The sequence below is a fragment of the Streptomyces sp. NTD107 genome (genome assembly GCF_059510435.1).
Map to the genome: position 1 here is coordinate 1 of NZ_JCAJZV010000015.1, position 57,274 is coordinate 57,274.

Annotated in this window: 48 protein-coding genes and 1 pseudogene (1 of these 49 cut by a window edge); 17 read left to right on the plus strand and 32 right to left on the minus strand. The window is 71.7% G+C overall.

The features are described 5' to 3' along the window. The 5 genes and pseudogenes from AC5WRL_RS23975 to AC5WRL_RS23995 form a co-directional block, all read right to left on the minus strand. Positions 1-239 (minus strand): annotated as a pseudogene (locus AC5WRL_RS23975) (hypothetical protein); the annotation flags it as partial. Between the two features lie 12 nt (positions 240-251). Next, complete coding sequence (locus AC5WRL_RS23980) at positions 252-689, minus strand: hypothetical protein (RefSeq protein ID WP_496090728.1); 438 nt, start codon at positions 687-689, stop codon at positions 252-254. A gap of 81 nt (positions 690-770) precedes the next feature. Then, positions 771-1,064 carry a WXG100 family type VII secretion target gene (locus AC5WRL_RS23985; protein WP_496090729.1) on the minus strand — a complete coding sequence of 98 codons (294 nt, stop codon included), beginning with the start codon at positions 1,062-1,064 and terminating at the stop codon, positions 771-773. A gap of 29 nt (positions 1,065-1,093) precedes the next feature. Further along, positions 1,094-1,450, minus strand: coding sequence for a WXG100 family type VII secretion target (locus tag AC5WRL_RS23990; protein ID WP_496090730.1), 357 nt, complete (start codon positions 1,448-1,450; stop codon positions 1,094-1,096). A gap of 43 nt (positions 1,451-1,493) precedes the next feature. Beyond that, positions 1,494-1,919 (minus strand): hypothetical protein, encoded by a 426-nt coding sequence (locus tag AC5WRL_RS23995; RefSeq protein ID WP_496090731.1) that lies wholly within the window; start codon positions 1,917-1,919, stop codon positions 1,494-1,496. A 197-nt stretch (positions 1,920-2,116) separates the two neighbouring features. On the opposite strand from AC5WRL_RS23995, the gene AC5WRL_RS24000 reads away from it, so the two are divergent. After that, positions 2,117-2,392, plus strand: a complete 276-nt coding sequence (locus AC5WRL_RS24000; RefSeq protein ID WP_496090732.1) for a hypothetical protein — start codon at positions 2,117-2,119, stop codon at positions 2,390-2,392. A gap of 75 nt (positions 2,393-2,467) precedes the next feature. After that, positions 2,468-2,731: a DUF397 domain-containing protein gene (locus AC5WRL_RS24005; RefSeq protein WP_030738130.1), complete on the plus strand. Its 264-nt coding sequence runs from the start codon at positions 2,468-2,470 to the stop codon at positions 2,729-2,731. Positions 2,732-2,749: 18 nt separating this feature from the next. Here AC5WRL_RS24005 and AC5WRL_RS24010 read toward each other — a convergent pair whose 3' ends face one another. From AC5WRL_RS24010 to eccB, 3 genes are read right to left on the minus strand one after another with little or no spacing between them, the layout of a single operon-like run. After that, positions 2,750-4,177, minus strand: a complete 1,428-nt coding sequence (locus AC5WRL_RS24010) for an outer membrane protein assembly factor BamB family protein (RefSeq protein ID WP_496090733.1) — start codon at positions 4,175-4,177, stop codon at positions 2,750-2,752. Between the two features lie 27 nt (positions 4,178-4,204). Continuing rightward, positions 4,205-5,431 carry a type VII secretion-associated serine protease mycosin gene (gene mycP / locus AC5WRL_RS24015; RefSeq protein WP_496090734.1) on the minus strand — a complete coding sequence of 409 codons (1,227 nt, stop codon included), beginning with the start codon at positions 5,429-5,431 and terminating at the stop codon, positions 4,205-4,207. Positions 5,432-5,445: 14 nt separating this feature from the next. Beyond that, positions 5,446-6,954 carry a type VII secretion protein EccB gene (gene eccB, locus AC5WRL_RS24020; RefSeq protein WP_496090735.1) on the minus strand — a complete coding sequence of 503 codons (1,509 nt, stop codon included), beginning with the start codon at positions 6,952-6,954 and terminating at the stop codon, positions 5,446-5,448. A gap of 133 nt (positions 6,955-7,087) precedes the next feature. On the opposite strand from eccB, the gene eccE reads away from it, so the two are divergent. The 4 genes from eccE (at position 7,088) to AC5WRL_RS24040 (ending at position 13,059) form a co-directional block, all read left to right on the plus strand. Then, a complete protein-coding gene (gene eccE, locus AC5WRL_RS24025) occupies positions 7,088-8,431 on the plus strand; it encodes a type VII secretion protein EccE (protein WP_496090736.1) in 1,344 nt (447 codons plus the stop codon). Continuing rightward, the gene (locus tag AC5WRL_RS24030; RefSeq protein WP_496090737.1) at positions 8,431-9,114 is read left to right on the plus strand and encodes a hypothetical protein; all 684 of its coding nucleotides are present in this window, start codon (positions 8,431-8,433) and stop codon (positions 9,112-9,114) included. Before eccE ends, AC5WRL_RS24030 begins: the two co-directional genes overlap by 1 nt. A gap of 41 nt (positions 9,115-9,155) precedes the next feature. Further along, positions 9,156-10,103 (plus strand): DUF8017 domain-containing protein, encoded by a 948-nt coding sequence (locus AC5WRL_RS24035; RefSeq protein ID WP_496090738.1) that lies wholly within the window; start codon positions 9,156-9,158, stop codon positions 10,101-10,103. Positions 10,104-10,362: 259 nt separating this feature from the next. After that, the gene (locus AC5WRL_RS24040; protein WP_496090739.1) at positions 10,363-13,059 is read left to right on the plus strand and encodes an SCO5717 family growth-regulating ATPase; all 2,697 of its coding nucleotides are present in this window, start codon (positions 10,363-10,365) and stop codon (positions 13,057-13,059) included. Between the two features lie 70 nt (positions 13,060-13,129). On the opposite strand, the gene AC5WRL_RS24045 is transcribed toward AC5WRL_RS24040, so the two are convergent. From AC5WRL_RS24045 to rimP, 8 genes are all read right to left on the minus strand, one after another. Next, a complete protein-coding gene (locus AC5WRL_RS24045) occupies positions 13,130-14,068 on the minus strand; it encodes a bifunctional riboflavin kinase/FAD synthetase (protein ID WP_496090740.1) in 939 nt (312 codons plus the stop codon). Positions 14,069-14,161: 93 nt separating this feature from the next. Then, on the minus strand, positions 14,162-15,097 hold the full coding sequence (gene truB / locus AC5WRL_RS24050; RefSeq protein ID WP_496090741.1) for a tRNA pseudouridine(55) synthase TruB: 936 nt from the start codon (positions 15,095-15,097) through the stop codon (positions 14,162-14,164). Next, a complete protein-coding gene (gene rbfA, locus AC5WRL_RS24055) occupies positions 15,094-15,606 on the minus strand; it encodes a 30S ribosome-binding factor RbfA (protein ID WP_496090742.1) in 513 nt (170 codons plus the stop codon). The genes truB and rbfA overlap by 4 nt, the downstream gene beginning before the upstream one ends. Before the next feature lie 24 nt (positions 15,607-15,630). Beyond that, positions 15,631-15,927, minus strand: coding sequence for a DUF503 domain-containing protein (locus AC5WRL_RS24060; protein ID WP_496090743.1), 297 nt, complete (start codon positions 15,925-15,927; stop codon positions 15,631-15,633). Positions 15,928-16,005: 78 nt separating this feature from the next. After that, positions 16,006-19,089, minus strand: coding sequence for a translation initiation factor IF-2 (gene infB, locus AC5WRL_RS24065; RefSeq protein WP_496090744.1), 3,084 nt, complete (start codon positions 19,087-19,089; stop codon positions 16,006-16,008). Positions 19,090-19,242: 153 nt separating this feature from the next. Beyond that, complete coding sequence (locus AC5WRL_RS24070; RefSeq protein ID WP_496090745.1) at positions 19,243-19,539, minus strand: YlxR family protein; 297 nt, start codon at positions 19,537-19,539, stop codon at positions 19,243-19,245. 106 nt (positions 19,540-19,645) lie between these two features. Next, entirely contained in the window at positions 19,646-20,689 is a 1,044-nt protein-coding gene (nusA, locus tag AC5WRL_RS24075; protein ID WP_496090746.1) for a transcription termination factor NusA, read from the minus strand. 2 nt (positions 20,690-20,691) lie between these two features. Continuing rightward, the gene (rimP, locus tag AC5WRL_RS24080) at positions 20,692-21,234 is read right to left on the minus strand and encodes a ribosome maturation factor RimP (RefSeq protein WP_496090747.1); all 543 of its coding nucleotides are present in this window, start codon (positions 21,232-21,234) and stop codon (positions 20,692-20,694) included. A gap of 243 nt (positions 21,235-21,477) precedes the next feature. Between rimP and AC5WRL_RS24085 the strand changes: the two genes are divergently transcribed. The 4 genes from AC5WRL_RS24085 to AC5WRL_RS24100 all read left to right on the plus strand — a co-directional run bounded on the left by AC5WRL_RS24085 (position 21,478) and on the right by AC5WRL_RS24100 (position 24,215). Further along, positions 21,478-21,978: a hypothetical protein gene (locus AC5WRL_RS24085; RefSeq protein WP_496090748.1), complete on the plus strand. Its 501-nt coding sequence runs from the start codon at positions 21,478-21,480 to the stop codon at positions 21,976-21,978. Further along, positions 21,975-22,481, plus strand: coding sequence for a ferritin-like domain-containing protein (locus tag AC5WRL_RS24090; protein ID WP_496090749.1), 507 nt, complete (start codon positions 21,975-21,977; stop codon positions 22,479-22,481). The genes AC5WRL_RS24085 and AC5WRL_RS24090 overlap by 4 nt, the downstream gene beginning before the upstream one ends. Further along, complete coding sequence (locus AC5WRL_RS24095; protein WP_496090750.1) at positions 22,478-23,374, plus strand: aminoglycoside phosphotransferase family protein; 897 nt, start codon at positions 22,478-22,480, stop codon at positions 23,372-23,374. Before AC5WRL_RS24090 ends, AC5WRL_RS24095 begins: the two co-directional genes overlap by 4 nt. A gap of 256 nt (positions 23,375-23,630) precedes the next feature. Further along, positions 23,631-24,215 (plus strand): alpha/beta hydrolase, encoded by a 585-nt coding sequence (locus tag AC5WRL_RS24100; protein ID WP_496090751.1) that lies wholly within the window; start codon positions 23,631-23,633, stop codon positions 24,213-24,215. A gap of 121 nt (positions 24,216-24,336) precedes the next feature. Here AC5WRL_RS24100 and AC5WRL_RS24105 read toward each other — a convergent pair whose 3' ends face one another. The 6 genes from AC5WRL_RS24105 to dxr form a co-directional block, all read right to left on the minus strand. After that, complete coding sequence (locus tag AC5WRL_RS24105) at positions 24,337-26,049, minus strand: proline--tRNA ligase (RefSeq protein WP_496090752.1); 1,713 nt, start codon at positions 26,047-26,049, stop codon at positions 24,337-24,339. A gap of 83 nt (positions 26,050-26,132) precedes the next feature. Beyond that, positions 26,133-26,714, minus strand: a complete 582-nt coding sequence (locus tag AC5WRL_RS24110) for a GNAT family N-acetyltransferase (RefSeq protein WP_496090753.1) — start codon at positions 26,712-26,714, stop codon at positions 26,133-26,135. A gap of 24 nt (positions 26,715-26,738) precedes the next feature. Next, positions 26,739-27,599 (minus strand): GNAT family N-acetyltransferase, encoded by an 861-nt coding sequence (locus AC5WRL_RS24115; RefSeq protein ID WP_496090754.1) that lies wholly within the window; start codon positions 27,597-27,599, stop codon positions 26,739-26,741. Positions 27,600-27,792: 193 nt separating this feature from the next. After that, positions 27,793-28,950, minus strand: a complete 1,158-nt coding sequence (gene ispG, locus AC5WRL_RS24120) for a flavodoxin-dependent (E)-4-hydroxy-3-methylbut-2-enyl-diphosphate synthase (protein ID WP_496090755.1) — start codon at positions 28,948-28,950, stop codon at positions 27,793-27,795. An 86-nt stretch (positions 28,951-29,036) separates the two neighbouring features. Then, positions 29,037-30,341 carry a M50 family metallopeptidase gene (locus AC5WRL_RS24125; RefSeq protein WP_496090756.1) on the minus strand — a complete coding sequence of 435 codons (1,305 nt, stop codon included), beginning with the start codon at positions 30,339-30,341 and terminating at the stop codon, positions 29,037-29,039. Further along, positions 30,338-31,615: a 1-deoxy-D-xylulose-5-phosphate reductoisomerase gene (gene dxr, locus AC5WRL_RS24130; protein ID WP_496090757.1), complete on the minus strand. Its 1,278-nt coding sequence runs from the start codon at positions 31,613-31,615 to the stop codon at positions 30,338-30,340. Before dxr ends, AC5WRL_RS24125 begins: the two co-directional genes overlap by 4 nt. A gap of 560 nt (positions 31,616-32,175) precedes the next feature. On the opposite strand from dxr, the gene AC5WRL_RS24135 reads away from it, so the two are divergent. Both AC5WRL_RS24135 and AC5WRL_RS24140 read left to right on the plus strand, forming a co-directional pair. Beyond that, positions 32,176-32,607 (plus strand): HIT family protein, encoded by a 432-nt coding sequence (locus AC5WRL_RS24135; RefSeq protein ID WP_496090758.1) that lies wholly within the window; start codon positions 32,176-32,178, stop codon positions 32,605-32,607. A 293-nt stretch (positions 32,608-32,900) separates the two neighbouring features. After that, positions 32,901-33,107, plus strand: coding sequence for an NUDIX hydrolase (locus tag AC5WRL_RS24140; RefSeq protein WP_496090845.1), 207 nt, complete (start codon positions 32,901-32,903; stop codon positions 33,105-33,107). A 133-nt stretch (positions 33,108-33,240) separates the two neighbouring features. On the opposite strand, the gene AC5WRL_RS24145 is transcribed toward AC5WRL_RS24140, so the two are convergent. Beyond that, entirely contained in the window at positions 33,241-35,181 is a 1,941-nt protein-coding gene (locus AC5WRL_RS24145) for an acyl-CoA dehydrogenase family protein (protein ID WP_496090759.1), read from the minus strand. A 245-nt stretch (positions 35,182-35,426) separates the two neighbouring features. Between AC5WRL_RS24145 and AC5WRL_RS24150 the strand changes: the two genes are divergently transcribed. Further along, entirely contained in the window at positions 35,427-36,536 is a 1,110-nt protein-coding gene (locus tag AC5WRL_RS24150; RefSeq protein ID WP_496090760.1) for a LacI family DNA-binding transcriptional regulator, read from the plus strand. 212 nt (positions 36,537-36,748) lie between these two features. Here the strand turns inward: AC5WRL_RS24150 and AC5WRL_RS24155 are convergent, their stop codons facing one another. The 5 genes from AC5WRL_RS24155 to AC5WRL_RS24175 form a co-directional block, all read right to left on the minus strand. Continuing rightward, entirely contained in the window at positions 36,749-37,462 is a 714-nt protein-coding gene (locus AC5WRL_RS24155) for a GH12 family glycosyl hydrolase domain-containing protein (RefSeq protein ID WP_496090761.1), read from the minus strand. Next, positions 37,432-39,474 (minus strand): beta-galactosidase, encoded by a 2,043-nt coding sequence (locus tag AC5WRL_RS24160; RefSeq protein WP_496090762.1) that lies wholly within the window; start codon positions 39,472-39,474, stop codon positions 37,432-37,434. The genes AC5WRL_RS24155 and AC5WRL_RS24160 overlap by 31 nt, the downstream gene beginning before the upstream one ends. Before the next feature lie 56 nt (positions 39,475-39,530). Then, positions 39,531-40,469 carry a carbohydrate ABC transporter permease gene (locus tag AC5WRL_RS24165; protein ID WP_496090763.1) on the minus strand — a complete coding sequence of 313 codons (939 nt, stop codon included), beginning with the start codon at positions 40,467-40,469 and terminating at the stop codon, positions 39,531-39,533. Further along, positions 40,466-41,539: an ABC transporter permease gene (locus AC5WRL_RS24170; protein ID WP_496090764.1), complete on the minus strand. Its 1,074-nt coding sequence runs from the start codon at positions 41,537-41,539 to the stop codon at positions 40,466-40,468. Before AC5WRL_RS24170 ends, AC5WRL_RS24165 begins: the two co-directional genes overlap by 4 nt. Before the next feature lie 146 nt (positions 41,540-41,685). Beyond that, a complete protein-coding gene (locus AC5WRL_RS24175) occupies positions 41,686-43,356 on the minus strand; it encodes an extracellular solute-binding protein (protein WP_496090765.1) in 1,671 nt (556 codons plus the stop codon). Between the two features lie 318 nt (positions 43,357-43,674). Between AC5WRL_RS24175 and AC5WRL_RS24180 the strand changes: the two genes are divergently transcribed. Together AC5WRL_RS24180 and AC5WRL_RS24185 are read left to right on the plus strand one after the other, a co-directional pair. After that, on the plus strand, positions 43,675-46,566 hold the full coding sequence (locus AC5WRL_RS24180) for a glycoside hydrolase family 3 C-terminal domain-containing protein (RefSeq protein WP_496090766.1): 2,892 nt from the start codon (positions 43,675-43,677) through the stop codon (positions 46,564-46,566). A 26-nt stretch (positions 46,567-46,592) separates the two neighbouring features. Then, positions 46,593-47,648 carry a TRM11 family SAM-dependent methyltransferase gene (locus AC5WRL_RS24185; protein ID WP_496090767.1) on the plus strand — a complete coding sequence of 352 codons (1,056 nt, stop codon included), beginning with the start codon at positions 46,593-46,595 and terminating at the stop codon, positions 47,646-47,648. 18 nt (positions 47,649-47,666) lie between these two features. Here the strand turns inward: AC5WRL_RS24185 and AC5WRL_RS24190 are convergent, their stop codons facing one another. Continuing rightward, positions 47,667-49,121: an aldehyde dehydrogenase family protein gene (locus AC5WRL_RS24190; protein ID WP_496090768.1), complete on the minus strand. Its 1,455-nt coding sequence runs from the start codon at positions 49,119-49,121 to the stop codon at positions 47,667-47,669. A 218-nt stretch (positions 49,122-49,339) separates the two neighbouring features. Between AC5WRL_RS24190 and AC5WRL_RS24195 the strand changes: the two genes are divergently transcribed. After that, positions 49,340-50,701, plus strand: a complete 1,362-nt coding sequence (locus AC5WRL_RS24195) for a M14 family metallopeptidase (protein ID WP_496090769.1) — start codon at positions 49,340-49,342, stop codon at positions 50,699-50,701. Between the two features lie 140 nt (positions 50,702-50,841). Here AC5WRL_RS24195 and AC5WRL_RS24200 read toward each other — a convergent pair whose 3' ends face one another. After that, the gene (locus tag AC5WRL_RS24200) at positions 50,842-52,461 is read right to left on the minus strand and encodes a PucR family transcriptional regulator (protein WP_496090770.1); all 1,620 of its coding nucleotides are present in this window, start codon (positions 52,459-52,461) and stop codon (positions 50,842-50,844) included. Positions 52,462-52,810: 349 nt separating this feature from the next. After that, positions 52,811-55,186: a type IV secretory system conjugative DNA transfer family protein gene (locus AC5WRL_RS24205; protein ID WP_496090771.1), complete on the minus strand. Its 2,376-nt coding sequence runs from the start codon at positions 55,184-55,186 to the stop codon at positions 52,811-52,813. Between the two features lie 251 nt (positions 55,187-55,437). Between AC5WRL_RS24205 and gabT the strand changes: the two genes are divergently transcribed. Further along, the gene (gene gabT / locus AC5WRL_RS24210; RefSeq protein ID WP_496090772.1) at positions 55,438-56,796 is read left to right on the plus strand and encodes a 4-aminobutyrate--2-oxoglutarate transaminase; all 1,359 of its coding nucleotides are present in this window, start codon (positions 55,438-55,440) and stop codon (positions 56,794-56,796) included. 234 nt (positions 56,797-57,030) lie between these two features. On the opposite strand, the gene AC5WRL_RS24215 is transcribed toward gabT, so the two are convergent. Next, positions 57,031-57,274 carry the 3' portion of a hypothetical protein gene (locus tag AC5WRL_RS24215; RefSeq protein WP_496090846.1) on the minus strand. Its footprint extends 194 nt past the window's final position, so the window shows 244 of its 438 coding nt (coding positions 195-438); its start codon lies off the right edge, out of view; its stop codon occupies positions 57,031-57,033.

Consider the following 57,274-nt stretch of genomic DNA (forward strand, 5'->3'; position numbering starts at 1 on the left):
GTGGCTTGCTGCAACGCCGCCTCGAACTGTCCGGCCTGGGCGAATACGTGCGGCACGGTCACCGCCGCGTTCTCGCCCTCCCAGCTTGCCGATCGCGCCCGGTCGGCCATGCTTTCCGCTGGCTCCTGCATCTCAGCAAGGCGCTGAACCTGTTCCTCCCAGCTTTGTCTCGCCTGGTGCAGCTTGTCCAGCGACGCGTTGAAAAGGTCTTCGAATCCCAGGCGATCCCCACCGGCCATGCTGGCTTCTCCTCAGGCCAAGCTGCTGATGTAGCGAGCGGTATCGGATGTCTGAGTTCTGACCATCTCAGCCTGAATCTCCAGTTCGCCGCCCGCGTGTGACACCACGGTGTACTGGAGATGCTGTGAGATCCCAAGGCAGGCCTCCCGCAACGTCTCCACCTGGGACTGCCACGCCTCTGCCACATCCATCAAGGCTGGGCCGGTATCAAATCCGGGTGTCCGCAGGAGAATTCCCGCCACTCGCGTTGGGTTGTCAGCCACCAGTCCATGTTCCTGAAGTGCGGTGGCCAGCTCATCGGCCTGCTCTCCTATGGGACCGATGTCCTCACCATGGACAACGAGTTGCCCTGCCCCGCCAGAGGATACCGGGCTGCCATTGAGCTGAGTACGAGCAATCTCCTCTCGCGCGTCCGTCTGGGCCTGAGCCCACTCCTCGTCGAATCCCATTGCTGCGGACCCTCCCCTGGTTGAAAGCAGTCTTCGGGGCACCGGTCACTCCCGGTGCCCCGAAGATCTGAGTTCTGATGTTCAGGCCGGGTAGTGCAGGTTGTTGGCAGCCCGCTGATCCATCCGCTGATAGGCCGGACCAGTGTTCCCAAGCGCCACCGAGGTCGCCGAGGACACGCCCTTCAGGTTGGCCACTTCCTCACTCAGAATCGCCATGTGCTGGTCAAGGGCGTCCTTGGAGACACCGGTCCATCCCGCAGAAACGGCGCGCATCGAGGACTGGATGTCCTCAAGCAGCCGCTCCAGCCGTCCGGTAACTCCCCTGAAGTTCTCAGAGCCTTCTGTCAGAGAACTGTAGTTCGCTGTCAATCGCATGTTGCGCTCTCCTCGTCGCTCGATTTCGTTCAGAGACTCATGATGTTGGCATTGCCTTGGACCTGCGTGGCCGTGACCGCCTTGAACTGGGCGATAAGCTCCTCTTCCTCGGCGCTGAAGCCGTCCTTGCTCATCCTGACGAGGTCAGCCAGCTTCTCCAAGGAGGTGGAGAGTCTGCCGAAGTCAACGTTCACCTCGGTCTGCCCTCGGTTGAACTGGTTGGCGCTCTCGCCGGACCATCCCGCCATCACGGCATCCTGCGCTCCGCCGGAGCTGTTCTTCTGCTGGTCGACGATCCCGCGAGCCTCTTCGAGCGCCGACAACAGTCCTTCGATCAGGGCGCTGTCAACGACAAGATGGTTTCCGCTGGCGTTGGCATCAGCCATAACGTCTCCTCCTTCTGTCCGTCAATCTTCTGTGCAGGTTCCCCTACGACAGGGGCGTGATTCCCGGTGGGCCGTACAGGTCCACGTCAGTGACCGGCGGTGGTGGTGTGTAGTCCTCCGCCAGATGGGCCATGATCTGCTGGAGACGTTCCAAGTTCTCCGCCTCGACGTTCTCGTAGCCCTGTTGCGAGATCAGCGTCGCAATGGCCAGGGCTTCGATCAGGTCCTGCTGGATCCGTACGAATGCTTCCAGCCGGCCCACCGCGTGGCCGAACTCGTGGGAGATCTGTGTCATCCCGGGAATGAGCCCGCCGTAGTTGGACTGATCCATCCGCAGGGCGGCCATCAGTGAAGGCGTCAGGCCCGCCGTCTGCGTGGTGGTCAGCAAATCGTCCAGTCGGCCGCGGAACTGGCCCAGAGCCTCCGTGGATACGACCAGGTCCGCTGACGGGCCGGTTTCGTCAGGCATACCCCACCCCCATCGTTCTCTACCCCCCGTGCCCCCTCGATCGCCGTTCGTAGCTCATCTTATGCGGTGGCTACATCGGGCAGACATGTGGGTAACCACGCGAGTGAGGCTAGTGACGGTTCCCGCACCGGACATCCGTACAGATACTCATCCATGGTGCTGAGTACCGAGGCACACCGAACGTCTATGCTCTTGACGTGACTTCGACACCACAGGGGCTGACCCCACGGCAGGCCAGACGGCTGCGCATGGGCATCGCCGCGGCGGCGATGGCCGCGATGGCGGTGGTGCTCGTCATCCAGCTCGGTGACGGCTCCTCCTTGGTGTCGCTCGGTCTGTACGGCGCCGCCTTCGTACTGTCGGGCGCCGTCATCGAGATGAGCCGCCGCGGGCGGACCCGGCTGGGGATGGCGGTGCTGGTGGCCGGCTTCGTCCTCGTGCTGGCCGCCGAGTGGCTGTTGCGCAGCCGATAGTCCACGCGCCGGTGCGCTGCGTTACGATCGCTCGCAGACCGCAGCGTTGAGGGATGCAGAAGGGAGCCTCCGCCGATGTCCGGGACGGAGACCGAGGCCGAGATCGCCGCTCGCAAGGAGCGGGAGAAGAACGAGCTGTACGCGCTGGACATCTCCGGGGTGGAGTGGCTCAGCGCCCCCGGCAGCCCCGAGGAGGAGCGCGTCGAGATCGCGTATCTCCCGGGCGGTGGCGTGGGCATGCGCAACTCCAGTGACCCGGACACCGTGCTGCGGTACACCGCTGCGGAGTGGGAGGCATTCGTCCTCGGTGCGCGGGACGGCGAGTTCGACATCGAGTAGAACTCGACAGTCCCAAGGTCACCGGTAGGCCAGCAGGGCCGTCTCCGGTTGGCGGGCGTCCGTATAGAAGTCGGTGGCGGCCATGACCAGGGTCTCGGTATTCGGGTCCCACACCACTCGCACGCCGAGGCCCAGGAACCCCCACATGCCGCTCTCCGGGGCGGCATCCGGATCCAGGGTCATGATAGTGCGCTCCGCCAGCGTTTCGGGGTCGATCGCCAGCAACGTTCCCGGGCTTTCGTCGAACTCCGGCCGGTAGACAAGGAACTCCCCCTCCACCATGGCGATCGGCCGCATCGGCCTTCTGTTGGAGGGGATGTCGCCCACCAGCTCGCCCGTCCTCAGGTCGAAAATGGACATCCCGATCGTGTCCAGCCCCTTGATGGCGAGATAGTCCCCGCCGACGACGGCCTCCCCGCACGACCAACGGGACAGCACACTGCATGGATACGTTTGCCGGCCCTTCAGGTACTCCACCTCCCTGAGCTCGGAGTTCCTGGTGTCCTCCACCACGAATACCCGATCGACACCGCCGAACATCCCGTCCAGACGGGCGTGGATGACCAGCGGTTCGACGGAGATCACGCCCACGATCTCCAGTTCCGATCCTTCTACCTCATAATCGAATTCCCATCGCCACAGCTCCTGCCCGTCCTCCGTTGTCGCGCGCAACCCGGTGCCGTCGTAGCCGTAGCCACAACCGCCGAGACCATTGCATCCGGTCCCGCAGTTCAGCTGGGAAATGAAGGCGTCATCCAGCGTCGTGAAACCCGTCTCGGCACAACGTTGCTGCGGCTCGGTCCACCAAAGCTGCTCGCCATCACTGATCCGGAATCCGGCGCCCCCACTGGGAGAACCCACCGCGACGGTGTCGCCCAGGATCGTCGGTTCCCGGTATGGCGAGTTCAGCCGCGCGGGGGTCAACGGGATGGTGATCTGCTCCTCGCCAGTTGTGAGATCGACCACGATCAGATATTCACAGCCCATTCCCGCGAGGACAGCGATCCGGCCCGCATTGATCTGAGGGGAGGCCGTGCAGCTGTCCCGTCCTGCCGCCAGAGGCATGCTCCACCGTTCACCGCCATCGGACAATGCGTAGGACACCAGGGCCTCGGGCATGACCCGCACCACCGTATCCCCGTACAACCAGACTCCGCCTTCGCGCACCATTTCGTTGAAGGAACTCAAGTCAGGTGCGGGTGTCTCCCAGGCCATTGTCGCCTCGATCAGCTCCGTCGGCAGAGGGACGAGGGGAGGTGGTTCCGCCGGGACGGTCGCCGTCTGTTCCGGGCCGCGCCGCTGTTCGAGCGCCCACACCAGGCCGCCTGCTGATGCCAGCACTGCCAGGGACAGGGCGATCAGCAGGGCGGCAGCCCAGCGGGGGTGGCCGGTGGGGGCGGGTCGTGGCGGGATGGGTGGGCCGAAGGTGCCGTGGGGGTGGGGCATGTGCGGTGTTTCTCCCGGGCGGAGCGGTCAGGGCTTCGGGGTGTGGTGACGGCGGCGGCGGTCGCGGAGGATCAGGGCCGTGCCGGCCACCGAGGCGGTCACCACGGTGCCGGTGAGCAGGACGTACGTGCCCAGGCGTTCGGCACGCGCGGCGTAGGACTCGCCCAGTTGGAGTTCCGGTATGTCGGGGGCCGGGGCGGGCGGGGCCGGCTCGTCCGGGACCGGGATGTCGCCGGGGGCGGTGGGGTCCGTCAGGGCGCGGACCGGGTCCACCACGCCCCAGCCGACGTACGGATCGGGCCCGGGGATCCCGCGCTCCGCCGTCTGCTGGAGGTGGGCGACGATCTGCGCCGCGCTCCAGTCCGGGTGTTTGGCGCGCAGCAGCGCGGCGACGCCCGCGACGTACGGGGCGGCGAAGCTGGTGCCGTTGTCCACGCACTGGCCGCCGCCCGGGACGGTGGAGACCATGTCCACGCCGGGGGCGGCTATCCCGACGAAGTCGCCGGCCTGGGAGAAGAAGGCCCGCTCGTTGTTGCGGTCCGAGGCCGCCACCGCCAGGACGCCCTCGTACGCCGCCGGGAAGGTCTCCCTCAGCTCGCCGTCCGCGCCGTCGTTGCCCACCGACGCGATGACCACGATCTCTCGCGCCAGGGCCCCGTCTATCGCCTGCTTCAGGGCGGAGTCGTCGGGCAGTTGCTCCTCGCTGTCCTGCGAGATGTTGATGATCTGCGCGCCCTGCGCGACCGCGTGGTCGATCGACCAGGCCAGGGATTCGACGGTGCCGTTGCCGTACTCGTCGTTCTGCCGCACCGGAATGATGACGGCGCCCGGGGCCAGCCCCACGAAGCCGCTGGCGTCGTCGGGCCGGGCCGCGATGATGCCGGCGACCTTGGTGCCGTGGCCCACGGTGTCCGTGGTGCCGTCCCCGTGGCTCTCCCGGGTGGGTTTGTCGTCCTCGCGCGGGTCGGGTGGGGTGAAGTCCGCGCCCGCCGCCCGGTCGACGGCCTGCGCGAGCTGCGGGTTGGCCACGTCCACGCCGCTGTCGATCACGGCCACCCGTACGCCCTCGCCCCGGGTGTCCTGCCACAGCCGGTCGAGCAGCACCCGCTGCAACGACCAGGGCTGTTCCCCGATCGGGTCGGACGGGAAGGTGCAGCGCCGGTCGTCGGCCCGGGCCGTACCCGCCGGGCCGTACGGTACGTACAGGACGCCGGCCGCCAGCGTGACGGCTGCCAGTGCGTTCAGTGGTCTCATCCGCGCTCCCCCGCTCATGAGCCCTGCGGCTGCTGCGCGCTGTCGCGGGCCAGTCGCGGACCGACGGGCAGCAACTGCGACCAGTGGGCCGGTACCGGCACCGGGGTGACGTCCCGGTAGCCCAGCCGGATCTGCGCGTCGTCGGCGCTCTGCTCGGCGGTGGCGCCGGCCGCCACCGCGTACCGCAGCCCGGTGTCGGTGACCAGGAACAGCCCGCCGGCCTCGGCCTGTTCGCCCTGCACCTGGCGGTAGAGCAACCCGGAGCCGGGGGTGACGTACGCGCTGCTCGCCTCGTTCACGATGGTGGCCGGGTAGCCGGTGCCGGCCCAGGTGCTGAGTTCGGTGCTGCCGTCGTCCTCGTCCACCGCGCGCAGTACGGAGCAGACGGTCTCGCGCGGATTGTCGTCCTCCGCGAGGGCGTTGACCTGCTCGGCGGCGTGGGCCGGCCAGTGGTGGTCGCGGTCGATGCTGTCGGCCGCCGGGGCCGGCGTGAAGGTCTGCGCGCCGACCTCCATCGCGCCGCTCACCTGGTCCAGTGTGCGGGCGTCCGGGCTGTACAGCAGCAGCCGGGCGGTGAACTCCGAGATCGGCACCACCTTCCCCGGCAGCACCACATAGTGCTGCGGCCCGGCGCCCGTCGGGGCCAGCAGCACCATCCCCACCCGGTCCGCCGAGGCGACCAGGCCCGGGACGCCCGCCGGTTCGCCGATGACACCGTCCAGTTGCGGAAAGACGATGGGGCTGCCGTCGTTCAAGGTGGCCAGCCAGTCCTCGGTGACGGGCTGCGGATCGTGCTCGCTCCCGACGAGTGAACGGTGCAGCAGTTCCGTCTCGTCCGCGGCCATCCCGGCCCAGTCGGGGCCGCCGATGAGGTACTTGGTGCCCGTTCCGTCCACCAGGTAGCGGGCCTCGTCGCGGGTGGAGGTGACGTACAGCACCTGCCCGTCACGCAGCCGCTGCCGTCCCTCGACCCGGTCGGCGTCGCGTTCGGCAAGGACGAACACCGCCTGCTGCACGCTGCCGCCCTCGCCGCTGGGCCGCTGGCACACCGCCCACCGCTTGGCGGTCCCGGCGTCGGCGGCGGACGGCAGCCGGTCCGGGGCGTACGGGATGCCGAGCGTGGCGCCGTGCGGGATGCGGCCGTTGTCCAGCTCGCGTTCGTCCACGCTGACGATGTCGAAGGAGTCGGGGTCCAGCAGCAGCCGCGCGGAGGAGAGGTTGAGGACCGGGTGCAGTTGGTCACGTCCGTCGGTGGTCAGCACCACATACCGGGTGGTGGATTCGCTGCCGATGATGACGTTCTTGTTGGGTTTGTCCCACTGTGCGGGGACGGCCGGCTTGAACATCCCCCAGGCGCCGAAGCCCGCCAGCACCAGCGCGCCGACCACCATGCCGGGCACGACGGCGCGCAGCGGGCGCGGGGCGCCCTCGTCGCTGCCGCTGGGAGAAGGCTGCACAAAGGCGGCGACCCTCCGTTTCTTGGCGTAGGTGTACGCGTTCAGCTCGTCCTTGCGCGAGGCCATGGCCGGGCGCTCCTCCCCCATGCGGCACTGGTTCAGCTGCGTCAACTGTCCGGGTCGGCTGTGCCGACTGCCGGAGTGGACATCTACTATGCCGGGTGACGGTCTGATCACCGGGAGGAGGGGGGCGTTGACGATGACGAGCACGGTGACGGCGGCGACGCCGGAGCGGGATCGGCCCGTGGTGCCCAGGAGTACGCGGGCGCCCTCGGGCAGTGGTGCGGGGGCGGCGGCGGCCGGTGCGGGGTTCGCGGTGTGGCCGCTGATCTGTGTACAGGCGGCAGTGGCGCTGCTGTTGGGCGGCTGGGCGGCGGACAGCTGGGCACTGCTGGCGGCGTCGGTGCTGCCGGCCGGGGTGCTGGTGCTGATCGCGGTGGCCAGGCGGCGCGGGCAGCCGCTGCCGGTGTGGGCGGGCGCGGCGTGGGCGCTGCGCCGCCGCCGGCGGCAGGCCATGGGCCCGCTGCCCCCCGGGGTCGATCCGCTGCTGTCGCTGGCCGCCGAGTGCGAGCCCGGTCTGCGCAGTTACGCGGTGCAGCGGTCACGCCAGGGCGGCGCGGCCGGAAGTGCCGCCTCGGGCTGGGCCGGTGATGTGGGCATGGCCGGTGACGGCAGTCGGCTGACGGCCGTCCTGCGGGTGGAGGCGCCGCGTTCCCCGCTGCAACCCGGGCGGGAGGGCAGCCCGTTGCCGCTGACGCTGCTGGCGGACGCGCTGGAGACGGACGGCATACTCCTGGATTCGGTGCAGTGCGTGCAGCACACCCAGCCGGCGCCGGCGCCGCAGTTGCCCGAGCAGGCGATCGCCGGGCGGAACTACGCCCAGTTGCTGGATGCCGGAGCGCAGGGCGGCCACGCGATGGCGCCGGGGCTGCGGCTCACCTGGGTGGCACTGCGGCTGGATCCGGAGCGCTGCCAGGAGGCGGTGGCCGAGCGCGGTGGCGGGTTGAAGGGCGCGCAGCGCGCGCTGACCCGGGCCGCCGATCAGCTGGCGAGCCGGCTGACCGGAGCGGGGTTCCGTGCCACGGTGCTGTCGGAGGCGGAGTTGCTGTCGGCGGTGGCCGCCTGCACCAGTTCCAACCCGGCGACCACCACGCTGATCGGGCAGGGGGACGGCCCCAGGCCGCGTCGTACGGCGGAGAGTTCGCGGGTGTGGCGGTGCGACGACCGCTGGCACTCGACGTTCGAGGTGACCCGCTGGCCGGCGCTGGGCGCCACGGCGGCCCCACTGTCGGGCCTGGTGGCGCTGCTGACCTCCGGGCCGGCCTTCGCCACCACCTTCGCGCTGACGCTGCGCCGGCACGCCCCGGACTCGGTGTCGGTAGCCGGGCACATACGGGTCACCGGGCGCGGCGAGGAGCATCTGCGGGCAGCCGGCGCCGCGTTGCAGCATGCGGCGCGGGGGGTACGGGTCGGGCTGACCCGGATGGATCACGAGCAGCTGCGCGGGGTGCGGGCCACCCTGCCGCTGGGAGGTGGGCACTGATGGGCCGGGGCGGCGGGCATGTGCTGGCGGCGGACGAACTGGCCGGGCTGGCGCTGCCGGTCGGGGACGACGGCGTGGTGATCGGCGTCGACGTCCGGGGGCGGCCGGCGGTGCTCGGGATACATCACCCGGTGCCGTACGAGATCGTGCTGATCGGCGGCGTGTGGACGGCGCAGGTGCTGGCGCTGCGCGCGGTGGGCACCGGGACCCGGGTGGCGGTGGAGACCGGGCGGCCGTGGCTGTGGACCCGGCTGGCGCAGGCGGCCGACGGCGGCATGGACTTGATGACGCTGCACGAGGTGGGCAAGGTGCCGCCGCTGGGCGCGACGCTGGGGAGCCCGGTGCTGGTGGTCCGCGACTGCGGTGTCCGTCCGCCGCGCGGGCGGGTGGTGTCGGCCCCGTGGCAGCCGGTGCTGACGCTGCTGCCCTATCTGAGCCCGGTCGCGCCCCGGCTGGCCGAGCACGCCGCTCTGGTGGGGGTGCAGCGGGTGTCGCCGGAGGAGGCCGGGCGCATCGGCCCGCTGATGGGGTTGCCGGCGCAGCAGACGGAGGCGCTGTCGACGCTGGCGGAGGACGCCACGGTCTGGTGCACGCGGCGGGCCCGGCAGTTGGTGCGGCTGGTGCCCACCGACGGGGAGGCCGGGCTGCTCGGGCATGCCAGCCGACTGGATCCCAGCAGCTGACCGTTGGCGGTGTCACCAGTACGGATACAGGGGTTGAACAGATGACGTCCGGTGGACAGCCGCCTTGGCAAAACCCTTACCAGGACCCGGCCTATCTGCGGTCGGTCCCGGTGAAGGAGGAGGGCAGCAGGCGCGATCCGAAGAGCGGGGTACGGGCTCTGGCGCTTGGTCTGGGCGCAACCGCACTGACCTTCACCACAATCACCGCCGTGCTGCTGCTGACCGATCCGGGCCGCACGGCGCGTGGGGCGGACGAGCCGGTGGCCGGGGATACGGAGAGCCCCGGCGGTGGGGACGGTTCCCGTCCCCGTCATCCCGACGACCCGCGCGCACCAATGGCGGAGCAGGCCGACCCGGTGGTCGCCGACGACTGGCTGTTGGTGACCAGTGCCATGTGGTATACGGCCTTCGACGTCCCGCCCGACTGGGGGGTGGCGCCGGAGGGGAGCGTGATCTGGTGGAACGACACAACGGAGGACGACCAGGAAGCCATCACGATCTCTCTCTCCAATCCAGCGGTGCTCTGGGAGGATTCCTGCGACGACTGGAGCGATGAGGCACAGGCCGAAGCGGAAGCTGATGGCGCCGAGGCTCTGCTGGACACACGGGCTGCCGCCGGAACCACGAATGTCCAGGGGGCGACCGGCACCGAGGAAGCGAGCCGACTCCTCGCGGTCGATCTCCTGCGGGCGAACTTTGATCAGAAGGGGGAGGGCGACATCCAGGTGACCGAGGCGGAACCGTTCTTCAACGAGCACGGCATCACCGGTCACATCACGACCGCGACGGTGACGGGGCTGCCGGAGAAGGTCGACTCAAGGTGTCCGGGGCCCGTACGGGACGGTCTGGTGATCGGGATCTCCTATCTCAGCCCCGACAACGACCTTGTGGGGTGGGGGCTGATGGCCGACACCGGGTATGAGGACGAGCTTTCCGATGAGACCATTGAGCAGATCGTGGGCAGTGTCCGGTACTACAACGCTGGTTGATCACGAGGCCGGCGGGCCGGCTTCCTCCGCTGTCCGCCTCGCACCGGTTTCCGCTGTGATGCGCGTCGCGCGGTCGTGGGGAGCGGTACGAGGCCCCTGGCTGTGATGATTAGGCTGAGAGTGGTCGCGGCGACCCAGCGCCGCCGGGACATTCACCCCGGTCCATGCCGAGGGAACCGCACGGGGGCTCAGGTCCGTCATCCGCGTAACGGTCCCATGATGCCCGGGCCAGAAAGCAATATCAGCAGCGGGAGGCGTCGTGAACACCGATCGGGACAAGGTTCGCACCGGGGAGGAGATCTCCGCCCCTGACGAACGGCCCGATGATGAGCTCCTCGACGAGGGGCCGGAGAACACCGGGCAGTTCACCATCGACTACACCCCACCCGCCTGGTATTCGGGCGGCGTGACGGGGAGCGAAGCGGCGGCCGTGCCGCCGCCGGTGAGCGCTTCCCCGCCGGCTGCCGTACCGCCGCCCGCTCCGACGCCCGCACCCGCGCCGGCCCCCGTTGACCGGGGGCCGGTCCCGGAGCTGCATCCGCAGGATGTGTCGGTGCCCGCACCCGCGCCGGAACCACCTGCTCCGCACGGCGAGGGTGAGCAGCAGAACAACACGACGCTCCAGTTCTCCGCCGCCGCTGTGCGCAAGGCCATCGGGGAGCAGCGCCCGCCGCAGCATCCCGCACCGGCCGCCGGGCCGGGCCCCGTACCGCCGGTGCCGCCGGCCGTGCCGCCCGGCGGACTGCCGCCGCTGCCGCCGGACTTCCAGATCAAGCCCCCGGTCCCGGCCGAGGCACCGCCGGCCGTGCCGGCGGTGCCCGAGGCAGCCACCGCCGGGGCGCCGGCGGAGTCCGCCGACGCCGCGCCGGAGATGATGGGCGCCGCCGGGGCGCCGCCGGACGCCACGTTTGTCTTCACCCCGAAGAGTGCGCCGGACGCCGCGCAGGATCAGCCGCCCGTACGGGTCGAGTTCGCCCGCGCGGAGCCGGAAACGCCGATCCCCGTGGAGGAGGAGCCGGAACCGGCCGCGGGGATCGCGGAGCAGGAAGAGCCGCAGGACGCCATTCCCCCGGCCTTCCTCCAGCAGGCGGCGGCCGAGGCCGCGGAGCAGAAGGCCCAGCCCCCCGCCCCGCAGCCCGGGCCGATCAGCCCGCTCACCCCGTACACCCCGCCGGAGCAGGGCGCGGCCCCCGCGCCCACCACGCCGCCGCTGCCTCAGCCGCCGCATCAGGGTGGTACGCCGCCCATTCCGCAGCCCGGAGCGGACGGCGCCCTCGCGCCGTACCCGCAGCCGGGGCAGCAGCCCGGCGCGCCGTTCGCCCAGCCGGGTCAGCCCGGTCCCGGTGCGGCGGTGGCTCCGTACCCGGGCGTCCCGGGGCCCGTTCAGCCCGACCCCGCTCACGCGCCGCACCAGCAGCCCGCTGCCGGCGGGGGCCTCGCCCCGTACCCGCAGCCCGTGCCCCAGCCCCCGGGCGGCATCGCGCCGTATCAGCAGCCCGGTCAGCCCGGCGGCTACCCCCAGCCGCCGCAGCAACAGCAGCACCAGCCCGGCGCCCCCTATCCGCACCCGCAGCAGCAGCCGGCTCAGCCGGGCCAGGACGATCAGAGTGACCGTCCCGGGCTGCTCCCGTACGGCCGGCCCGCCGGGCCGCAGTTCGCCCAGGCCCAGGCCCAGCCCGGAGCCCCCGCCCCGCCCGCCCCCGCGCAGCCCGCACCGGACCCCCGGGCCACCGGCGGCTGGCCCGGCACGCAGCCGTACGAGGGCGCCCAGCCCGGCGCGCTCGGCTACACCGCCTCCGTGGAGCTGTCCTCGGACCGGCTGCTCCAGGACAAACGCCGCAACAAGCAGCGTTCCCAGCCGGCCTCCAAGGCGGGCTCGCGGTTCCGGCTCGGTGGCAAGGCGGCGGAGGCGGAGCGGCAGCGCAAGCTGGACGTGATCCGTACCCCCGTGCTGTCCTGCTACCGGATCGCCGTCATCAGTCTCAAGGGCGGCGTCGGCAAGACCACCACGACGACCGCGCTGGGCGCCACGCTCGCCAGTGAGCGGCAGGACAAGGTGATCGCGATCGATGCCAACCCGGACGCCGGCACCCTCGGCCGCCGGGTGCGCCGCGAGACGGGTGCCACCATCCGCGATCTGGTCGGCGCGATCCCGTATCTCAACAGCTACATGGACATCCGCCGGTTCACCTCGCAGGCGCCCTCGGGTCTGGAGATCCTCGCCAATGACGTGGATCCGGCGATCTCGACGACCTTCAACGACGAGGACTACCGGCGCGTCATCGACGTGCTCGGCAAGCAGTACCCGATCATCCTCACCGACTCGGGCACCGGCCTGCTCTACAGCGCGATGCGCGGCGTCCTGGACCTCGCCGATCAGCTGATCATCGTCTCCACGCCCTCGGTGGACGGTGCCAGTAGCGCCAGCACCACCCTCGACTGGCTGTCCGCGCACGGCTACGGCGAGCTGGTGCAGCGCAGCGTCACCGTGATCTCCGGGGTGCGGGAGACCGGCCGGCTGGTGAAGGTCGAGGACATCGTGGCGCACTTCCAGACCCGTTGCCGCGGCGTGATCGTCGCCCCGTTCGACGAGCATCTGGCGGCCGGCGCCGAGCTGGATCTGGATCTGATCCGGCCCAAGACCCGGCAGGCGTACTTCGATCTCGCCGCGCTGATCGCCGAGGACTTCGCCCGCGCCCAGCAGCAGCAGGGGCTGTGGACCCAGGACGGCGGGCTGCCGCCGCACATGGCGCCGCCGCTGCCCGGCCAGGGACACCCGCAGGGCCAGGTGCCCGGCCAGCCGCCGCAGGGGTACGGTTACCCGCCGCCGCACCAGCAGCCGCCGCCGGGATACGGATACCCCCACCAGCAGCCTCCGCAGCAACCGCAGCACCCCGGGTACGGCTTCCCGCAGCAGCCGGGCGGCTGGGGAGCGCCCCCGCCGCCCCAGCGCTGACCGCAGCTCACGCACGACGGCCGCCGCCGACCTCCCCGAGGTCGGCGGCGGCCGTCATCGTGTCGGCCCGTCAGTCCCGCAGCTCACGCACCCGCTGCTTGTCCTCCTCCAGCCGGGCCATGAAGTCGTCCAGGCTGGCGAAGGTCTCCTGCCCGCGCACATAGGAGTGGAAGTCCACGGCCACCCACCGCCCGTACAGCTCCAGATCGGTGCGGTCCACCGCGTGCGCCTCCACCGAGCGCACGGTGCCGTCGAACTGCGGGTTGGTCCCGATCGAGATCGCCGCCGGCCAGCGCTCCTGCCCCGCCGTCAGCCATCCCGCGTACACCCCGTCCGCCGGGATCGCCGAGCCCGGCACCACATCCAGGTTCGCCGTCGGGATGCCCAGGTCACGGCCGCGCGCCGCGCCGTGCACCACTTCCCCCTCCAGCCGGTGCGGACGCCCCAGCACCGCCGCCGCGCCCGCCACGTCGCCCTCGGCGATCAGCCGGCGCGCCAGCGAGGAGGAGAACGGCTCGCCCTCCCCCACCGCGCCGCGCACGTACAGATCGATGACCCGGACCTCGAAGCCGTGCTCGCGCCCCAGCTCCTCCAGCGTCGCGACCGTGCCGGCCGCGCGGTGCCCGAAGCGGAAGTTCGGCCCTTCCACCACGGACAGCGCGTGCAACTTCTCCACCAGCACCTTCACCACGAACTCCGCGGGCGACAGCCGCGACAGCTCCTTCGTGAACGGCAGCACCAGCACCGCGTCCACCCCCAGCCGCTCCATCAGCTCGGCGCGCCGCCCGTGCGGGGCCAGCAGCGCCGGCTGGCTGCCCGGCCGGATCACCTCCATCGGATGCGGGTCGAAGGTGATCACCACCGCCGGAACGCCCAGCTCCCTGGCCCGTTCCACCGCCTTGCCGATGATCAGCTGATGACCGAGGTGCACGCCGTCGTACGACCCGATGGTGACGACGCTGCGCCCCCAGTCACCGGGGATCTCCGCCATGCCACGCCAGCGCTGCACCGTTCTCGCTCCTCGCTGATTCCTTGCGGGTTCCACTGGGCCGGTACGGTGGCCCACCGCGGCTCCAAGGTACCCGGCCCCCGACCGGGGCCGTCACGACGGGGATGGTGCGGGGGCGGCGAAGACCGCCAGGCTCTTGGCCCGCGCGTCGCCGGCCGTGTCGACCAGGGCGATCAGCCGCCGCTGTGGGCCGAACACCGCTACCGGACCGGCCGGCAGCTCCGGCGGCGCCGCGACGCGCACCCCGTTGCCGATCAGCCGGGCCTGCCGCTCGTCCACGTCCCAGCGCGGGAACGCCGCCGCCGCGGCGTCCGCCAGCGGCAGCGGGGTCAGTTCGGCACGCAACTCGTCGAGCGTACGGGCGCCGCCCGGGCCACCGAGCCCGTACGGGCCGACCCGGGTACGGCGCAGCGCCGTCAGATGTCCGCCGGTGCCCAGCGCCGCGCCGACGTCGCGGGCCAGCGCCCGGATGTAGGTCCCGGAGGAGCACACCACGCCCACCGTCACATCGGTGACGGGGGTGCCGTCCGCCGCCGCCGTCCCGGTCACCTGGTGCACGTCGAAGGAGCGCACCGTGACCGGCCGGGCGGGGAGTTCGACGTCCTCGCCGTCCCGTACCCGCTTGTAGGACCGCTTGCCGTCCACCTTGATGGCGCTGACGCTGGCCGGTACCTGGAGGATGTCGCCGGTCAGCGCCGCCACCGCGGCGTCCAGGGCGGCGCGGTCCACGCCGGACGCCCCTGCGCCGCCGGTGAACTCGCCCTCCGCGTCGTCGGTGACGGTGGTCTGGCCGAGCCGGATGACGCCCAGGTACTCCTTCTCCGTGAGCGCAAGATGCCCCAGCAGCTTGGTGGCCTGGCCCAGGCCCAGCACCAGAACCCCGGTGGCCATCGGGTCCAGCGTCCCGGCGTGCCCGACACGGCGGGTACGGGCGATGCCGCGCAGCTGGGCCACCACGTCGTGCGAGGTGTGCCCGGCGGGCTTGTCGACGACGACGATGCCCTCCGGGCCACCGCTGGCTCTGCTCATCGGTCGGTACGGTCCTCGGTGCTGTCCGCGTTGTCCGCGCCGCCCGCGTTGTCCGCGTTGTCCGCGCCGTCCTCGTCGCTCTCGCCCTCGGCCTCGGCCTTGTACGGGTCGGCCTCCCCTGCGTACTGGGCGCCGGCGGAGGTACGGCGTACCTCCTCGTCCCGCTCCCGCGCCTGGTCGAACAGGTGCTCAAGGTTACGGGCGGTCTCCGGCAGCGCGTCGGGGACGAACTCCAGGCTCGGGGTGTGCTTGACCCCGGCCGCCGCGCCCACCGCCGAGCGCAGCATGCCCTTGGCGCTGTTCAGTCCGGCGGCGACCTCCTCGCGGGCGCTCTCGTCGCCGTACACCGTGTAGAAGACGGTCGCTTCCCGCAGATCGCCGGTCACCCGGGTGTCGGTGATGGTGACCCTGGTCCCGAGCCTCGGGTCTTTGATACCCCGCTGGAGTTTCTGGGCGATCACCTCGCGGATGAGGTCCGCCAGCCGCTTCGCGCGCGCCTTGTCGGCCACTGGTCCTTCTCCTTGCCACTCTTGCTATTCGTCGTGATCGCCGTGGATCCGCCGCCGTACGGACAGCAGTTCCACCTCGGGGCGGGCGGCCACCAGCCGCTCGCAGTCGTCCAGGAGGCCGGACAGATGTCCGTGCTCCCCGGAGACCGCGGCCAGGCCGATTTCGGCCCGGCGGTGGAGGTCCTGGTCGCCGACCTCGGCGGCGGAGACCCCGTACTTGCGCTGTAGCTCCGCCACGATGGGCCGGACCACGGAGCGCTTCTGCTTGAGGGAGTGCACGTCCCCCAGCAGCAGGTCAAAGGACAACGTCCCGGTATACATGCTGATGATCGTAACGGGAACGGCCGGGGCCGATCGACGGAGTTTCTCAGCTCCGCCGACCGGCCCCGGCCCACCGCGCTAGACGCGCGGCTTCTCCCGCATCTCGTACGTCGCGATGACGTCGTCGACCTTGATGTCGTTGAAGTTCCCGAGGTTGATACCACCCTCGAAGCCTTCGCGGATCTCGGTGACGTCGTCCTTGAAGCGGCGCAGACCCTCGATGTTGAGGTTCTCCGCCACGACCCGGCCGTCGCGCAGCAGTCGTGCCTTGGTGTTCCGCTTGACCTCGCCGGAGCGGATGAGCACACCCGCGATGTTGCCCAGCTTGGAGGAGCGGAAGACCTCGCGGATCTCCGCGGTGCCCAGCTCGACCTCTTCGTACTCCGGCTTCAGCAGACCCTTCAGGGCCGCCTCGATCTCCTCGATCGCCTGGTAGATGACCGAGTAGTACCGGACGTCCACACCCTCACGCTCGGCCGCCTGCGTGGCACGCCCCTCGGCGCGCACGTTGAAGCCGATGATGATGGCGTCGGAGCCGGCCGCCAGGTCGATGTCGGTCTCGGTGACCGCACCCACCCCGCGGTGCAGAACCCGCAGGTCCACACCCTCGCCGACATCCAGCTGGAGCAGCGAGGACTCCAGGGCCTCGACCGAACCGGACGCGTCGCCCTTGATGATGAGGTTGAGCTGCTGGAACTCGCCTTCCTTGAGGACCCGGTCGAGGTCCTCCAGCGAGACCCGGCGGACGCGCTTGGCGAAGGCCGCGTTGCGCTCCCGCGCCGCCCGCTTCTCGGCGATCTGCCGGGCGGTACGGTCCTCGCCGACCACCAGGAAGTTGTCGCCGGCGCCGGGCACATTGGTCAGACCCTGCACCAGGACGGGCGTGGAAGGACCGGCCTCGTAGACGTTCTTGCCGGAGTCGTCCAGCATCGCCCGCACGCGGCCGTGCGCGTCGCCCGCCACCATGGTGTCGCCGACGCGCAGCGTGCCGCGCTGGACGAGCACCGTGGCCACCGCACCGCGACCGCGGTCCAGGTGGGCCTCGATGGCGATGCCCTGGGCGTCCTGGGTGGGGTTGGCCCGCAGGTCGAGGGCGGCGTCCGCCGTGAGGATCACGGCCTCCAGCAGCCCCTCGATGTTGGTGCCCTGCTTGGCCGAGATGTCGACGAACATGGTCTCGCCGCCGTACTCCTCCGCCACCAGGCCGTACTCGGTCAGCTGACCGCGCACCTTGGTCGGGTCGGCGCCCTCGACGTCGATCTTGTTGACCGCGACGACGATCGGGACGTCGGCGGCCTTGGCGTGGTTGAGCGCCTCGACCGTCTGCGGCATCACACCGTCGTTGGCCGCGACCACCAGGATGGCGATGTCGGTCGACTTCGCACCACGGGCACGCATGGCGGTGAACGCCTCGTGACCCGGGGTGTCGATGAAGGTGATCTTCCGCTCGTCGCCGTTGACCTCGGTGGAGACCTGGTAGGCACCGATGTGCTGGGTGATGCCGCCGGCCTCGCCCTCGATGACGTTGGTCTTGCGGATCGCGTCCAGCAGACGCGTCTTGCCGTGGTCGACGTGACCCATGACGGTCACCACCGGCGGACGCTTGACCAGGGCCTCTTCGCCGCCCTCGTCCTCACCGAACTCGATGTCGAAGGACCCGAGCAGCTCGCGGTCCTCCTCCTCCGGGCTGACGATCTGAACGGTGTAGTTCATCTCGTCGCCGAGGAGCTGGAGCGTCTCGTCGGAGACCGACTGGGTCGCGGTGACCATCTCGCCCAGGTTGAACATCACCTGGACCAGCGACGCCGGGTTGGCGTTGATCTTCTCCGCGAAGTCGGTCAGGGACGCACCGCGCGACAGCCGGATGGCCTCACCCTTGCCGCGCGGCAGCATCACGCCGCCGATCGACGGGGCCTGCATGGCCTCGTACTCCTGGCGCCGCTGCCGCTTCGACTTGCGGCCACGCCGCGCCGGGCCGCCGGGACGACCGAAGGCGCCCTGCGTACCACCACGGCCACCGGGACCGCCGGGACGGCCACCGAAGCCCGGACGGCCGGCGAACCCGCCGCCGCCACCGGCACCGCCGCCACCACCGGGACCACCGGGACGGCCGGCGAACCCGCCGCCACCGCCGCCGGGACGACCCGCGCCGCCCGGACGGGCACCGCCGCCACCGCGGAAGCCGCCGCCAGCGCCGGCGCCGCCGGGGCGGGGACCGCCCTGGCCACGGCCGCCGGGGCCACCGGGACCGCCGCCGGGACGGCCACCGGCCGCCGGACGCTGCGGCATCATGCCGGGGTTCGGACGGTTACCGCCACCGGGACGCGGGCCACCGGGGCCCGCACCCTGCGGACGGGGCATGTTGCCCGGAGTGGCGCGACCGCCACCGGGCGCCTGCGGACGCGGACCGGCCGCACCCGCCTGGCCGCCACCGGGACGCGGACCGCCCTGGCCCTGGCCACCGGGGCGCGGCGCGCCACCGGGACGAGGGGCCTGGGGGCGGGCCATGCCCGTGGAGCCACTGGTCGTGAAGGGGTTGTTGCCGGGGCGCGGACCCGCCGGACGGGCACCGCCCGGCTTGGGGCCACCCGGCTTGCGGGCCTCACCGGCGGGCTTGGCGCCCGCGGGCTTCGGCGCGGCGGCACCCGGCTTGGGGGCCGGCCGGCCACCCGGGCGGGGAGCCCCGGCAGCACCGGAACCAGCACCAGCACCGGCAGCGGGGCCGGGGCGCTGGGCGGCAGCGGGACGCGGCGCCGGCTCGGGGCTCGGCGGCGCGGTGAACTCGGGTGCCGCGGGGCCCGGCTTCGTCGCCGGCTTGGGCGCGGCCGGCGGCGGGGTGGGACCCGGCCGCGGCGCACCGCCCGGCTTGGGGGCCGCCGCACCCGGCTTGGGCGCGGCAGGACCCGGACGCGGGCCGGGCGCACCCGGCTTGGGCGCGGCACCCGGCTTGGGGGCGCTCTTGCCCGGCGCACCGGGCTTCGCGGACTTCTTGGCAGCGCCGGAACCGGCACTGAGCGCGTCAGTCAGTTTACGGACAACCGGCGCCTCGATCGTCGAGGACGCCGAACGGACGAATTCACCGAGATCTTGGAGCTTGGCCATGACGACCTTGCTTTCGACTCCAAGCTCCTTGGCGAGCTCGTATACCCGGACCTTAGCCACTTCGCTCCTTACGGTCCGGGGTGGGTCGTCCCTCGGACCTTCGCTATTTCACGGGCGTACTCATCGCGTACTCATCGAGTGCTCATCGCAATCTCGACCTACTTCCGACTCGCGAGGTACCTGGACCGCGTGGTGACCACCACGCGGCGCTTCTTACGTTTGGTGCGTTTCGTGCGATTCCACCTGGCCGACCAGTCGCGCCAGCTCTCCGGTGTCAAGCGGCCCCTGGGTCCGATAGGCCCGGGGGAACGCCCGACGGCGGACCGCCAGATCGAGGCAGGCCGGTACGGGATGCACATAGGCGCCCCGACCGGGCAGCGTACCGCGTGGATCAGGGACACACCGTCCCTCGATCAACACCGCACGCAGCAGATCATGCCGGGCTGAGCGTTTCCTGCAGCCAATGCACGTCCGCTCCGGGCACGCCTGGACACGTGTCCGGCCAGACACAGTGGATTCTACCTCCCCGTACGTACCGCTCCCCCACCAGGGTGGGCACGATCGCCGTCCCGTCGTACGGGACGCCTCCAAAAGCACAACGGCGTCGCCGCCGCGCTCATTCCCCGCTGTCACGGGCCTCCCGGGGCTCCCGCGCGGCGTCCGGCTGACGCTGCTCGGTGTCGGGACGGATATCGATGCGCCAGCCGGTCAGCCGGGCCGCCAGCCGGGCGTTCTGGCCTTCCTTGCCGATCGCGAGCGACAGCTGGTAGTCGGGGACGGTCACCCGCGCGGAGCGGGCCGCCTCGTCCACCACCTCGACCCGGCTCACCCGGGCCGGGGACAGGGCGTTGGCCACCATGTCGGCCGGATCGTCGGACCAGTCGACGATGTCGATCTTCTCGCCGTGCAGCTCGGCCATCACATTGCGGACCCGGCCGCCCATCGGTCCGATGCAGGCGCCCTTGGCGTTCAGCCCGGAGCGCGTGGAGCGCACCGCGATCTTGGTACGGTGCCCGGCCTCGCGGGCGATCGCGGCGATCTCCACCGAGCCGTCGGCGATCTCGGGGACCTCCAGCTCGAACAGCTTCTTCACCAGGCTGGGGTGTGTACGCGACAGCGTGACGGACGGGCCGCGCATCCCCTTGGCGACCCGCACCACGTAGCAGCGCAGCCGCGAGCCGTGGGTGTACGACTCGCCCGGCACCTGCTCCTGCGGCGGGAGCACGGCCTCCATCTTGCCGATGTCGACCAGCACGCTGCGCGGATCGCGGCCCTGCTGGACCACGCCGGCCACCACGTCGCCCTCGCGCCCGGCGTACTCGCCGAAGGTGATGTCGCCCTCCGCGTCGCGCAGCCGCTGGAGGATGACCTGCTTGGCGGTGGTCGCCGCGATCCGGCCGAAGCCGTCGGGGGTGTCGTCGAACTCGCGCGGCTCGGGCCGCTCGCCGTCCTCGTCCACCTCAAGATCGGCGGGGTCCTCCTTGGCCCACACCGTCACATGGCCGGTGGCGCGGTCCAGCACCACCCGTGCGCGGCGGCTGCTGCCCTCGGTGCGGTGGTACGCAATGAGGAGAGCCGATTCGATCGCCTCCACGAGCAGATCGAAGGAGATCTCCTTCTCCCGCACCAGTCCCCGCAGGGCACTCATATCGATGTCCACGGCTACGCCTCCTTCTGGCTCTCGTCATCGTTGCTGTCGTCAGCGCTGTCATCCGCGGCGTCATCCGCGCTCTTGCGGTTGAACTCGATCTCCACCCGGGCGGCGGCGATCTCCGCGAACTCCACCCGGCGCGGGGTCGGCCGGCGCCCCTTGACGCCGGGCACTTCCAGGTCCAGGCCGCTCTCGTCCACGCCGGTGATCCGGGCGGTGAGCTCGCCGCCGTCGTGCAGCGTGGCCTTGATGAGCCGGCCGCTCGCCCGCCGGTAGTGGCGGTGCTCGGTCAGCGGCCGGTCGGCGCCGGGCGAGGAGACCTCCAGAACGTACGGGGTCGGCCCGAGCACATCCGCGGCGTCGAGGACGGCGGAGGCGGCGCGGCTCAGCTCGGCGCAGGCTTCGAGTTCAACGCCCTCGTCGGTGTCCACCACGATCCGCAGCACGCGACGCTTGCCGGCCGGGGTGAGCCGCACGTCTTCGAGGTCCATGCCCCGCTCCGCCGCCAGCGGCTCCAGCAGTTCCCGCAGCCTGTCGATCTGGGTCGTGCTCATCCGGATGACTCCTCGGCCGCGTCTGCTGTTGTGGGGATACGGGGGCTCTCGCCTGCCGCCACAGCCTATCGTCTGTGGCACGGTACGCCGACCGCGTTGTCCTGCGGTCCTGGCACGCCGCGAAGCCGGGGTCGCGGGCCGATGAGCTGACTGCACGGGTACGCTCACCCTGCGGTGATCTCCACAGGAGATACCGCTGACGCATCATCAGATGAACTCACTCGCGGGAAGTACGGGGAAGCCATGTCCAGCGGCCCGCCCATCGAGCTGCCCAGACGTACCCTTCTGCTCACCGGCGGCGCCCTCGCCGCCCTGACCGGCGTGCTCAGCGGCTGCTCGGCGGCGGACGAGGCCGGCCCGGAACGTACCGGCGAGGCCGCCGCCACCCCCGAGGGGCTGCGGCGGCGCGCCGCCCGGGACAACGCCAAGCTGCTCGCCCGCTACGACGCCACCACCGCCGCCCACCCGGACCTCGCCGGGCGGCTCACCCCGCTGCGGGAGGCCGTCGCCACCCAGCTGACGGTGCTTCAGGGGGAGGACGGCGCCCCGGCGCCGGGCTCGGCCCCCGCGGTCCCCGCCGACCCCGGTGACGCGCTGGGTGAACTCACCGAGGCCGAACGCTCCCTCGCCGACGAACGGCTGCGTACCCTCACCGACGCCCCGCCCGAGCTGGCCCGGCTGCTCGCCTCGCTGTCGGCGGCCGGCTCGGTCCACGTCTATCTGCTGGGAGAGGCCCGCGCATGACACAGCGGACGACACGGTGGACGACGCGGTGGACGGCATCGCGGCGCGCGGCGGACCCCGCCGAGGCGCCCGACACCCCGGCGCTGCGCGCCACCCAGGCGGCGCTCGCCGCCGAACACGCCGCGGTGTACGGCTACGGCGTGGTCGGCGCGCGGATCGGCGCCGAGCGGGACGCGGAAGCGCGCGAGGCGTACACCGGCCACCGGGCGCGCCGCGACGCGCTGCGGCGTACGGTGCTGGATCTGGGCGCGACGCCGGAAGCGGCAGCCGCGGCGTACGCCCTGCCGTTCGAGGTGACGGACCCCGGCACGGCGCAGGCGCTGGCCGCCGACCTGGAGGCGCGGCTGGCCGGGGCGTACGCGGACCTGGTGCTGGCCGCCACCGGCGCGCTGCGCCGCGACGCCGCCGCGGCGCTGCGCGAGAGCGCGGTACGGGCGGCACGGTGGAGCGGTACGGGTACGGCGTTCCCGGGGCTGACCGAGCACGCGGGCGGCGGCGCATGACGGCGGCGCCCGATCTGGCTCCCCCGCGCCGGCTCACCCGCGCCCAGCCGGCGGGGGCGGACGCGTGGCTGGCGGCGCTGCCCGAGCTGGTGGTGCGGCTCAGCAGACAGTGGGAGCTGACCGTGGAGCGGGTCGCCGCGCCGGGCGGACGTACCAGTATGACGGTGCTGGTACGCCGGGCGGACGGCACCCCGGCGGCGCTGAAGCTGTGCGCCCCGGGCCACTCCGCCGCGCGGGAGGCCGCGGCGCTGGCGCGCTGGGACGGCCGTGGCGCGGTACGGGCGCTGGCGGCGGCGCCGGAGGCCGGGGCGCTGCTGCTGGAGCGGCTGCACGGGGAGACCTCGCTGCGGTCGCTGCCGGAGACCAAGGCGATGCTGGAGGCGGTGTCGGCGGTGCACCGGCTGTGGGTGCCGCCGGGCGAGGGCCATCCGTTCCCGACGGTGGCGGAGCGTACGGCGGGCCTGTCGGCGGACGCGGCGCTGCCGGGCGGGGCGGGTCCGCTGATCGCCGAGGCCCTGGCGGCCCGCGCGGAGCTGCTGGCGGACCCGCCGGAGGAGGTCCTGCTGCACGGGGACTTCCGGCAGGGCGCGGTGCTCGCCGCCGACACGGGGCGGGCGCCGTGGCTGGCGGTCGGACCCGACCCGGTGGTGGGCGAGCGGGCCTACGATCTGGCCCGGCTGTCCCGCGACCGGCTGCACGACCTGACCGCCTCGGCCGGCGCCCCGGCGATCACCCGCCGCCGGATGACGAAGCTGGCGGCGTCGGTGGACGCCGACCCGGAGCGGCTGCGCGGCTGGACCCTGTTCCGCGCGGTGGAATCCGCCACCCGCGCCCACGCCGAGTCCCGCACCACGGACGCCGAGGCCCTGCTGGAATTCGCCACCTGGCTGTGACCGGCCCACGTGGGGCCCGCGTACGGCGGGGCCCGGGTACGGCGGGGCTCGGGTACGGCGGGGCCGGATCACTTCGCAGGGGGCGCCGGAGTCCGGAGGAATCCGCCACCCGGCCGCCTGGCGGTCCGTCGCCCGGTCGCTGGGGGCGGGTGACCGCGAGGTGCCCGGCGGGTTGGTTTCGGGCGGGGCGTGCGCTGGGGGCCGGCGGTCGTGCGGGGGTGGGTGGACGGGGGTGGCGCCGTCTTAGGGTGTTGTCATGTCCGAGCCCGTGAGATTCCCTGTTCCCAGCCGCTTCGAGGGCACCGGCGGGCGGGTCGCGCTGGTGTTGCCCGGGATGGGGTACTCGCCCGCGCGGCCCTTGCTGCACTTCGCCCGCGCCGCGCTGGTGACGGCCGGCTGGACGGTTCAGGAGCTGTGGTGGCAGTTGCCGCAAGGGCTGCCCTCCGAGCGATGGGCGCCGTGGGTGGGCGAGCAGACCCGGGCGGCGATCGCCGCGGAGAACGGCGCGTGCGGGCTGCTGGTGGGCAAGTCGCTGGGCACCATGGCCGCCGCGCAGGCGGCGGCCATGGGGATGCCGGCCATCTGGCTGACCCCACTGCTGAAGGACCCCGCCGTGGCACGGGCGCTGGCCGACGCCACCGCCCCGGCGCTGCTGATCGGCGGCACCGCCGACGAGCGCTGGTGGGATCCGGCGATCGCCGCGGCGCTGCCCCACGAGGCGGTGGAGATCCCCGGCGCGGACCACTCTCTCGAACTCCCCGGTGACCCGGCCGGCTCGGTGCTGGTGCTGCACCGGGCGGTGGCGGCGATGGAAACCTTCCTCGGCCGGCTGGACGCGTAGGAACAGCAACGGCGAGGCACTGCGTACGTCGTACGCGGTGCCCCGCCGTTGCTGTTGCTGCCCGCACGCCGCGAGCGCCCGGCCACTGCGTACCGCGTACGCAGTGGCCGGGGCCCGTCCGTCAGGCCGACTGCTCGGTCAGCCGGGCGATCGCCTCGTCCACCGTCAGGTCCTCGCGGTCGCCGGTGCGGCGGTCCTTCAGCTCCACGCGACCCTCCGCCGCGCCACGGCCCACGATCAGGATCGTGGGGATGCCGATCAGCTCCGCGTCGGTGAACTTCACGCCCGGCGAGACGCCCGCCCGGTCGTCCGCCAGCACCCGGACGCCCGCCGCGCCGAGGCGTTCGGCGATCGACAGCGCCAGCTCCGTCTGCACGGCCTTGCCCGCCGCCACCACATGCACATCGGCCGGCGCGATCTCCCGCGGCCAGCACAGCCCCTGCTCGTCCGCCGTCTGCTCGGCCAGCGCCGCCACCGCGCGTGAGACGCCGACGCCGTACGAACCCATCGTCACCCGCACCGGCTTGCCCTCACGCCCCAGCACCTCCAGGCCGAAGGCGTCCGCGTACTTGCGGCCCAGCTGGAAGATGTGGCCGATCTCGATCGCGCGGTCCAGGTTCAGCCCCGCCCCGCAGTCGGGGCACGGGTCGCCGGGCTCGACGACGACCACGTCCAGGTACTGGTCCACCTCGAAGTCCCGCCCGGCCACCACATTGCGGGCGTGCGTACCGGGCTGGTTGGCGCCGGTGATCCACGCGGTGCCCGGCGCGACGCGCGGGTCGGCGAGGTAACGGAACGCCTTGCCCGCCATGCCCTGCGGGCCGACGTAGCCCCGTACCAGATCGGGCCGCTGCGCGAAGTGCTCGGCGGTGACCAGCTCCACCACCGCCGGGGCCAGCGCCTCGGACAGCTTGCCGAGGTCCACCTCGCGGTCGCCGGGCACACCGACCGCCGCGATCTCGCCGTCGATGGTGACCAGCAGGTTCTTCAAGGTGGCCGAGGCCGGCACGTCCAGATGGGCGGCAAGGGTCTCGATGGTGGGGGTGTCGGGGGTGGCCAGTTCCTCGATGCCGGGGTGCGCGTCGCCCTCCACCGGCGTCAGCGCGAAGCCGACGGCCTCGGTGTTGGCGGCGTAGCCGCACGCCGGGCAGTCGGCGAAGGTGTCCTCGCCGGCCGGCGCGGGGGCCAGGAACTCCTCGGACGCGGAGCCACCCATCGCGCCGGAGATCGCGGAGACGATGCGGTAGTCGAGGCCGAGGCGGGTGAAGATCTTGATGTACGCCTCGCGGTGCAGCCGGTAGGACTCGGCCAGCCCCTCGTCGGTGGCGTTGAAGGAGTAGGAGTCCTTCATCGTGAACTCACGCCCGCGCAGGATGCCGGCCCGGGGCCGGGCCTCGTCGCGGTACTTCGTCTGGATCTGGTACAGGATGACCGGCAGATCCTTGTACGAGGTGCACTGGTCCTGGACCAGCTGCGTGAAGATCTCCTCGTGGGTGGGCCCGAGGACGTAGTCGGCGCCCTTGCGGTCCTTCAGCCGGAAGAGCAGATCGCCGTACTCCTCGTAGCGGCCGGTGACCTCGTACGGCTCCTTGGGCAGCAGCGCCGGCAGCAGCACCTCCTGGGCGCCGATGGCGTCCATCTCCTCGCGCACCACGCGGGAGACGTTCTCCAGGACCTGCTTGCCCAGCGGCAGCCAGCTCCAGATGCCGGCGGCGGAGCGGCGTACGTACCCGGCGCGTACGAGCAGCGCGTGGTTGATCGTCTCCGCGTCGGCCGGGGCGTCCCGCAGCGTCTTGAGCATGGATTGGGACAGGCGCTGTACTCGGGCTGCCATGGGGATTCGTGACTCCTGCGTGGGATGAGCGATTGGGCCCGAGGGTAGCCGGTCACCGGCCGCGTACGCCAAGCGGAGTCGGGTCAGTGCGGCGTGCGGCGCAGCGGCAGCTCCGCGCCCATCACGGCGTAGGGGCTCGGCGCGGACGGAAAGTGCACGCGGCGGGCCAGATCGCGGTAGCCGAGGGCGCGGTACAGGCGGCGTGCCGGGCTCTCGATGTCGATGGCGGACAGGATCGAGCGAGGCTCGGCTGCGGCGTCGGTGAGGGTGGTGATGAGGCGGGTGCCTATGCCGCGGCCCTGATGGGCGGGCAGGACGTGCAGTTCGGTGATGGTGAAGGAGTCGTCGAGCCAGCCGTCGTGGCCGGCGCGGCGCAGGTACGGCTCGACGACGGTGGACCACCACTGGCCGCGGTCGTTGGGCATCCCGTAGACGAAGCCGGCCAGCGCGCCGGTGGCGGTGCTGACGGCGCCCAGCGCCCGCGCGCCCGGGTGGGTGAGGTGGCGCAGCACGATGTGCCGGCGGACCGCGATCTCCTCGGGGGTCAGCCCGAACGCCTGGGCCTGGACGGCGAGCGCCTCGTCCACCCTGGCCGCCAGGTCGATGGGGCCCACGGCGATGTCCTGGGGGGCGTCGGGCGCGGCTCCCGAGGCAGATGGTGTCATGCCGGGGAGGCTAACGCGCATCGGTCAGAACAGCACGCTCATCAGTGCGCCCGCGCCGGTGAAGCCCAGGCGGCGGTAGAGGGCGAGCGCGGGGGCGTTGTAGTCGTTGACGTAGAGGCTGACGACGGGGGCGCAGTGGGTGAGGGCGTGGCGGACGACGGTGGCGAGGCCGGCGGTGGCGAGGCCGTCGCGGCGCCGGTCGGGGGCGGTCCATACGCCGGTGAGCTGGCAGGCGTGCGGGGTGACGGCGCCGATCTCCGCCTTGAAGACGATCCGGCCGTCCTCGACGCGGGCGAAGCAGCGGCCGGTGCCGACGGTTTCGGCGACCCGGGACTGGTAGGCGAGGCCGCCGTCCTCGGCGGTCAGGGGTGAGATCCCGACCTCCTCGGTGAACATGGCGACGGCGGCGGGCAGCACCAGGTCCATCTCGTCCTTGCGCATGGGGCGCACCAGGGGGTCGGGTGTGATGGCGGGCGGCGGCGCGGCGCTGGTGGCCATGAGTGGCTGGTGGGCGCGTACGGCGCGGGCGGGGCCCCAGTGCGGCTCCAGTTGGGCCCACAGGGCGGCGGTGGCGGGGGCGGGGCCGACGATGGAGGTGCAGCGGCGGCCCTGGCGCAGGGCGCGTTCGGCGAAGGCGCGGAGCGCGGCGGGGCCGGCGTTCGGGGCGACGACGGGAACGAGGTTGGCTCCGGAGAAGCACAGGGAACGGAGCCGGCCGCGGTGGTACCAGCCCCACAGTTCGCCGCCGAGCAGCCGTGGGTCGAGGCCGGATTCGATGACGCGGGCGGTGACGAAGGCGTTGGCGAGGGGGTCGAGGGCGAGGAGAGCCAGGGCGTCGCCGAGGTCGCCGGGGTCGAGCGGTCGGGTGGCGGGCGTGGTGAGCACGGGGCGGGCCTTGGAGGTGAGCGGTGAGCGGGTTCCGCGCACTGTACCGTCCGGGGCGGCGGGGGCGGGGTGGGGCGCGGGCGGCGTACGCGGCGCCGCCGCCGTCGCCCGCCCGGGCTCGGTGGTCCGGGGCGGGCGGGCGGCGGCGGAAGGGGCTCCGTACGGCGGGGGTGCCCCCGGCGTACGGAGCGGGTCAGCCGGCGACGGAGACGGTGGGCTCGCCCGAGGCGATGCCGTCCTTCTCCATCTGTTCGGCGATCTTCATCGCCTCGTCGATGAGGGTCTCCACGATCTTGGACTCGGGGACGGTCTTGATGACCTCGCCCTTGACGAAGATCTGGCCCTTGCCGTTGCCGGAGGCGACCCCGAGGTCGGCCTCGCGGGCCTCGCCGGGGCCGTTGACGACGCAGCCCATGACGGCGACGCGCAGCGGCACCTCCATGCCGTCGAGGCCGGCGGTGACCTCCTCGGCGAGCTTGTAGACATCGACCTGGGCGCGTCCGCAGGAGGGGCAGGAGACGATTTCCAGGCGGCGCTGGCGCAGGTTCAGCGATTCCAGGATCTGGATGCCGACCTTGATCTCCTCGGCGGGCGGGGCGGACAGCGAGACCCGGATGGTGTCGCCGATGCCCTCGGCCAGCAGCGCGCCGAAGGCGACCGCGGACTTGATGGTGCCCTGGAAGGCCGGGCCGGCCTCGGTGACGCCCAGGTGGAGCGGGTACTGGCACTGGGCGGCGAGCTGACGGTAGGCGTTGACCATCACGACCGGGTCGTTGTGCTTGACGGAGATCTTGAGGTCGGTGAAGCCGTGCTCCTCGAACAGGGAGCACTCCCACAGCGCGGATTCCACCAGCGCCTCGGGGGTGGCCTTGCCGTACTTGGCGAGCAGCCGGCGGTCCAGCGAGCCGGCGTTGACGCCGATCCGGATCGGGGTGCCGGCGTCGGAGGCCGCCTTGGCGATCTCCTTCACCTGGTCGTCGAACTTCTTGATGTTGCCGGGGTTGACCCGGACCGCCGCGCAGCCGGCGTCGATGGCGGCGAAGACGTACTTGGGCTGGAAGTGGATGTCGGCGATCACGGGGATCTGCGACTTCCGGGCGATGACGGGCAGGGCGTCGGCGTCGTCCTGGGTGGGGCAGGCGACGCGCACGATCTGGCAGCCGGACGCGGTGAGTTCCGCGATCTGCTGGAGGGTGGCCCCGATGTCGGAGGTACGGGTGGTGGTCATCGACTGCACGGACACGGGGGCGTCGCCACCCACCGCTACGGAGCCGACCTGGATCTTCTTGCTGACGCGGCGATCAGCCAGCTTGATGGGTACGGAGGGAATTCCCAGCGAGATGGCGCTCATGATGTTCGTGCAACCCCAGTGCGGATCTAGGTCCCGGGAAAGGCGGGCTCAGGCCCTTGACATTACCCTTCCCGGGTGATGGTCGGTTAACCGGTAAGCCGTACCGGTGTGACGATATCCGCCGCCAGAACCAGCAGCGTAAAGCAGATGAAGACCCCCGCCACCACATAGGCCACGGGCATCAGTTTGGCCACATCGAACGGGCCCGGGTCGGGGCGCTTGAGCAGCCTGGCGGTGTGCCGGCGCATGCTCTCCCACGCCGCGCCCGCCATGTGGCCGCCGTCCAGCGGGAGCAGCGGCAGCATGTTGAAGAGGAAGAGGGAGAGGTTGAAGCCGGCGACCAGGAACAGCGCGGTGGCGATCTGCTGGCTGGCCGGGATGTCGAGGGTGAAGATCTCGCCGCCGACGCGGGCGGCGCCGACGACACCCATCGGGGAGTCGGGGGCGCGCTCGCCGTTGCCGAGCGCGGCGTTCCACAGGTCGGGGACCTTGGAGGGGATGTTGACCAGGGCCTGTACGCCGGTGGTCATGATGTCGCCCATCCGGTCCACGGCCTGCGGGAAGTCCTGCTTGACGATGCCGGACGCCGGCGAGAAGCCGAGGAATCCGGCGCTGACGTACTGGCCCTCCACGTAGCCGCCGCTGCCGTCGGTCTTGGCGACCTGGTTCTCGATGAGGTCGGCGTGCAGGACATGGGTGCTGCCGTCCCGCTCGACGGTGATGGTGGCGGGGCCGATGGTGTCGCGGATGCGCTGCTGGAGAGTGCCCCAGTCGCTGACCGGCTCGTCGTTGAAGGCGACGATCTTGTCGCCGGTCCTCAGGCCGGCGGCGTTGGCGGGGGCCAGCGGATCGTCGGCGCGGCAGTCGCGCTGCTCCTCGCTCTGCGAGATGACGCACTCGGAGACGGAGGCGACGGTGGTGGTCTGGGTGTTGATGCCGAAGAACATCAGGACGCCGAGGAAGATCGTCACGGCGAGGATGAGGTTCATGGCGGGGCCGGCGAAGAAGACGACCATGCGCTGCCACGGCTTGCGGGTGTAGAGCAGCCGCTTCTCGTCACCGGGCTCCAGTTCCTCGAAGGAGGCGGCGCGGGCGTCCTCGATCATGCCGCGGAACGGCGAGGTGGAGCGTTTTCTGATGCTCCCGTCGTCACCGGGCGGGAACATGCCGATCATGCGGATATAGCCACCCATGGGGATGGCCTTCACGCCGTACTCGGTCTCGCCCTTCTTCCGCGACCAGATGGTGGGGCCGAAGCCCACCATGAATTGCGGAACCCGGACGCCGAACAGCTTCGCCGTGCTGAAATGCCCGAGCTCGTGCCAGGCGATGGAGAACAGCAGTCCGAAGACGAAGACAAGTATCCCGATCAGGAACATCAAGCCCGTCATACCGTCGTTTCTCCATTCGCCACGGGTGCCGCCTGCGGCAGCCCGGCCAGCTCGCGGGCGCGGATGCGCGCCCGGGTCTCCGCTTCGAGGACGCCGGGGAGGGTGAGGGAGGTTCCGGCGCAGGCGTCGCCCTGTTCCTCGACCACCTTGGCCACAGTGTCCACGATCCCGGTGAACGGCAGCAGGCCGGCGAGGAAGGCATCGACGCACTCCTCGTTGGCCGCGTTGTACACGGCGGGCGCGGTACCGCCGAGGCTACCCACATGGCACGCGAGCGGCACCGAGGGGAAGGCGTCGGTGTCCAGCGGGAAGAACTCCCAGGTGTGGGCGCGGGTCCAGTCGACGGTGGGGGCGACCTGCGGGAGGCGGTCGGGCCAGCCGAGGCCGAGCGCGATGGGCAGGCGCATGTCGGGCGGGGAGAGCTGGGCGAGGGTGGAGCCATCCGTGAACTCAACCATTGAATGAATATACGACTGTGGGTGGACGACGACCTCAATCCGGTCGAACGGAATTCCGTACAGCAGATGGGCCTCGATCACCTCAAGGCCCTTGTTCATCAGGGTCGCCGAGTTGATGGTGATGACCGGGCCCATGTCCCAGGTGGGGTGGTTCAGCGCCTGCTCGCGGGTGACGCCGGCCAGCTCCGCACGGGTACGGCCCCGGAAAGGCCCGCCGCTGGCCGTGACGATCAGCCGGCCGATCTCGGCGCGGGTGCCGCCGAGCAGCGCCTGGAAGAGAGCGGAGTGCTCGGAGTCCACCGGGATGATCTGCCCGGGCTCGGCCAGCGCCGCCACCAGCGGGCCCCCGACGATCAGCGACTCCTTGTTGGCCAGCGCGAGCACCCGGCCGGCCCGCAGCGCGGCGAGGGTGGGCGCGAGCCCGATCGATCCGGTGATCCCGTTGAGCACCGTGTGACACGGACTGCCGGCCAGCTGCGCCGCGGCGTCCGGCCCGGCGAGGATCTCCGGCAGCGGCTCCCCCACCCCGTACCGCGTACGCAGTGCCTCGCGCAGCTCGGTGGCCTTCTCCTCCTGGGCGATCGCCACGGTGCGCACCTGGAGGCGGTGCGCCTGCATGGCCAGCAGTTCCACGCGGCCCCCGGCGGCGGAGAGCCCGGTCACCCGGAACCGGCCGGGATGGGCCAGCACCACATCGATGGCCTGGGTCCCGATCGACCCGGTCGACCCCAGGATGACCACCTCGCGCACCCCCTCGGACGGTGCGGCGGAATAACGCAGACGCGGATCAGCGAGGACCCCGAAACTCTCGGTCATCCCCCCATTGTGTCCGCTCCCCGGATCACCGCGTCCCCGGGCCGCATTTGCCAACACAGTTCGACGCGCATCAGTTCGAGACATGACCGACTTGGCCTCCGTACGATCGGCGGGACAGAGAGGTCCGGCGATTGTGCTCTCCTCAGCCCCGAGGCACCGATTGCTACGCTGGGCCATGGAGTCGAACACAAGCTGTAGTTGGGGGAGAGTGTCCTGTCGGTGGAGGAGAGCCGGGTACGCACTCGGCTGCGGTCGGGTCGTCGCTCTCCCGGAGGAGCAGGCCATGGGAGCGGGTGGCAAGCTCCACGCAGTGGTTGTCCGGCTCAGTGCCGGAGGCGGAACGGGGAAACCGCTCGGCCAGCAGCCGCGTCACGGTCGCCTTCCCGGCCCCCGGCTTCCCCGTCACCATCACGAAGTCCGGTGCTTCGGCGGTCATCACGCCCGCAACCGTCACAGTGCTCCCACTGATCGGCAATCAGATGTTCCGGGGGAGGGCGGCTTATTGACTCGCACGACGGCACCCGGGTTGATGGAGTAGGGCACCCGAGCGGGGAGGAAGTATGACCGAGTCCGGATGTATCTTCTGCGCCATAGCACGGGGTGAGGCAGAGGCCAGCGTCGTGTACGAGGACGACGTGGTGATCGCCTTCATGGATCTCCAGCCCGTCACCCCTGGCCATCTGCAGGTCATTCCGAAGGACCACACGACGGGCCTGGAGGACCTGCCGGAGGGCACCGGCACCCACATGTGGAAAATCGCCCACCGGTTCGCCCGCGCACTGCGCCGCTCGGAGCTGCCCTGCGAGGGGGTGAACCTCTTCCTGGCGGACGGGGCAGCCGCCTTCCAGGAGGTCTTCCACACACACCTGCACGTCTTCCCCAGATACGCCGGGGACGGCTTCCGGATCAACGCCGACTGGTACGTGCGCGAGCGCGCCGAGTTGGAGGAGAATGCCGCCGCCGTACGGTACGGGCTCGCCCTCCTTCCGTGAGCGCGCGGCGGTCAGAGGCCGACGAGCAAGCCGTCGAGCGGGGCGGGGGTCCGGCGGGGCTCAAGAGCCTCGACGACTCGGACGGACAACCTGAGGAGGCGCCGTGGGCGCGCCCTCCCGTACGGTCTGTGGCATGACGACAGAGGTTTCGAAGTCCCCCAAACCCCGGGTATGACTGGTCATCGGCATCATCCGCCGCGGCAACGAGATCCTGCTCGTGCGAGAGCACCTCGGCGCCAGGGGCGGGCTTCTCTGGCCCCTTCCGGCATGGCGGGGTCGAGGACGGTGAACTCCTGTGCGAGGCCCTCCGCCGCGAACTGCGGGAGGAGACCGGACTGCTGGTGGACAACCCCGTGCGGGCCGCGTTCCTCATGCACATCGACTCCGAGCGGTATCCGTCGGCGATGGCCGTCGCCTTGAGGTCGACGCGTGTTCGGGAGAAGTCGCGCCGGAGGACCACGACATCAGACAGGCCGCCTTCCCGTTGCCCGCCGCCCTGAAGCTGCTCGGCGCGGGCCGAGGCGTCGTACCGGATGCTGACCGGCGGTGGCGTACGGCTTGTCTGGGGGTGATCGCCACTCTGAATACGGCGCAGACCGCCCGCGCGCGCCGCAGGGGCGGTCTGCGCCGCGGTCAGGGGATGGGGCGGTGGAGGTTGGGGCGCCGGGAGGGGCCGGGGGGTGTTTCGGCGATCCAGGGGCCGTCGGTGGAGGGGTCGAGGACGCCCTCTTCCAGCCAGGTGTACGCGCCGTCCAGCACGCCCCGTGCCAGCGTGCGGTCCGCCGCGTCCGTCGGGTGGTGCAGGTGGGTGAAGAGGTCCTCGACGCGAGTGCGGGCCTGGCGGCAGAACACGTACGCCAGTTCGTACGCCTCCTTGCCGTTGTCGCGGTGCCCGCGGGTGCGCAGCCGCTCCGCGTGGACGCAGGCGGCGCTCATCGCGCACAGTTCGGCGCCGATGTCCACCAGCCGGCCGAGATAGCCCTGTTTGCTCTCCAGCCGGCCCTGCCACCGCGCCATCCCCGAGAACGTCGCGCGCGCCAGGCGGCGTGCGGTGCGTTCGACGTACCGCAGCTGCGCCGACAGGTCGCGGTGGCCCGGCACCCGGAAGTCGCCGTACGACAGCGGCAGCTGGCCGCGGCCCGCCGTCAGGGAGGGGAGCCAGTGCGCGTAGAAGCCGCTCGCCGCCACGGCCGCCTTGCGCTTGGCGGTGAAGTTCTGCTCCGGGTCGACCAGCGCGCCCGCGACCTTCAGGTGGGTGTCGACCGCCTCCCGGGCGATCATGAGCTTCATGATCTCCGTCGATCCCTCGAAGATCCGGTTGATCCGCATGTCGCGCAGGAGTTGCTCCGCCGGCACGCCGCGCTCGCCGCGCGCCGCCAGTGACTGGGCGGTCTCGTAGCCGCGCCCGCCGCGCAGTTGGACGAGTTCGTCCGCCATCCGGCCGGCGAACTCGCTCCCCAGCAGCTTGGCGACGGCGGCTTCGAGGCGGATGTCGTGCCGCCCCTCGTCCGCCATCTCGCTGAACACCTCCAGCAAGGCCTCCATGGCGAAGGTGGAGGCGGCGATGTAGGAGAGCTTCGAGCCGATCGCCTCGTGCTCGCCGATCGGCTTGCCCCACTGCACCCGCGCCGCCGACCATTGGCGGGCGATCCGCAGACACCACTTGCCGGCGCCGACCGCGACCGCCGGGACGGCGAGCCGGCCGGTGTTCAACGTGGTCAGGGCGATCTTGAGACCGGCGCCCTCGGCGCCGATCCGCTGGCTGCCCGGGACCCGTACCCGGTGCAGCCGGGTGACGCCGTTCTCGATGCCGCGCAGCCCCATGAAGGCGTTGCGATGCTCGACGGTGATGCCGGGCGAGTCGGCCTCGACGACGAACGCCGTGATGCCGCCGGGGTGGTCGCCGCTGCCCGGAACCTTGGCCATCACCACCAGGAGTTCGGCGATCACCCCGTTGGTGGTCCACAGCTTGACACCGTCGAGAAGATAGTCGTCGCCGACCGGCTCGGCGGTGGCGCCCAGCCGCGCCGGGTCGGAGCCGACGTCCGGTTCGGTGAGCAGGAACGCGGAGATGGCGCCGCGCGCGCAGCGCGGCAGGTAGGTCTGTTTCTGCTCGTCGGTGCCGAAGAGGGCGATCGGCTGCGGTACGCCGATCGACTGATGGGCGGAGAGCAGCGCGCCGACCGCCGGGCTGGCGGAGGTGAGGACGGCGAGGGCGCGGTTGTAGTACACGTGGTTCAGGCCGAGGCCGCCGTACTCCGCGGCGATGTTCATCCCGAACGCGCCCAGCTCGCGCAGGCCCCGGACCACCTCGTCGGGGATGCGCGCCTCGCGTTCGATCAGCGAAGCGTCGATGTGCTCGGCGCAGAACTCCCGCAGCCGGGTCAGAAAGCGCTCCCCGATCCGTACCGCCTCGGCATCGGGCTCCGGGCGGGGGTGGATCAGGCCGAGCCGGAAGCGGCCCAGGAAGAGCTCGCCGGCGAAGCCGGGGCTCCGGGCCCCGGCGCCGCGGGCTGCCTCCGCCAGGCGTCTGGCCTCCCGTTCCGCGTCCGAGGGATCGTCGGGTGCGGTCATCTCCGCTCACCTCGCCGTCAGGACATGAGGGATCGAGACCTGCTGTTACGTACGTACCCGATTCGGTGGGCACGTACCACTCGGCGGGCGGCCACGAAAGCTCCATCGAAGCGCTTCGATACATCTATGGACACGAACCATTGCCCGGTCTAAGGTCAACGCGGTTCCATCGTTTGGAGCGTTCGAATCAGCCCTGCGAACGGACGATCGAAGCGCTTCACCCAGGTTTCCACGGAGGCCCGTCTATGGTCACTCTCGCCGAGGTCGCCCGGCACGCCGGAGTATCGGCCAGCACCGTGAGCTATGTGCTCAGCGGCAAGCGGACCATTTCGGCCCCCACCAGGGACCGGGTGGAACGCAGCATCCGGGAGCTCGGCTACCACCCCAACGCCGGGGCGCGGGCGCTGGCCAGCAGCCGGTCCGACATCATCGCGCTGATGATGCCGCTGCGTACCGACATGTATGTGCCGGTGATGATGGAGATCGCCATGGCGGTGGCCACGACAGCGCGCGAGCACGGGCGGGACGTGCTGCTGCTGACCGATCAGGAGGGGCCGGAGGCGGTGCGGCGGGTGATCGGCAGCGGGCTCGCCGACGCGATGATCCTGATGGATGTGGAGTTGGAGGACGAACGGCTGCCGCTGGTGCACGAGTCGCCACGGCCGGCCGTACTGATCGGACTGCCGGCCGATACGGCGGGGCTGACCTGCGTCGATCTGGACTTCGCGGCGACCGGGCGGCTGTGTGTGGAGCATCTGGCGGCGCTGGGCCATCAGGAGCTGGCAGTGATCGGGGAGGCCGCGGCGGTGTACGAGCGGCACACCGGCTTCGCGGAGCGGACGATCAACGGGGTACGGGAGCGGGTGGCCGAGCTGGGGCTGCGGATGCTGCACCGGCCGTGCGAGGGGAGCTTCGAGTCGATGGCCGGGGCGTTGGCCAGGATCTTCGACGAGCGGCCGGGGACGACGGGGATCATCGTCCAGAACGAGAGCGCGGTGGGGCCGCTGCTGTCGCTGCTGCGGCAGCAGGGCAAGGCGGTGCCGGAGGACATCTCGGTGGTGGCGATCTGTCCCGATCAGGTGGCGACGCAGACGTCGGTGGCACTGACCTCGGTGGCGATTCCCGCGCATGAGATGGGGCGGCGGGCGGTGGAGCTGGTGATGGCCAAGCTCGGCGCCGGGCGGAGCGGCGCGGTCGGCACGGTCGGCGTGGCCGCCGGCGGCACGGCGGGCGGCGGCACGGCGGGCGGCGGCACGGCGCGCGGCGGCACGGCGCGCGAGACGGTGGTGCGGCTGCTGGCCCCCCGCCTGACCACCCGCGCCAGTACGGGCCCGGCCCCGCGGCTGGTGCGCTGACCCGCACCGGCGGCGGGCCCGTTGCGTACGCCGTACGCACCCACGCCGCCGTGCGGCGTCACTGCGTACACCGTACCGCGTACGTTGTACGCAGAGATCCCGGACGCCGGCAGCCCCTGCGTACGGCGTACCGCGTACCTTGTTCGCAGTCGGCCGGCCGGGCGGCGGGCCCACGCGGGGCCGCCGCCCGGCCGTCATGCGTACCGCGCCGGTCAGCTGTAGTTGACGCCGAACTGGTTGGTGCGGAAGGTCAGGCCGCCCGACGACGAGGTGATCTCGTAGCCGAACTGCACATCACCGATGATCTCGCTCTGGCTGATCCAGCCCTGGTTCGCGATCCAGCGCAGGATCGGCAGGATGTCCACCGTGCCGGAGCTGGTGTTGCCGGTGCGCAGGAACGAGTACACGTTGTTGTGCCCGTTGCTGCCCCGGTACACGTCCCAGGTGTGGCCGCCCACACTCACCCGGGACTGGTAGGCGCCCAGCGGACCCACCGGGCCGTACCAGTTGGTCCACAGCATGATCTCGTGGTTGTAGTTCTGGTCCCAGATGTCGTAGGCGGTGTTGTACGCGCCCGCCTGCGGGACCGTCACATTGAAGGTGCTGTTCAGTGAGTTCAGCTGGTTGAGCGGGCGGTTCACGATCCGCTTGGCGTTCGGGTAGGACTTGATGCCGCCGGTGTTGGGGTGGTTGGCGGTCACGGTCCAGCTGGAGGCGGAGTCGGCGGCGACGCACTGGCTGCCGGCTCCCGAGCCCCAGATGTTGTTGTAGACGATGTAGCCGTTCGGCGTCGTCCAGTTGCCCCACTGGTCGCAGGACTCCCAGACGGCGGCGGCCTGCGCCGTGGCGGCGCCGTGGCCGAAGAAGGTCAGAAACGCGACCAGCGGTGCCAGGACTAAGGTGCGGGCTCTCCTTGCGTGGTGCATGTGCGGCTCCCTTGTCTTGTTGTGGGGGAAAGCACGGCCACTCCGTACCGCTCCAGCCGGATCTCGGCGCGGTGGGAGTGACCGGTGAGCAGATCGGTGTGCGGATCGTCCAGGGGCACGGTGATCTGTTCACGTGTGTGGTTGAGGAGGAACAGCAGCTCGCCGCGGCGTACCGCTTCCACTCCTTCTGGTGCGCCGCGCAGCGCGGGTGCGGCGCCGGCCGCGGCGGCGGCGCGGGCCAGCAGCGTGCGCAGTGCGGCGGGTTCGGGCAGCGTGGACACGTACCGCGCGGTGCCCGCGCCGTAGGCGTGCCGGGTCAGTGCGGGGCGGCCGGCCAGCTCGCCGGCGGCGTACCACGCCTCGGGCGCCGCACCCGCCACGGTCAGGTCCTCGCTCCACAGGCTGCCGGTGCTGCCGTCGTCCAGCGCGACGGTCTCCCCCGCCGCCAGCGGCCACCACTCCTCGATGGTGGCCAGCCCCAGGACGTCGCGCAGCCGGGCGTCGGTGCCGCCCTCCCGGATCCGGTCGTCGGGATCGGCGACGCCGGTGAAGAACCCGCACACCAGGTGTCCGCCGCCGCGTACGTACGCCGCCAGGCCGTCCAGCGCGGCGTCCGAGAGCAGATACAGCTGCGGGATGACGATCAGCTTGTAGCCACTGAGATCGGCCTCGGGGTGGGCGAGGTCGGCGGTGAGGTTCTGGGCCCACAGGGCGTGGTGCCAGGCGGCGAGGATCGCCGGGTAGTCCAGCTCTGCGGAGGGGCGGCCGGACTGGCCGGACGCCCACCACGCGGGCCAGTCGTGCAGGATCGCGATCTCGGCGGTCACCCCCGTACCGGTGACGCCGGCCAGCCGCTCCAGCTCCGTCCCCAGGTCGCGGATCCGGCGGAACGCGCGCGAGGTCTCCCCGGCGTGCGGCAGCATCGCGGAGTGGAACTTCTCGCTGCCCTGCCGCGAGGCGCGCCACTGGAAGAAACACAGGGAGTCCGCGCCGCGCGCCACCGCCTGGAGCGACCACAGCCGCGTCAGGCCCTCGCCCTTCGGCTTGTTGACGCTGCGGAAGTTGACGGCGGAGTTGGCCTGTTCCATCAGCATCCACGGACCGCGGGCCTGGGAGCGGGTGAGATCCGATACGAGCGCGCCGTGCGCCGGGCCCGCCGGGTTCTCCCGGTCGGCGGCGGGGTCCGGGTAGATGTCGACCGAGACGACGTCTTCCTCCTCGGCCCAGCGCCAGCCGTCCAGGCCGCCGAACAGTGGCATGAAGTTGGTGGTGACCGGGATTCCGGGCGGGCTGTGAGCGGCGACGATGTCGCGTTCGGCGGTGAAGCACTCCAGCAGCGCGTCGCTGGTGAAGCGGCGGAAGTCGAGCTGCTGGGTGGGGTTGATGAGGTACTGGGCGCGGCGCGGCGGAATCAGCTCCTCCCAGGAGTCGTAGCGCTGGCTCCAGAAGGCGGTGCCCCACGCCGTGTTCAGGGCGTCCAGCGACTGGTAGCGGTCGCGCAGCCAGCGGCGGAAGTGCCGCGCCGTCTCGTCGCACCAGCAGTGGGTGCCGTACTCGTTGTTGATGTGCCACACGCGCAGCGCCGGGTGGTGGCCGTAGCGGCGGGCGAGGTCGGTGGTGATGCGCTGCGCGTACTCGCGGTACAGGGGTGCGGAGGCGCAGAACTGGTTGCGGGAGCCGTACCAGACGGTGGCTCCGTTCTCGTCGCGCGGCAGTGTCTCGGGGTGCCGGGCGCCCAGCCACGGGGGCGGGGACGCGGTCGGGGTGGCCAGCGCGACGCCGATGCCGGCGTCGTGGAGGAGGTCGAGTACCTCGTCCAGCCATCCGAAGTTCCGCGCCCCCGGGCGGGGTTCCAGTGTCGCCCAGGAGAAGACGCCGACGGTGGCGAGGTTGACGCCGGCCGCCTTCATCAGCCGGATGTCCTCACGCCAGACGTCGGGGGTCCACTGCTCGGGGTTGTAGTCGCCCCCGAACAGCAGCCGGCCCCGGGTGGCGTCGTTCAGTCCTGCCATCGAATCGATTCTCCTCACGACACAAAAAAATGCCCAGCCATCACCTCGTCTCGGGCTCAGCCCTTGACGGCGCCGATGAGCATGCCCTTCTTGAAGTGCTTCTGAACGAACGGGGACAGCACCGCCACCGGGATCAGCGCCAGCACCATCACGGCGGTCTGCACCGCGATGCTCGGGATCTGGCCGGTACCGATGGCCTGTGACATCCCCACGGGACGTTCTCCCTTGACAACGATCTGCTGCAAGACGTTCTGCAGCGGCAACTTCTCCTGGTCGGTGATGTAGATGAAGGCGGCGAAGTAGTTGCCCCAGTAGCCGACCGCGTAGAACAGCGCGATCACGGCCAGGACGGCGCGCGACAGCGGCAGCACGATCTGCCACAGGATGCGGAACTCACCGGCTCCGTCGATGCGGGCGCTGTCGATCAGCTCGGTGCCGATGTTCATGAAGAACGCGCGCAGCACCAGGATGTTGAAGACATTGACCGCCATCGGCAGGATGATCGCCGCATAGCTGTTCATCAGGCCCAGGGTCTGGATGAGCAGGTAGGAGGGGATGAGCCCGGCGCCGCCGAAGAACATGGTCAGCAGCAGGGTCATCAGCAGGGGCCGGTGCCACAGCGAGTTCATCCGGGACAGGCCGTAGGCGGCGAGCACCGAGATCGTCATGGAGAACAGCGTGCCGATGAGGGTGATGCAGATCGAGATCCACATGGCGTTGGCGACCTGGCCGCCGCTGAGGAGTTCGCGGTAGGCATCGAAGGTGATGCCGTCCGGAATGATTACCAGCCCACCGGTGCGGGAAATCGTTTCTGCGTCGGACAGGCTGGTGGCGAGCACGATCCACAGGGGGAACAGGATGGCGAGCAGGGCGATGGCAAGGATGACGCCCTTGGCCGCCAGACCGAGCTGAGTCGGTGGCTCCTCCCATGCCGGCCTGCTGCGCTTCCCCTTGGTCTCTTCGTCGTCCTCGACGAGAACACTGGCGTCACTCATTGCTTCTTGTACACCCCCTGCTCGCCCATCGCGTGGGCGACCCGGTTGGCTGCCAGGACCAGCGCCAGGGAGAAGAGTCCCTTGACGATGCCGACGGCGGCAGCGTAGCTGAACTGATGGTTGGCGATGCCCCGGTCCCACACATAGGTGTCCAGGACCTCGGAGGCGCTGACCCCGACCGCCGTGCGCTGGATCAGGAACTGCTCCATGCCCACGGTGAGCATGTTGCCGACCTGGAGGACCAGCAGCAGTGCGATCACCGGTCGCAGCGCGGGGAGGGTGATGTGCCAGATGCGGCGCCAGCGGTTCGCGCCGTCGACCGCGGCCGACTCGTACAGCTCCTGATTGACCATGGACAGCGCCGCCAGGAAGACGATGATGCCCCAGCCGGCGTCCTTCCAGATCACCTGGAAGGTGATCAGCCATTTGAAGAAGCCGGGGTCGGTCATCAGGTCGAAGCCGTTGCCCCAGTCGTTGTCGCGCATGAGCTGGGCGATCAGGCCCGCGCCGCCGAAGATCTGCTGGAAGACGGTGATCACCAGCACCCAGGAGAAGAAGTGCGGCAGGTACAGCACCGCCTGGGCCCAGGCCCGCACCTTGTTGTGCAGGATGCTGTTGATCAGGATCGCCAGCGCGATGGGAACGGGGAAGTAGAAGAGCAGTTGGAGTGCGGAGAAGACCAGCGTGTTCTCGACCGCTTCCCAGAAGTAGCGGTCGTTCATCATCGTCTGGAAGTGCTCGTACCCCACCCACGCGCTGTTCGCCATGGAGGAGAAGAAGCCGTCGCCGGCGTACGGGCTGAAGAACTGGAACGCGATCACGTTCCCGGCGATCGGGATGTACGCGAAGACCGCCAGCAGGCCGATGACCGGCAGCGTCATCAGAATCAGCGGATAGTCGCGGCGCAGCCGGTGCCGCCACGCCTCGGTGCCGCCGCGGGCCTGCGGCGGGCCGTCGCGGCGGCCGGCGCCGGCGCGCAGTGCGCCGGGCTTTCGGTGCTTCGGTGGCGGCGGCGATGCTCCGCCGCCCTCCCGCGGTTTGGGGGAACGCGGGACCGTGCTCTGTGACACGGCATTCTCCTTGTTTCACGCGACCGGCCCGGCCGGGCATGATGCGCCCGGCCGGGTGGCCGCCTGCTTATGTGGTTGGGAGTGGTGGTAGTTGGGTCGGGGGTGGTGTTACCGCGGCGGGGGCGCTGCCCCCGCCGCCCGCGGCGTCAGGCGCCGCCCTCGGTGTCCAGCAGCTCCTGGTACCAGTCGCGGAGTTCGTCGCCGCCGTTGCGCCGCCACTCGGCAGCCGCGTCCTGCATGTCGCTGATCGACTTGTTTCCGCGGACAACGTCGTCCTCCAGCGCCTCGAAGCGGTCGGCCAGGTTGGCGTGGCGGTCCGGCTCCTGCACCTGCCGGCCGAAGAACATCGGCTCCTTGGCGTAGGGCAGCATCCGCTTCTGCCAGCCGGTGAGGCCCTCGACCATCTGCGGGGTGTCCGGGTAGGCGACGACGTTGCCGCTGGAGGCGATGAAGACGTACGTCGCCGGCTCGGCCTCCTCGGTGCCCTGTTCGGTGCGCACCTGCTGCCCGTCCTGGACGGTGTAGTGCACGTCCTCGACGCCGAAGTCCCGCAGCCGCTGCTCTGCCGTGCCGTACGGCGCGGCGCAGAAGTTGGCGATCTCCAGCGCCTCCCGGATGCGGTCCTCGGGGAGGTTCTTGTTGACGAACGTCCAGATGCCGGAACCGTTGGCCTTGTAGAGCACCGGGTCGTTCCCACCGGCGCCGAAGTAGTCGAAGGCGTTCATCCGGAAGTCGGGGTTGGCGGCCAGCTGCTCGCTGAGCGTGCCGTGCCAGTTGCCGTCGCCCTGGTTGTACATCAGGGACTCACCGGCGGTGAAGCGGTTGTTGGAGTCGCCCTGGACGGCGACGGCGTCGGGGTGGACCACTCCGGCGTCGAAGAGCTTACGGGTCCACTCCAGCGCTTCGAGGAACTCGTCGGTCTCGTAGCGGTTGACGAGCTTGCCGTCGACCACGTGCCAGTACCGGGGCTTCTCGGGCAGCACGCCGAAGATGACGAAGGAGGACCACTTCATGTCCTCGCAGGCCCACACCCGGTTCTTGGCGTCCGTGATGTCCTTGGCGAAGTCCAGGAACTCCTCGGGGCTGGTGGGCGGGGTCCAGCCGTTCTCCTCGAAGATGTCCTCGCGGTAGTAGGGCACCACGCCGCCGATGGGGGCGACGGGCATCGGCAGGCCGCGCAGCGCGCCGCCGAAGACGGATGCCTTCCAGGCGTCGGTGGGGATGGCCGCGAGGTTGGGGTAGTCGAAGACCTTGTCGCCGCCGAGGTAGGGCCCCAGGTCGGCGAAGCGGCTGGAAATGGCCTGCGGTATCTGGCCACCCAGCTCCCACTGCGGCACACACACCAGGTCGGGTATGTCATTGCTGGCCAGAACGGCGCCGAGCTTTTCGCCGTAGCTCTGTCCGTCCTGTGTCTGCCAGTTCATTTTGACGCCGATGGCCTCGTCCATCGCCGTCCAGTAGGCATTTCCGCTCTTGGGCGGAGTGCCCCAGAGTGGGGTCATGGCGGTGTACGTACCGCCGTTACCGCGCGGAGTGGGAACCGAAACTCCGAGGTCCTGAGTCGGAATATAGGTCGTGTAACCGGGGCTCGAACCATTTTCACTCGGAATGTCCGGCTCAACCGCCGTATCCGACTGCCGATATGTCGGAAGTATGCTCTTCAGCTCCTCCTCGGAGGACCGGCCCTCGCCTCCGCCACCGCCTCCGTCGGAGCCGCACGCCGCCAGCAGCGGCACGCCTCCCACCGTCGCCGCCGCGGCCACCGCCGTGGAAGCGAGGAATTTTCTCCGACTTGGAGCGGAGCTTGAGTTAGGCATTCGTCAACCCTTCGTGGCTCTGTGCCATCACACGACCGTGGTGCGAGGTGGTCGAAGCGCTTCGATGTGGCGCCGACATTAAGACCCGTCAGCTCAAGGGCACAACCCCTGCTTCCAAGAAAGTTCGACTGTATTTCGATGGGCTGAGGAGCCGGTATCTTCTTGAAGTTCAAGAGTCGTTGCCAAGCCGTGTCTTGACAGGAGACCTGTCGGAAACCCAGCATCGAAGCGCTTCGAACGAGGTCGAGCCGCCCGCTACCGCGTTACCGTATCGGCCGCGGCGCCACACCGAAACCGCCGTCCCAAAGGGAACCACCTGTGACAGCCCATCAGCCGGCCTTCCGCAACCCCCAGCTGAGCGTCGCCGAACGGGTCACCGATCTGCTGGGCCGGCTGACCCCGGCCGAGCGGATCGCGATGCTCCATCAGTACGCGCCCGCCGTCGAACGCCTGGGGGTTCCGGCCTTCCGCACCGGCCAGGAGGCACTGCACGGCGTCGCCTGGATGGGCCCGGCGACGGTCTTCCCGCAGGCGGTCGGGCTCGGCGCCACGTGGAACCCGGAGCTGGTGCGGCGCGTCGGCGAGGCGGTGGGCCGCGAAGTGCGCGCCATGCGGGCGGAGGACCCGCGAGTCGGCCTCAATGTCTGGTCCCCCACCGTCAACCTGCTGCGCCACCCGCTGTGGGGACGCGGTGAGGAGGGGTACGCGGAGGACCCGCGGCTGACCTCGGCGATCGCCGTGGCGTACACCCGCGGCCTGCGCGGCGAGCACCCGCTGTACTGGCGCACCGCGCCGGTGCTCAAGCACTGGCTGGCGCACAATCACGAGCGGGACCGGGACACCGCCTCCACGTCGCTGCGCGCCCGGGTGCTGCACGAGTACGAACTGCCCGCTTTCCGCGGCCCGGTGCGGGCCGGCTCGGTGGCCGGCGTGATGCCCGCCTACAACCTGGTCAACGGGCGGCCCAACCACCTCTCCCCACTGCTGGCGGAGCATTTGCGCACCTGGAGCGAGCAGCCGCTGGTGGTCTGCTCGGACGCCGGGGCGCCCAGCAACATCGCCGACTCCGAGGCGTACTACCCCAGCCACGAGGAGGGCCTGGGCGCCGCGCTGCGCGCCGGGGTGGACAGCTTCACGGATCACGGCGAGGACTCCGTGCCGTCGGTGGCCCGGCTGACCGCCGCCCTGGAACGCGGGCTGATCGGCCAGGACGACGTCGACGCCGCGGTGCGCAGGCTGCTGGACATGCGCTTCCGGCTGGGCGACTTCGACCCGGAGCTCGACCCGTTCGTGGCGGAGGCGGCGTTCGACACCCCCGAGCACCGGGCGCTGGCGCTGGAGGCCGCCGAGCAGGCGATCGTGCTGCTGAAGAACGACGGGCTGTTGCCGCTGCGCCCGGGGCTGCGGCTCGCGGTGGTCGGGCTGCTGGCCGACGAGGTCAAGCTGGACTGGTACAGCGGCACCCTGCTGCGCGCGGTCAGCCCGCTGGCCGCGCTGCGCGAGCACCCCGCGGTCGGCTCGGTGACCTTCGCCGAGGGCACCGACGGCATCCGGCTGCGTACGGCGGCGGGCTGGGTACGGGTACCGGCCACCGACCCGGCGGTGGCGGTCGGGGACCGGGCGGCGGCGGGGGCGCTGGACCCGGCGCTGATCGCGGGCCGCACCGACCTGGCGCCGCTGACGGTGGCGGCCGACGCCGCGGAAGCCTCCGTGCTGGATCTGGTCGACTGGGGCGAGGGAGTGCTGACGCTGCGCGCCGCGGACGGCCTGTATGTGTCGGTCGCCGAGGACGGGCTGCTGCGCGCGTCGGCGGCGCAGCCCGGCGGCTGGGTGATCCAGGAGGCGTTCGCGCTGGAGCCGCACGCCGACGGGCAGCGGCTGCGGCACCGGGGCACCGGGCGGCTGGTCGCCGTGACCGATGCCGGCCTGAGCGTCGCGGAGAACGCCGGGGACGGCGCGGTGTTCACCGTGGAGACCGTGTACCGGGGCGTGGAGACGGTGGCCCGGGCCGCCGCGGACGCCGATGTGGTGATCGTGGTGGCGGGCAACGATCCGCATCTGAACGGCCGGGAGACCGAGGACCGGCCTTCGCTGGCGCTGCCCGCGCAGCAGGAGGCGCTGTGGCGGGCCGCGCACGCCGCCAATGAGCGCACGGTGCTGGTGCTGTCCTCGTCCTACCCCTACGCGGTCGACGCCGCGGACGCCGCGCTGCCGGCCCTGCTGTGGACGGCGCACGGCGGGCAGGCGGCGGGCACCGCGCTGGCCCGGGTGCTGCTGGGCGAGGTCTCCCCCGCAGGGCGGCTGCCGCAGACCTGGTACGCGGCGGACGCCGAGTTGCCCGATCTGCTGGACTATGACCTGATCGGCTCGCGCGCCACCTACCTCTACTACGACGGCACGCCGCTCTACCCGTTCGGGCACGGCCTGTCGTACACGACCTTCGGCTACGCGGAGGCCGCCGTACGGCACGACGGGGACACCCTCACCGCCGAGGTCGCCGTCCGGAACATCGGCACGGTGGCCGGCGAGGAAGTGGTACAGTTGTACGCAGTGGCCACCGCGCCGAGCGTGCCGCGCCCGCACCGCGCGCTGATCGCCCACCGGCGGGTCGGGCTTGCGGCGGGCGAGGCGCGGCGGCTGACGTTCGAGGTGCCGCTGGCGGAGGCGCTGGGCTTCTGGGACGTCGCACACGGGCGGTGGACGGTCGAGCCGGGCGGCTACGAGCTGCACTTCGGCGCCTCCAGCCGGGACATCCGCGAGCGGGCCCGGCTGACCCTGGACGGCGCGCCGGTGGCGCCGCGCCCGGTGCGTACAGCGGGTCTGGCGGCGGCCGACTTCGACGACGCCCGGGGCATCGAGATCACGGATCTCTCCCGGGCGGCGGGTGACGCGGTGACCGCCGCGCCGGGCGGCGCCGGGGAGCTGGTCTTCCGGCACTGTGACTTCGGTACGAGTTCGGGCACGGGTACGAGTTCGGGTACGACTGCGGTGACGCTGCGGGTGGCCAGGGAGGCCCCGGGCGAGGGCACGCTCACGCTGCGGGTCCCGGAGGCCGGCGGCGTCGAGCTGACGCTGACGGTGCCCTCGACGGGCGACCGGTACGCGTACACCACGCTGCGCGCGGAGCTGCCGCGCCCGCTGACCGGGGTGGCCGACCTGGAGCTGACCGTGGGCGGCGGCGTACGGGTGGACCGGCTGGAATTCGCCTGACGCCGCGGCGGCTAGACTCCGGCGCGATGAACACGTACGGCTTTCTCCTGCTGCCCTCCCACAACCGTCTGTACGCGGCCGGCGCCACCGACCTCGCCCGCGCCGAACTGCTGGTGCTCAGTGAGGCGGTGCTGGGCGGCGTGGTGGACGAGGTGGCGGCGGCGGAGCTGGGCGGGGTGCCGTACGTGACGTTCCGCGCGCCGGAGCTGACCCCGGAGCAACTGCGCCACGTGGCGAACCTGTCCTCGTTGTACGCGCTGTTCCTGATCGAGGGGGAGCCCGCCGCGCCGTCGCTGCGGCCGATGCCGGTGGAGCGTCTGGACCGGTTCCCCAGCGATCTGATCACCATCCAAAAGTACCCGGGGAAGACCAATGAGGACTTCACCAAGCTGCTGCTGAATGTGACGGCGATGGCGTGCGACGCCCCGCAGCGGCTGCTGAGCGGGGGGCTGCGGGTCCTCGATCCGCTGTGCGGGCGCGGCACCACGCTCAACCAGGCACTCATGTACGGGCTGCACTCCGCCGGGGTGGAGCAGGACGCGCGCAGCGTCGAGGCGTACGAGAACTTCCTGCGGCACTGGCTGAAGGCCGGACGGCTCAAGCACCGCGCGGAGTCCGGACCGGTGCGCCGCGACAAGCGGACGCTGGGGCGGCGGCTGTCGGTGGAGATCGGCGAGACCAAGGAGCTGTACAAGAAGGGCCGGTCGATCGAGCTGACCGTGGTGCAGGCGGACACGGTGGCGAGCGATCAGTTCTTCCGGGCCGGCTCGTTCGATCTGATCGTGACGGACCTGCCGTACGGGGTGCGGTACGGCAGCCGCACCCGGGGCGAGGGCGGCGGGCTGACGCGTTCCCCGCTGCCGCTGCTGAGCGAGGCGGTGCCGGTGTGGACGCGGCTGCTGCGTACGGGTGGCGCCATCGGCATCTCGTGGAACACCTATGGCGCCACCCGCGCGGAGCTGGCGGGGCTGCTGGCGGAGTCCGGCTTCGAGGTACGGGACTCGGAGCCGCATCTGGGCTTCGAGCACCGGGTGGACCAGGCCATCACCCGGGATCTGATCGTGGCCCGGAAGACTGCCTGACCCAGCGCCGGCTCCCTGTTACAGCTCGATGCCGGTGAGTACCATCACCCGCTCGTACGTGTAGTCCTCCATGGCGTAGCGCACACCCTCGCGGCCGACGCCGGAGTCCTTGACGCCGCCGTAGGGCATCTGGTCCGCGCGGTAGGAGGGCACGTCGCCGACGATCACGCCGCCGACCCGCAGCGCGCGGTGGGCCCGGAAGGCGGCGCGCAGATCGTGGGTGAACAGGCCCGCCTGGAGTCCGTAGCGCGAGTCGTTGGCGGCGGCGTACGCGGCGTCCTCGCTGTCGACGGTGGTGATGGTCATGACGGGGCCGAAGATCTCCTCGTGGCTCACCAGGGCGTCGGCGGGGGCGTCGGCGAGCACGGTGGGCGCGTAGCTGGCGCCGTCCCGGGTACCGCCGGTCAGCACGGTGGCACCGGCGTCCCTGGCCTCGTTCACCCAGGTCTCCACGCGGCGTGCGGCGTCCTCGCTGACGAGCGGGCCGACCTCGGTGGCGTCGTCGGCGGGGTCGCCGGTGACCAGGTTCTGCACGGCGGCGATCAGCCGGGGCAGCAGCCGGTCGTGGAGTGCGGCGTCGACGATGACGCGCTGCACGGAGATGCAGGACTGGCCGCCCTGGTAGTTGGAGAAGGTGGCGATGCGCTGCGCGGCCCAGTCCAGGTCGGCGTCGGAGGAGTAGTCGCCGAGGACGATGGCCGCGCCGTTGCCGCCCAGTTCCAGGGTGACGCGCTTGCGCGGTACGGAGTCGCGGATGGACCAGCCCACCGGCGCGGAGCCGGTGAAGGAGATGATCGGCAGCCGTTCGTCGCGCACCAGGTCCGGCATGGCGTCGTTGGGTACCGGCAGCACGCTGAAGGCGCCGGCGGGCAGCTGGGTCTCGGCGAGGAGTTCGCCGAGCAGCAGGCCGGACAGCGGGGTGGCGGGGGCGGGCTTGAGGATGATCGGTGCGCCGGCGGCGATCGCGGGGGCGACCTTGTGGGCACACAGGTTCAGCGGGAAGTTGAAGGGCGCGATGCCGAGCACGGGACCGTACGGGATGCGGCGGGTGAGCGCGAGCCGGCCCTCGCCGCCCGCGTCGGCGTCCAGCCGCTGGGCAGTGCCGCCGTTGAAGCGCCGCGCCTCGTCGGCGGCCCAGCGGAAGACGGAGCGGCAGCGGGCGACCTCGGTCCTGGCCCATTTGATGGGCTTGCCGTTCTCGGCGCTGATGAGCCGCGCGATCTCCTCGGCGCGTTCGGCGAGCCGGGCGCCGACGTGGTCGAGGGCCGCGGCGCGTACGTGCGCGGGGGTGGCGGCGAATTCGTCGGCCACGGCGGCTGCGGCGGCCACGGCGGCCTCGGTCTGTTCGTGCGTGGGCACGCTCACCGTCGCCAGGTGCCGGCCGTCCCAGGGGGAGGTGACCTCCAGGGTGTCCGAACCGGTCGCCTGCTGCCCGGCCAGCCAGAACGCCTGGGTGGCAGTCGCTGTCGTCATCGCGGGTCCCGCCCTTCCGAAAGGGATGGAAATGGGTGTTCGGGCTCCACCGTAGGGCGTAGGACACGGTTGCCTACTTGTACGGCGCGTAGTGGTACCTGTTTCCATTCTTACGCCTTGGCGCGGTGATAATCGAAGGGCGCTATTGACGGGAGCATGCCATTTTCGCGACCATGGCGCGGCCCCCACCCGTCGCACTGGAGAACCCAGGAGCTGCGATGCGCACACCGCGTGCACCACAGGCACCGCACACCCCCCGCCGCACCCGGCGGACCCGTCGGTACGGCGCCGCCGGCGCCGCCGTACTGTCCCTCGCCCTCGCCCTCACCCTCGGCGCCCAGGCCACCGCCGTACCCGGCCCCTCCGACCCGCCGGGCGGCACGCCGGGCAGCGCCGCCCCGGAGCTGCGGCAGTACGAGGTGGCCGGACTGCGCACGGCGCAGGACCGTACCGCGCTGGTCGGCACCGGCACAGCCATCGACGAGGTGCTGCACAGTTCGGTGCTGATCACCGCCGACGCCGCCGAGGCGGCGCGGCTGCGGAAGCTGGGCTACGACCTGGCCCCGCTGCCCGCCGGCTCCGGGGGCGCCGACTTCCAGGCCGCCGCACCCTCCGACTACCACACGTACGAGTCGATGACGGCGGTCGTCAACGACACCGTGGCGCGCTATCCCGGCCTGGTCAGCAGCCGGGTCATCGGCCGCAGCCACGAGGGCCGCGACATCATCGCCGTCAAGGTCAGCGCCAATGTGGCCGTCGACGAGGACGAGCCGGAGATCCTGTTCACCCACAACCAGCACGCCCGCGAACACCTCACCGTCGAGATGGCGCTCTACACGCTGAACGAGCTGACCTCCCAGTACGGCCGCGACGCCCGGGTCACCCGGCTGCTGGACACTCGGGAGATCTGGCTGATCCCCACCGTCAATCCGGACGGCAAGCACTACGACACCGTGTCCGGGGCGTTCCGCTCCTGGCGCAAGAACCGCCAGCCCAACTCCGGCTCCAGTTCTATCGGCACCGACCTCAACCGCAACTGGAACTACATGTGGGGCTGCTGCGGCGGCTCCTCGGGCAGCGCGGGCAGCGAGACCTACCGGGGCGCCTCGCCCGAGTCCGGCCCCGAGACCCGGGTGGTCGCCGACTTCGTCCGCAGCCGGGTGGTCGGCGGCGAGCAGCAGATCACCGCGCACATCGACTTCCACACCTACGGCGAACTGATCCTGTGGCCGTACGGCTACACCTACGCCGACACCGCACCGGGGCTGACGGTGGACGACCGGGCCGCCTTCGTCGCGGTGGGGCGCCAGATGGCCGCCAGCAACGGCTACACCGCGCAGCAGGCCAGCGATCTCTACATCACCGACGGCTCCATCGATGACTGGATGTGGGCCGCTCAAGGGATCTTCTCGTACACGTTCGAAATGTATCCGCGCAGCGCCAGCGGTGGTGGCTTCTACCCGCCGGGCAGCGTGATCGACCGGGAGACCGCCCGTAACCGGGAGGCTGTGCTGATCCTGCTGGAGAACGCGGACTGCATGTACCGCTCGATCGGGAAGGAAGCACAGTACTGCTCGTGATCGATCGAAGGTCGATCAGAAGCCGAAATTAAACGATCGGGTTCTATGGAATTCTGACCGGATCTGATGGGTGGGTCCCGGTCTTCCACGGGGAGACCGGGACCCTCCGGCTGAGGAGGATCAACGGGTTGCGTAGCTGCTCAGGCCCCGGTGGCCTTCAGTGCCAGCCACAGCTCCATCCGGACATCCGGATCATCCAGGGAGCGGTCCAGAATCTCCTCCACCCGCCGCATCCGGTAACGCAGCGTGTGCCGGTGCACCCCCAGATCGCCGGCCGCCGCGTCCCACTGGCCATGCCGGGACAACCAGGCCCGCAGCGACGCGACCAGATCGCCGCGGCCCTGCGCGTCATGCGCGCGCAGCGCCCGCAGCCGCCCCTCCGCGAAGGCAAGTACCGCGTCGTCCGCCAGCAGCGGCAGTACGGAGCCGGCCGCCACGTCGTCGTGCTCCACCAACGGGCGGCCACGCCGCCGGGCCACCACCAGCGCCGCCCGGGCCTGCTGATAGGCGCTGTCCACGGTGGCGGGGCCGGTGGGCGCGGACACCCCCAGGATCACCGCGGGCCCCGGTCCCGGCGGCGGAGGCTGCTCGGCGCGGGCGAACGCCGCCCCCGCCGCGACCGCGGCGCCGCCGTCCGCCGCCAGCACCACCAGCTGCTGCCCGTCGGCCAGCGCGAGGACGGCCTCGCCCGCGCGGGCGGCGGCGGACTCGACGGCCGCGCCCAGCTCGGTCAGCGCCTCCGGCTCGGCGCCCGCTTCGGCGGCCAGCAGCCGCAGCGGGGCGTCCAGCAGCCCGCCGTACAGATCGCCGGCCACCGCCCGCGCATGGTCCGGCTCACCGCTGAGCAGCATCCGCAGCACCGCGCCGCCCAGCCGCGCCTCGGCGGCCTGGTACGCCTGCGACCGCTCAGTGATCAGCGTCAGGACGGCGACGGCCGACTGCACCGCGTAGCGCTCGGCGGTACCCGGCGGCGTGGCGGTGCCCACGGCCAGCACCGCCCGCGCACTGCGGCCCGAGCCCACCGACTGCAACTCCACCCGGTCCTCCCCCGCCGCCGCGCCACCGCCCGCGCCACCCGCGCCACCCGCGCTGCCCGCGGCGTCGGCGCCGCTCTCCGGCGCGCAGGAGCACACCACGCTGGCCGGCGCCGGGCGGTCTCGCAGCCGGACAACCTCCGGCGTGAGCCGCGCCGCGCGCCGGGCGGCCCACGCCGGGGCGACGGCGGTGACGGCGCCGGCCACGTCGTACAGCGCGGCCCAGCCGTCCAGCTGTGCGGCCAGCTTGTCCAGCAGCGCCTGCCGCCCGCCGGGCGCCAGCGCCGCCCGGGTCAGCTCCCGCTGCGCGGCGAACCCCGCGGTGACCGCCCGGTACTGCTCGGCGGCGATGGCGGCGGAGACGAACTTGCCGATCGCGATGAACGGGGTGCGCCGCGGCACCTCAAGCAGCGGCATCCGCGCCTCCCGCACGGCGGCCAGCAGCTGTGGGCTGACCGCCGGATGGTGCACGCCCACGCCGAAGCCCAGACCCACCACGCCGGCGGCGCTCAGCCGGCGGATGTACGCGGTCATCTGCGCCGCGTCGTCGATGTCCAGCTTCAACCCGGTGGTCAGCAGCAGCTCGCCGCCGTCGAGATAGGGCGCCGGATCGGCCAGCTCGCTGGCGTGTGCCCAGCGGACCGGGGTATCCAGCCGGTCCTCCCCCGTGAGCACGCCCAATTTGAGCGCCGTGTGCTGAACGAGCGAGGAAAGCGTCGGGTACATGGACCACCTTGGGAGACCATCTGGATGACCGGGGGAACGACACGCGCCGACATCACGGTACAGCGCTTGTCATATGCGCCAGGGATACCTTCGGCCATCCCGCCCGGGCCCGGCCGACCACCCCGCGCGAGCCGTGCGGCGGGCGCACCGCGCCGCACCGTACGGCACCACCGCGCCGCACCGCGCACCACCGCACCGCGCACCATGGCCGGGCTCACGCCGGGCCCCGGCCTCCGCACACCGCCGCCACCAACCCACGGTCACAGCCGGCCCGGGTGGCGACGACGCCCGCCCGGGCCCGCAACCGGCCTTCGCTCCTGCTCCCCCACGCCGCGGCGCGGTGGTGCCTTCAGCCCAGCCGCACCAGCACCGGCGGACCGGCCTCCCCGGCGACAGTGGTCAGCGACAGCACCGCGTGCCGCGGCGGCACCCTATGCGCCAGCTCCGAGGCCGACCAGCGCTCCCGCTCCACCCGGCGCACCGTGACCGACTCGGTGGTCGCGTCCCGCCCCGTGAACAGCTTGCGCACCCCGCGCGTGAAGCGCCGCACCACGCCGCCGCTGCGGTCCGGGGTGCTGGTGACATCGCGGTCCTCCGTCCAGGCCGTGCCCCACGCCCGCGCGAAGTGCTCGGCGTCCCAGGTGGTGATCCCGGAGAACGCCATCCGGCAGCCCACCGCGCCCAGCAGCCCGCTGCGCAGCGCCGCGGGCACATCGTCCAGGGTGCGCAGGGCGAGGACCGCGCCGGCGTTCGCCGGTCGCAGATGGGTCAGCCCGCGCACCGTGCCGGGGGTAATGGCCGCGGTCGCGTCGTCCAGCACCAGGGCGGCGAACAGCGTGCGGTCCGGGCGCGCGGTGACCGCGGCCGTGAACTGCGCCAGCAGCAGCCGGGTGATGACCCGGCCCGCCTCCGCGTGCCCGGTGGCCGGCAGATCGATCCGCACCCGCAGCGGGTGCTCCAGCGAGCTGAGCGAGAACGGCCGGGTGCGGCGTTCCGCCTCGCCCTGTGAGAAGCCGGCCCGGTCCAGCAGCGCCAGCTGATCGGCCAGCCGGGGCCCGATGTCGTCGGGCCGCTGGGCCTGCCGCGCGCGGGCGTCCAGTTCCCGCTGCTGATCCCACGCCGCGGCGTGGCCCAGGTCCTCGCGCAGCGTGGCCAGCAGCGCGGGGGCGCCGTCCAGCATGGCGCGCAGTTCCGGTATGCCGGGGAAGTGCCCGTATGCCGCGTGGAAGGGGCCGATCAGCTGGGCCAGCGCCGCGGCGGCGGTACGCGGATCGCTGTCGCCGCCGCCGAGCAGCGCCTCCGCCAGCAACGCCGCGGCCTCGTCGGTGTCGGCGGCGCCACCGTAGGGGTCGAGCACATGGGTGGATCGCGCGTCGCCGACCCGGACGATGATGTCGAACGCGTCGTCGGGGCCCAGTGCGCTGCGCGCGGTGCCGACCGCGACCACCGCGGCCTGCCCGGTGAGCGCGTGCAGGCACAGTGCCTCGGTGACCGGCCGGATCACCCGCCCCGTCTTCCCGGACCCCGGCGGCCCCACGGCCAGCAGCGAGGTGCCCAGCACGGCGGGGTCAAGGGCGATCTCCTCGCCGCGGTGCTCGTAGGGATTGCGTTCCTCGTCAACGGCGCTGCCGATGCGTACCTGCCGGGTCAGCAGATCGTGCCGGGCCGTGCGCACCGTCAGATCGCGGCGTCCCGAGGGATGGGCGAAGGCACCGGCCCCGTCGCTGAGCGCGGACCGGGCGAACTGTTCCAGCGCGGTGGGCCGGGCCCGTACCGCGCGCCAGGCGTGTTCGATCCGGGCGTAGTCGAGGTCGCTCATGGCGCCCGAGCGCATCTCGGCGGCGAGCCGGTCCGCGGCCGGCGCCGCGCCGGCCGCGCGCAGTTCGCTCCACTCGGCCAGCCGCTCGCGCGCCCGGTCCTGCACCGCCCCGGCGCCGCCCCCGCCCAGCCACGCCGGCCGGTAACGCCGCCACGCCGCCCCCCAGCCGCCGGCCCGGCCGAGGACCAGCGCCAGCAGCAGCGCGTAGAGCACGTAGTGGACGTTGTACGCGACGGTGTACGCGGTGCTGTCGCCGTTCTCCCACCACGAGTCGGGCACCACCGCGTACAGCGGCTCCAGCCAGAACGTCCATATGCCGCGGAAGCTCAGCGTCCACACCACATAAGCGGCGACCGCCGCCCCCGTCGCGCGCAGCGCCGCGGCGTGCTCCAGCGGCTCGGTGCCGGCCGGCAGCCCCAGCAACCGCAGCACCGCGGGCCGGTGGCGCCGCCACAGCGCCGGGGCGTGGCCGAGCCGGCCGAACACGTAGGCCAGCACGCAGATGAACAGCACCTGGTAGGTGTGGATCACGCTGATCCCGGCGGTGCTCGGGCCCCAGGACCCGGCGCCCGCCCAGTCCAGCGGCCAGTCCACCACGCGCAGATAGCGGTTGTCGTACAGCGACCACACCAGCCAGCCAGCCAGCAGCGCCAGCAGCGCGGTGCCGTGCAGTTCGCGATCGCCGAGCCGGTCCGGGTCCTGCGGCGGCTTCGGCACATGGCCGAGCCGCCAGATGCCCGCTCCGGCGGCGGGGCGCGGCGTGTGCGCCCAGCGCACCAGCGACGGGGCGGCCGGCTCCGGTGCGGGCTCCTGCCGGGGCAGCGGCGGGGCGCCGTACTGCGGCGGCACGGCGGGCGTACGCCGTACGCCGTCTCCCGCCGCCCGCCCCGGGCCGTCCGTAGTCATCTGTCCCAAGCCCCCTGACCGGCCCGATGGCTGACTGTGCGTCGTCCTCAATCTAATCGAGCACGGTGATCGCCGGGAACGCCGTTCGCGCAGTGGATCCGCGGCCGGGCACGCCCCCCGGCCCTCGCTGTCCATCGCGGCCAACTGATCGGGGCAACTGCTACGTGGCGGTGCATGCCCGGTCCCCGCGGCTGGCCCTAGCCTGCACAGCAGAGCGAGAAAGCAGCCCCTTCGTACCGAGGAGTGCGCACATGAGCAGCTTGACCGAACTGTCCGGCGGCCCCGCCCTGCGTCAGGAGCGGCGCGTGGTCACCGAGATCCCCGGGCCGAAATCGCGGGAGCTGCTGGCCCGCAAGCAGGCGGCGGTCGCCAACGGCGTGGGCGCCGTACTCCCGGTGTTCGTGCGGCGGGCCGGCGGCGCCATCGTGGAGGACGTCGACGGCAACGCCCTGATCGACTTCGGCTCCGGGATCGCGGTGGTCTCGGTGGGGAACAGCGCGGAGGCGGTGGTACGCCGCGCCACCGAGCAGCTCACCCGCTTCACCCACACCTGCGCGATGGTCACTCCGTACGAGGGCTACGTGGAGGTGTGCGAGGAGCTGGCACGGCTCACCCCCGGCGACCACCCGAAGAAGTCGGCGCTGTTCAACTCCGGCGCGGAGGCGGTGGAGAACGCCGTGAAGATCGCCCGCTACGCCACCGGGCGGCAGGCCGTGGTGGTCTTCGAGCACGGCTACCACGGCCGCACCAACCTCACGATGGCGCTGACCGCGAAGAACATGCCCTACAAGCAGGGCTTCGGGCCGTTCGCCCCGGAGATCTACCGGGTGCCGGTGGCGTACCCGTACCGCTGGCTGACCGGCCCCGAGCGCTGCGCCGAGGAGGCCGCCGCCCAGGCCATCGATCTGATCAGCAAGGACATCGGCGCGCGGAACGTCGCGGCGATCCTCATCGAACCGCTCCAGGGCGAGGGTGGGTTCATCGAGCCGGCGAAGGGGTTCCTGCCACGCATGGCGGACTTCGCCAAGGAGCACGGCATCGTCTTCATCGCCGATGAGATCCAGTCCGGGTTCTGCCGCACCGGGCAGTGGTTCGCCAGCGAGGACGAGGGCCTGGTGCCCGATCTGATCACCACCGCCAAGGGCATCGCCGGCGGGCTGCCGCTGGCGGCGGTCACCGGCCGCGCCGAGCTGATGGACGCCGCGCACACCGGCGGTCTGGGCGGCACCTACGGCGGGAACCCGGTCGCCTGCGCCGCGGCGCTCGGCGCGATCGAGACCATGCGGGAGCTGGACCTGCCGGCGCGGGCGCGGCGCATCGAGGAGATCATGAAGCCCCGGCTGCGCGCGATGGCCGATCGGTTCGAGCTGATCGGGGAGGTACGGGGGCGGGGCGCGATGCTGGCGATCGAGCTGGTGCGGCCGGGTACCAAGGAGCCGGCCGCCGACGCGACGGCCGCGGTGGCGGCGGCGTGCCACCGGGCCGGGCTGCTGGTGCTCACCGCCGGGACCTATGGCAATGTGCTGCGCTTTCTGCCGCCCCTGGTCATCGGCGAGGACTTGCTGACGGAGGGGCTGGACATCCTGGAGGAAGCCCTCGCCGAGCAGTGACGCCGCCGCGCCGCCGCACCGCCGCGCCCGGGGCGCAGGGCGGGAGGAACCGGCAGGGGGGTGTGCACCCGGCGTCGCCGCATGGAGAAGCTGGGGGGATGTGATGCGGATCCGGCGGCGCGGGGCGTGTGGACGCACCCGCTGTCGTACCGTTCACAGCGGTGGTGAGCCATCGACTCCCGCCTTCTTGGGACCGGTTCCGCCCGCCCCACACCCCCCGGGGCGTGCGGCCGGTCAATCACTCCCCGCCGGGGGCCGCGCCGTCAACGCCGCCGCCTCGTGCATCGCCAGTTCCAGCACCGCGGGGTCGGTCAGCGTCCCCGAACCGTCCGGCGGGACCAGCCAGCGCAGACCCGGCCCGGTACGCCCCGGGTGCGGGATCGCGACCCAACTGCCGCGCCCCGCGCCGCGCACCCCGGTGCCGATCCAGCGCCCAGCGGTGCCCGGCGGCACGAAGAAGCCGATCCGGGCGTCGCCG

Bases quoted from the DNA above. Each gene is read 5' to 3' on its own strand.
- AC5WRL_RS24200 (WP_496090770.1), bottom strand. From the start codon at position 52,461: ATGTACCCGACGCTTTCCTCGCTCGTTCAGCACACGGCGCTCAAATTG.
- AC5WRL_RS24135 (WP_496090758.1), top strand. From the start codon at position 32,176: ATGACCGAGTCCGGATGTATCTTCTGCGCCATAGCACGGGGTGAGGCA.
- AC5WRL_RS24090 (WP_496090749.1), top strand. From the start codon at position 21,975: ATGACACAGCGGACGACACGGTGGACGACGCGGTGGACGGCATCGCGG.
- AC5WRL_RS23980 (WP_496090728.1), bottom strand. From the start codon at position 689: ATGGGATTCGACGAGGAGTGGGCTCAGGCCCAGACGGACGCGCGAGAG.
- AC5WRL_RS24085 (WP_496090748.1), top strand. From the start codon at position 21,478: ATGTCCAGCGGCCCGCCCATCGAGCTGCCCAGACGTACCCTTCTGCTC.
- AC5WRL_RS23985 (WP_496090729.1), bottom strand. From the start codon at position 1,064: ATGCGATTGACAGCGAACTACAGTTCTCTGACAGAAGGCTCTGAGAAC.
- AC5WRL_RS24110 (WP_496090753.1), bottom strand. From the start codon at position 26,714: ATGACACCATCTGCCTCGGGAGCCGCGCCCGACGCCCCCCAGGACATC.
- AC5WRL_RS24150 (WP_496090760.1), top strand. From the start codon at position 35,427: ATGGTCACTCTCGCCGAGGTCGCCCGGCACGCCGGAGTATCGGCCAGC.
- AC5WRL_RS23995 (WP_496090731.1), bottom strand. From the start codon at position 1,919: ATGCCTGACGAAACCGGCCCGTCAGCGGACCTGGTCGTATCCACGGAG.
- AC5WRL_RS24165 (WP_496090763.1), bottom strand. From the start codon at position 40,469: ATGAGTGACGCCAGTGTTCTCGTCGAGGACGACGAAGAGACCAAGGGG.
- AC5WRL_RS24010 (WP_496090733.1), bottom strand. From the start codon at position 4,177: ATGCCCCACCCCCACGGCACCTTCGGCCCACCCATCCCGCCACGACCC.
- AC5WRL_RS24155 (WP_496090761.1), bottom strand. From the start codon at position 37,462: ATGCACCACGCAAGGAGAGCCCGCACCTTAGTCCTGGCACCGCTGGTC.
- AC5WRL_RS24185 (WP_496090767.1), top strand. From the start codon at position 46,593: ATGAACACGTACGGCTTTCTCCTGCTGCCCTCCCACAACCGTCTGTAC.
- AC5WRL_RS24030 (WP_496090737.1), top strand. From the start codon at position 8,431: ATGGGCCGGGGCGGCGGGCATGTGCTGGCGGCGGACGAACTGGCCGGG.
- AC5WRL_RS24105 (WP_496090752.1), bottom strand. From the start codon at position 26,049: ATGGCAGCCCGAGTACAGCGCCTGTCCCAATCCATGCTCAAGACGCTG.
- AC5WRL_RS24190 (WP_496090768.1), bottom strand. From the start codon at position 49,121: ATGACGACAGCGACTGCCACCCAGGCGTTCTGGCTGGCCGGGCAGCAG.
- rimP (WP_496090747.1), bottom strand. From the start codon at position 21,234: ATGAGCACGACCCAGATCGACAGGCTGCGGGAACTGCTGGAGCCGCTG.
- AC5WRL_RS24095 (WP_496090750.1), top strand. From the start codon at position 22,478: ATGACGGCGGCGCCCGATCTGGCTCCCCCGCGCCGGCTCACCCGCGCC.
- AC5WRL_RS24005 (WP_030738130.1), top strand. From the start codon at position 2,468: ATGTCCGGGACGGAGACCGAGGCCGAGATCGCCGCTCGCAAGGAGCGG.
- AC5WRL_RS24100 (WP_496090751.1), top strand. From the start codon at position 23,631: ATGTCCGAGCCCGTGAGATTCCCTGTTCCCAGCCGCTTCGAGGGCACC.
- AC5WRL_RS24175 (WP_496090765.1), bottom strand. From the start codon at position 43,356: ATGCCTAACTCAAGCTCCGCTCCAAGTCGGAGAAAATTCCTCGCTTCC.
- AC5WRL_RS24060 (WP_496090743.1), bottom strand. From the start codon at position 15,927: ATGTATACCGGGACGTTGTCCTTTGACCTGCTGCTGGGGGACGTGCAC.
- AC5WRL_RS24125 (WP_496090756.1), bottom strand. From the start codon at position 30,341: ATGACGGGCTTGATGTTCCTGATCGGGATACTTGTCTTCGTCTTCGGA.
- AC5WRL_RS24205 (WP_496090771.1), bottom strand. From the start codon at position 55,186: ATGACTACGGACGGCCCGGGGCGGGCGGCGGGAGACGGCGTACGGCGT.
- AC5WRL_RS24145 (WP_496090759.1), bottom strand. From the start codon at position 35,181: ATGACCGCACCCGACGATCCCTCGGACGCGGAACGGGAGGCCAGACGC.
- AC5WRL_RS24160 (WP_496090762.1), bottom strand. From the start codon at position 39,474: ATGGCAGGACTGAACGACGCCACCCGGGGCCGGCTGCTGTTCGGGGGC.
- AC5WRL_RS23990 (WP_496090730.1), bottom strand. From the start codon at position 1,450: ATGGCTGATGCCAACGCCAGCGGAAACCATCTTGTCGTTGACAGCGCC.
- gabT (WP_496090772.1), top strand. From the start codon at position 55,438: ATGAGCAGCTTGACCGAACTGTCCGGCGGCCCCGCCCTGCGTCAGGAG.
- eccE (WP_496090736.1), top strand. From the start codon at position 7,088: ATGACGAGCACGGTGACGGCGGCGACGCCGGAGCGGGATCGGCCCGTG.
- truB (WP_496090741.1), bottom strand. From the start codon at position 15,097: ATGAGCAGAGCCAGCGGTGGCCCGGAGGGCATCGTCGTCGTCGACAAG.
- eccB (WP_496090735.1), bottom strand. From the start codon at position 6,954: ATGGCCTCGCGCAAGGACGAGCTGAACGCGTACACCTACGCCAAGAAA.
- dxr (WP_496090757.1), bottom strand. From the start codon at position 31,615: ATGACCGAGAGTTTCGGGGTCCTCGCTGATCCGCGTCTGCGTTATTCC.
- mycP (WP_496090734.1), bottom strand. From the start codon at position 5,431: ATGAGACCACTGAACGCACTGGCAGCCGTCACGCTGGCGGCCGGCGTC.
- AC5WRL_RS24195 (WP_496090769.1), top strand. From the start codon at position 49,340: ATGCGCACACCGCGTGCACCACAGGCACCGCACACCCCCCGCCGCACC.
- AC5WRL_RS24035 (WP_496090738.1), top strand. From the start codon at position 9,156: ATGACGTCCGGTGGACAGCCGCCTTGGCAAAACCCTTACCAGGACCCG.
- ispG (WP_496090755.1), bottom strand. From the start codon at position 28,950: ATGAGCGCCATCTCGCTGGGAATTCCCTCCGTACCCATCAAGCTGGCT.